The organism is Enemella evansiae (genome assembly GCF_004362375.1).
Classification (GTDB): domain Bacteria; phylum Actinomycetota; class Actinomycetes; order Propionibacteriales; family Propionibacteriaceae; genus Enemella; species Enemella evansiae.
In genome coordinates, this window is record NZ_SNXA01000010.1 from 293,414 (window position 1) to 351,084 (window position 57,671).

51 protein-coding genes (2 of these 51 running past the window's edge) are annotated in these 57,671 nt (G+C 70.2%); 32 read left to right on the forward strand and 19 right to left on the reverse strand.

Going from position 1 to position 57,671, the window contains the following annotated elements; genetic code table 11:
* The 6 genes from C8D81_RS12780 to C8D81_RS12800 form a co-directional block, all read right to left on the reverse strand.
* A protein-coding gene (locus tag C8D81_RS12780; protein WP_094404445.1) for an RNA polymerase sigma factor crosses the window boundary here: on the reverse strand, window positions 1-207 show its beginning. The gene continues 441 nt to the left of window position 1, outside the view; the window shows 207 of its 648 coding nt (coding positions 1-207); the start codon lies at window positions 205-207; the stop codon falls past the left edge of the window.
* The gene (locus C8D81_RS12785) at window positions 204-836 is read right to left on the reverse strand and encodes an Asp23/Gls24 family envelope stress response protein (RefSeq protein ID WP_208109269.1); all 633 of its coding nucleotides are present in this window, start codon (window positions 834-836) and stop codon (window positions 204-206) included. The genes C8D81_RS12780 and C8D81_RS12785 overlap by 4 nt, the downstream gene beginning before the upstream one ends.
* Before the next feature lie 46 nt (window positions 837-882).
* Entirely contained in the window at window positions 883-1,431 is a 549-nt protein-coding gene (locus C8D81_RS12790; protein ID WP_094356685.1) for a DUF6286 domain-containing protein, read from the reverse strand.
* Window positions 1,428-1,859, reverse strand: a complete 432-nt coding sequence (locus C8D81_RS12795; protein ID WP_229117632.1) for an Asp23/Gls24 family envelope stress response protein — start codon at window positions 1,857-1,859, stop codon at window positions 1,428-1,430. Before C8D81_RS12795 ends, C8D81_RS12790 begins: the two co-directional genes overlap by 4 nt.
* 3 nt (window positions 1,860-1,862) lie before the next feature.
* Window positions 1,863-2,039, reverse strand: a complete 177-nt coding sequence (locus C8D81_RS20980) for a hypothetical protein (protein ID WP_166646801.1) — start codon at window positions 2,037-2,039, stop codon at window positions 1,863-1,865.
* Between the two features lie 65 nt (window positions 2,040-2,104).
* Entirely contained in the window at window positions 2,105-2,653 is a 549-nt protein-coding gene (locus C8D81_RS12800; RefSeq protein WP_094430720.1) for an Asp23/Gls24 family envelope stress response protein, read from the reverse strand.
* A 348-nt stretch (window positions 2,654-3,001) separates the two neighbouring features.
* On the opposite strand from C8D81_RS12800, the gene C8D81_RS12805 reads away from it, so the two are divergent.
* Both C8D81_RS12805 and C8D81_RS12810 read left to right on the forward strand, forming a co-directional pair.
* Entirely contained in the window at window positions 3,002-3,418 is a 417-nt protein-coding gene (locus tag C8D81_RS12805; protein WP_094430718.1) for a helix-turn-helix domain-containing protein, read from the forward strand.
* 24 nt (window positions 3,419-3,442) lie between these two features.
* Entirely contained in the window at window positions 3,443-3,826 is a 384-nt protein-coding gene (locus C8D81_RS12810) for a hypothetical protein (RefSeq protein ID WP_133626169.1), read from the forward strand.
* 241 nt (window positions 3,827-4,067) lie between these two features.
* Here C8D81_RS12810 and C8D81_RS12815 read toward each other — a convergent pair whose 3' ends face one another.
* Entirely contained in the window at window positions 4,068-5,273 is a 1,206-nt protein-coding gene (locus C8D81_RS12815) for an ATP-binding protein (RefSeq protein WP_094356676.1), read from the reverse strand.
* 250 nt (window positions 5,274-5,523) lie between these two features.
* Here C8D81_RS12815 and C8D81_RS12820 point away from each other — a divergent pair, with 250 nt between their 5' ends.
* Both C8D81_RS12820 and C8D81_RS12825 read left to right on the forward strand, forming a co-directional pair.
* Window positions 5,524-6,291 (forward strand): ABC transporter permease, encoded by a 768-nt coding sequence (locus C8D81_RS12820; protein ID WP_229117634.1) that lies wholly within the window; start codon window positions 5,524-5,526, stop codon window positions 6,289-6,291.
* On the forward strand, window positions 6,288-7,340 hold the full coding sequence (locus C8D81_RS12825; RefSeq protein ID WP_133626170.1) for a sulfate/molybdate ABC transporter ATP-binding protein: 1,053 nt from the start codon (window positions 6,288-6,290) through the stop codon (window positions 7,338-7,340). The genes C8D81_RS12820 and C8D81_RS12825 overlap by 4 nt, the downstream gene beginning before the upstream one ends.
* A gap of 46 nt (window positions 7,341-7,386) precedes the next feature.
* Here the strand turns inward: C8D81_RS12825 and C8D81_RS12830 are convergent, their stop codons facing one another.
* From C8D81_RS12830 to C8D81_RS12850, 5 genes are all read right to left on the reverse strand, one after another.
* Entirely contained in the window at window positions 7,387-8,400 is a 1,014-nt protein-coding gene (locus tag C8D81_RS12830) for a transthyretin-like family protein (protein ID WP_094430710.1), read from the reverse strand.
* A 71-nt stretch (window positions 8,401-8,471) separates the two neighbouring features.
* Window positions 8,472-9,068, reverse strand: coding sequence for a lysoplasmalogenase family protein (locus C8D81_RS12835; protein WP_094356672.1), 597 nt, complete (start codon window positions 9,066-9,068; stop codon window positions 8,472-8,474).
* A 62-nt stretch (window positions 9,069-9,130) separates the two neighbouring features.
* Window positions 9,131-10,021: a D-hexose-6-phosphate mutarotase gene (locus tag C8D81_RS12840; protein WP_166646802.1), complete on the reverse strand. Its 891-nt coding sequence runs from the start codon at window positions 10,019-10,021 to the stop codon at window positions 9,131-9,133.
* A 43-nt stretch (window positions 10,022-10,064) separates the two neighbouring features.
* Window positions 10,065-10,946: a YwiC-like family protein gene (locus C8D81_RS12845; protein WP_133626172.1), complete on the reverse strand. Its 882-nt coding sequence runs from the start codon at window positions 10,944-10,946 to the stop codon at window positions 10,065-10,067.
* 73 nt (window positions 10,947-11,019) lie between these two features.
* Complete coding sequence (locus C8D81_RS12850) at window positions 11,020-12,009, reverse strand: class I SAM-dependent methyltransferase (RefSeq protein ID WP_133626173.1); 990 nt, start codon at window positions 12,007-12,009, stop codon at window positions 11,020-11,022.
* Window positions 12,010-12,083: 74 nt separating this feature from the next.
* Here C8D81_RS12850 and C8D81_RS12855 point away from each other — a divergent pair, with 74 nt between their 5' ends.
* From C8D81_RS12855 to C8D81_RS12870, 4 genes are all read left to right on the forward strand, one after another.
* Window positions 12,084-12,965 carry a pyruvate, water dikinase regulatory protein gene (locus C8D81_RS12855; protein ID WP_133626174.1) on the forward strand — a complete coding sequence of 294 codons (882 nt, stop codon included), beginning with the start codon at window positions 12,084-12,086 and terminating at the stop codon, window positions 12,963-12,965.
* A 115-nt stretch (window positions 12,966-13,080) separates the two neighbouring features.
* Window positions 13,081-15,729 carry a pyruvate, phosphate dikinase gene (gene ppdK / locus C8D81_RS12860; protein ID WP_133626175.1) on the forward strand — a complete coding sequence of 883 codons (2,649 nt, stop codon included), beginning with the start codon at window positions 13,081-13,083 and terminating at the stop codon, window positions 15,727-15,729.
* A gap of 195 nt (window positions 15,730-15,924) precedes the next feature.
* Window positions 15,925-16,947 (forward strand): hypothetical protein, encoded by a 1,023-nt coding sequence (locus C8D81_RS12865; protein WP_133626176.1) that lies wholly within the window; start codon window positions 15,925-15,927, stop codon window positions 16,945-16,947.
* A gap of 26 nt (window positions 16,948-16,973) precedes the next feature.
* Window positions 16,974-17,330 (forward strand): HIT domain-containing protein, encoded by a 357-nt coding sequence (locus C8D81_RS12870; protein WP_094430801.1) that lies wholly within the window; start codon window positions 16,974-16,976, stop codon window positions 17,328-17,330.
* Between the two features lie 53 nt (window positions 17,331-17,383).
* Here C8D81_RS12870 and C8D81_RS12875 read toward each other — a convergent pair whose 3' ends face one another.
* Window positions 17,384-18,757, reverse strand: coding sequence for an HNH endonuclease signature motif containing protein (locus C8D81_RS12875; protein WP_133626177.1), 1,374 nt, complete (start codon window positions 18,755-18,757; stop codon window positions 17,384-17,386).
* Between the two features lie 276 nt (window positions 18,758-19,033).
* On the opposite strand from C8D81_RS12875, the gene C8D81_RS12880 reads away from it, so the two are divergent.
* Genes C8D81_RS12880 through C8D81_RS12905 form a run of 6 tightly spaced genes read left to right on the forward strand, consistent with a single transcriptional unit; the run spans window position 19,034 to window position 26,369 of the window.
* A complete protein-coding gene (locus C8D81_RS12880) occupies window positions 19,034-20,686 on the forward strand; it encodes an ABC transporter substrate-binding protein (RefSeq protein WP_094430693.1) in 1,653 nt (550 codons plus the stop codon).
* A complete protein-coding gene (locus tag C8D81_RS12885) occupies window positions 20,683-21,639 on the forward strand; it encodes an ABC transporter permease (protein WP_094430691.1) in 957 nt (318 codons plus the stop codon). The genes C8D81_RS12880 and C8D81_RS12885 overlap by 4 nt, the downstream gene beginning before the upstream one ends.
* Window positions 21,636-22,529 carry an ABC transporter permease gene (locus C8D81_RS12890; RefSeq protein WP_094430690.1) on the forward strand — a complete coding sequence of 298 codons (894 nt, stop codon included), beginning with the start codon at window positions 21,636-21,638 and terminating at the stop codon, window positions 22,527-22,529. The genes C8D81_RS12885 and C8D81_RS12890 overlap by 4 nt, the downstream gene beginning before the upstream one ends.
* Entirely contained in the window at window positions 22,526-23,554 is a 1,029-nt protein-coding gene (locus tag C8D81_RS12895) for an ABC transporter ATP-binding protein (RefSeq protein ID WP_094404459.1), read from the forward strand. The genes C8D81_RS12890 and C8D81_RS12895 overlap by 4 nt, the downstream gene beginning before the upstream one ends.
* Window positions 23,551-24,549: an ABC transporter ATP-binding protein gene (locus tag C8D81_RS12900; RefSeq protein WP_094430688.1), complete on the forward strand. Its 999-nt coding sequence runs from the start codon at window positions 23,551-23,553 to the stop codon at window positions 24,547-24,549. The genes C8D81_RS12895 and C8D81_RS12900 overlap by 4 nt, the downstream gene beginning before the upstream one ends.
* Window positions 24,546-26,369: a gamma-glutamyltransferase family protein gene (locus C8D81_RS12905; protein WP_094430686.1), complete on the forward strand. Its 1,824-nt coding sequence runs from the start codon at window positions 24,546-24,548 to the stop codon at window positions 26,367-26,369. Before C8D81_RS12900 ends, C8D81_RS12905 begins: the two co-directional genes overlap by 4 nt.
* Window positions 26,370-26,399: 30 nt before the next feature.
* On the opposite strand, the gene C8D81_RS12910 is transcribed toward C8D81_RS12905, so the two are convergent.
* Window positions 26,400-27,071 carry a GntR family transcriptional regulator gene (locus C8D81_RS12910; RefSeq protein WP_208109270.1) on the reverse strand — a complete coding sequence of 224 codons (672 nt, stop codon included), beginning with the start codon at window positions 27,069-27,071 and terminating at the stop codon, window positions 26,400-26,402.
* A gap of 45 nt (window positions 27,072-27,116) precedes the next feature.
* Between C8D81_RS12910 and C8D81_RS12915 the strand changes: the two genes are divergently transcribed.
* The 3 genes from C8D81_RS12915 to C8D81_RS12925 all read left to right on the forward strand — a co-directional run bounded on the left by C8D81_RS12915 (window position 27,117) and on the right by C8D81_RS12925 (window position 30,502).
* Window positions 27,117-28,115, forward strand: coding sequence for a bile acid:sodium symporter family protein (locus C8D81_RS12915; RefSeq protein WP_094356657.1), 999 nt, complete (start codon window positions 27,117-27,119; stop codon window positions 28,113-28,115).
* A 93-nt stretch (window positions 28,116-28,208) separates the two neighbouring features.
* On the forward strand, window positions 28,209-29,231 hold the full coding sequence (locus C8D81_RS12920; RefSeq protein ID WP_094430684.1) for an alpha/beta hydrolase-fold protein: 1,023 nt from the start codon (window positions 28,209-28,211) through the stop codon (window positions 29,229-29,231).
* A gap of 20 nt (window positions 29,232-29,251) precedes the next feature.
* Complete coding sequence (locus tag C8D81_RS12925; protein WP_094404715.1) at window positions 29,252-30,502, forward strand: ATP-grasp domain-containing protein; 1,251 nt, start codon at window positions 29,252-29,254, stop codon at window positions 30,500-30,502.
* A 224-nt stretch (window positions 30,503-30,726) separates the two neighbouring features.
* Here C8D81_RS12925 and C8D81_RS12930 read toward each other — a convergent pair whose 3' ends face one another.
* Window positions 30,727-31,728 (reverse strand): glucosaminidase domain-containing protein, encoded by a 1,002-nt coding sequence (locus C8D81_RS12930; RefSeq protein WP_166646803.1) that lies wholly within the window; start codon window positions 31,726-31,728, stop codon window positions 30,727-30,729.
* A 75-nt stretch (window positions 31,729-31,803) separates the two neighbouring features.
* On the opposite strand from C8D81_RS12930, the gene C8D81_RS12935 reads away from it, so the two are divergent.
* Window positions 31,804-32,565 (forward strand): PP2C family protein-serine/threonine phosphatase, encoded by a 762-nt coding sequence (locus tag C8D81_RS12935; RefSeq protein WP_166646804.1) that lies wholly within the window; start codon window positions 31,804-31,806, stop codon window positions 32,563-32,565.
* Window positions 32,562-34,439, forward strand: a complete 1,878-nt coding sequence (locus C8D81_RS12940) for an FHA domain-containing protein (protein WP_094402524.1) — start codon at window positions 32,562-32,564, stop codon at window positions 34,437-34,439. The genes C8D81_RS12935 and C8D81_RS12940 overlap by 4 nt, the downstream gene beginning before the upstream one ends.
* On the opposite strand, the gene C8D81_RS12945 is transcribed toward C8D81_RS12940, so the two are convergent.
* From C8D81_RS12945 to C8D81_RS12955, 3 genes are all read right to left on the reverse strand, one after another.
* Window positions 34,427-35,491, reverse strand: coding sequence for a UbiA family prenyltransferase (locus C8D81_RS12945; protein WP_133626180.1), 1,065 nt, complete (start codon window positions 35,489-35,491; stop codon window positions 34,427-34,429). The genes C8D81_RS12940 and C8D81_RS12945 overlap by 13 nt on opposite strands.
* Window positions 35,482-36,093, reverse strand: a complete 612-nt coding sequence (locus C8D81_RS12950; RefSeq protein WP_133626181.1) for a hypothetical protein — start codon at window positions 36,091-36,093, stop codon at window positions 35,482-35,484. The genes C8D81_RS12945 and C8D81_RS12950 overlap by 10 nt, the downstream gene beginning before the upstream one ends.
* 90 nt (window positions 36,094-36,183) lie before the next feature.
* Window positions 36,184-36,822, reverse strand: a complete 639-nt coding sequence (locus C8D81_RS12955) for a hypothetical protein (protein ID WP_133626182.1) — start codon at window positions 36,820-36,822, stop codon at window positions 36,184-36,186.
* A gap of 275 nt (window positions 36,823-37,097) precedes the next feature.
* On the opposite strand from C8D81_RS12955, the gene C8D81_RS12960 reads away from it, so the two are divergent.
* The 8 genes from C8D81_RS12960 (at window position 37,098) to C8D81_RS12995 (ending at window position 51,519) form a co-directional block, all read left to right on the forward strand.
* The gene (locus C8D81_RS12960; protein WP_133626183.1) at window positions 37,098-42,896 is read left to right on the forward strand and encodes a fibronectin type III domain-containing protein; all 5,799 of its coding nucleotides are present in this window, start codon (window positions 37,098-37,100) and stop codon (window positions 42,894-42,896) included.
* Between the two features lie 92 nt (window positions 42,897-42,988).
* Window positions 42,989-43,960: an AAA family ATPase gene (locus C8D81_RS12965; protein WP_094356647.1), complete on the forward strand. Its 972-nt coding sequence runs from the start codon at window positions 42,989-42,991 to the stop codon at window positions 43,958-43,960.
* 1 nt (window position 43,961) lies between these two features.
* Window positions 43,962-45,218, forward strand: a complete 1,257-nt coding sequence (locus C8D81_RS12970) for a DUF58 domain-containing protein (protein ID WP_094430666.1) — start codon at window positions 43,962-43,964, stop codon at window positions 45,216-45,218.
* The gene (locus C8D81_RS12975) at window positions 45,215-47,515 is read left to right on the forward strand and encodes a transglutaminase-like domain-containing protein (RefSeq protein ID WP_094430664.1); all 2,301 of its coding nucleotides are present in this window, start codon (window positions 45,215-45,217) and stop codon (window positions 47,513-47,515) included. The genes C8D81_RS12970 and C8D81_RS12975 overlap by 4 nt, the downstream gene beginning before the upstream one ends.
* 243 nt (window positions 47,516-47,758) lie before the next feature.
* Window positions 47,759-48,943, forward strand: coding sequence for an RDD family protein (locus C8D81_RS12980; RefSeq protein ID WP_166646805.1), 1,185 nt, complete (start codon window positions 47,759-47,761; stop codon window positions 48,941-48,943).
* Window positions 48,944-49,076: 133 nt separating this feature from the next.
* A complete protein-coding gene (dcd, locus tag C8D81_RS12985; RefSeq protein WP_094404472.1) occupies window positions 49,077-49,655 on the forward strand; it encodes a dCTP deaminase in 579 nt (192 codons plus the stop codon).
* A gap of 252 nt (window positions 49,656-49,907) precedes the next feature.
* On the forward strand, window positions 49,908-51,152 hold the full coding sequence (locus C8D81_RS12990; protein ID WP_407644077.1) for an MFS transporter: 1,245 nt from the start codon (window positions 49,908-49,910) through the stop codon (window positions 51,150-51,152).
* Window positions 51,145-51,519 carry a YchJ family protein gene (locus C8D81_RS12995; protein WP_208109271.1) on the forward strand — a complete coding sequence of 125 codons (375 nt, stop codon included), beginning with the start codon at window positions 51,145-51,147 and terminating at the stop codon, window positions 51,517-51,519. Before C8D81_RS12990 ends, C8D81_RS12995 begins: the two co-directional genes overlap by 8 nt.
* Window positions 51,520-51,560: 41 nt before the next feature.
* Here the strand turns inward: C8D81_RS12995 and C8D81_RS13000 are convergent, their stop codons facing one another.
* On the reverse strand, window positions 51,561-52,754 hold the full coding sequence (locus C8D81_RS13000) for an MFS transporter (RefSeq protein ID WP_133626186.1): 1,194 nt from the start codon (window positions 52,752-52,754) through the stop codon (window positions 51,561-51,563).
* Window positions 52,755-52,812: 58 nt separating this feature from the next.
* On the opposite strand from C8D81_RS13000, the gene C8D81_RS13005 reads away from it, so the two are divergent.
* The 5 genes from C8D81_RS13005 to C8D81_RS13025 form a co-directional block, all read left to right on the forward strand.
* The gene (locus C8D81_RS13005; protein WP_094402550.1) at window positions 52,813-53,742 is read left to right on the forward strand and encodes an ArsR/SmtB family transcription factor; all 930 of its coding nucleotides are present in this window, start codon (window positions 52,813-52,815) and stop codon (window positions 53,740-53,742) included.
* 30 nt (window positions 53,743-53,772) lie between these two features.
* Window positions 53,773-54,930 carry an NAD(P)/FAD-dependent oxidoreductase gene (locus C8D81_RS13010; protein WP_133626187.1) on the forward strand — a complete coding sequence of 386 codons (1,158 nt, stop codon included), beginning with the start codon at window positions 53,773-53,775 and terminating at the stop codon, window positions 54,928-54,930.
* A 14-nt stretch (window positions 54,931-54,944) separates the two neighbouring features.
* Window positions 54,945-55,814 (forward strand): SDR family NAD(P)-dependent oxidoreductase, encoded by an 870-nt coding sequence (locus tag C8D81_RS13015; RefSeq protein ID WP_133626188.1) that lies wholly within the window; start codon window positions 54,945-54,947, stop codon window positions 55,812-55,814.
* Between the two features lie 198 nt (window positions 55,815-56,012).
* Window positions 56,013-56,831 carry an IclR family transcriptional regulator gene (locus C8D81_RS13020; protein WP_094425857.1) on the forward strand — a complete coding sequence of 273 codons (819 nt, stop codon included), beginning with the start codon at window positions 56,013-56,015 and terminating at the stop codon, window positions 56,829-56,831.
* A gap of 21 nt (window positions 56,832-56,852) precedes the next feature.
* Window positions 56,853-57,671, forward strand: the 5' portion of a protein-coding gene (locus C8D81_RS13025; protein WP_094356636.1) for an ABC transporter substrate-binding protein. It continues 486 nt past the right edge of the window; 819 of the gene's 1,305 nt are visible here — the first part of the coding sequence; the start codon lies at window positions 56,853-56,855; its stop codon lies beyond the right edge, outside the window.

A 57,671-nucleotide genomic window follows, 5' to 3' on the forward strand; every position in this document is an offset into this window, starting at 1 on the left:
GTCCTGCCGGTCGGCGAGAATCATGTACGCCGTCCGGAACAGACGGCCCTGATAGCGATCGACGAGCTGTCCGAACGCCTCGGTCTCACCGTCCTGGGCCCGCAGGATGAGCTGTCGGTCATCGATCTCGCCGAGCAAGGAGCGCTCGGCGAGATCGTTGGCCGGGGTGTTCTCGGTCACGGTGCTGTCGATCGGCCCGTCGCTCATGACCCCGAACCCTGGACCGCGGGCTGCGGTTCAAGCTCGGCGCCGGAGCGGCGCGGGGTGACGGACTGGGCGACGGTGCTCGAACCGGAGCCCTTGGCCCGCAGGTGGACGAGCACGTCGACCTGCCGCGGGGGACGATCCAGCGCGTTCGCCACATCGTCGGCGAGCCGGCTGCGTACCTGCTCGATGGACCAGGCAGCTTCGGCGTCCTCGGCGATGGTGACCGAGGCCTGCAGCCAGACCGAGCTCGCCGCGCCGGTGACCCGCACGTCGGCGTCGAGTACGCCCGGGACCTGCTCGGCGTGCTCGCTCAGCGCCCGACCCAGCACATCCGGGTCGACGGTGGCGAGCAGGGTGCCGTCACCGTCGGTGAGGCGCAGCCGCGAGGTCGGGGTCTGGGCGGGCACCTGGGTGACCAGCAGCGCGATGCCGATGATCACCGCCAGGACGCTGAGCACCGCGGCGACCGGCAGCAGCCAGACCCGGTTGTCGCTGGCGATGGAACCGACGGTGGACGAGCCCTCCGCCAGGATCATCGAGGCCTGCGGCCAACGGTTGGCCAGCCCGAAGTAGGCGAAGCCCAGCCAGGTGGCCGCGGCCAGCGAGAGGATGCCGAAGATGATCAGCACCACTCGATTTCTTGCTCCGGAGATGGAACGCATTGTCTAGCCTCCTTCACTTCATCCGCTGGACGCGTACCTGGGTGCGCATCGGGGCCGTCGGCCGCAACTCTGCCACGGCCTGTTCGGCGGCGGCGCGGGTGGCTTCGCGGACCGGTGCGACATCGTCGACGACGGTGCGCACGGTCACCTCGGCCCGACGCGGGCTGACGTGGGCCTGGGTGCTGTGCACGCCATCGATCTGCTCGGTGCGCAGTCGGATCCGGCGGGCCAGATCGCGATCGGAGATGACCGTCTCGCCGGGCACGTCGCCACCGAGAATGTCAACCTTAGAACGCTTTCCGGGGATGATCGCGGCCAACACCATGATCAGTCCCAAGACGGCCAGCACACCGGCCGCGGTGATCGCGGCGGGCGAGTCCAGCCGGGTACCGGCAGTGCTGTTGATCGGGCCGACGGCCTGGGCGGGCCAGGTGCCGGTGACCAGCAGCGTGCCGAGGATCCAGGCGCCCAGGGCACCGATCGCCACCAGCACGACGGCCAGGATGGTGACCGGAATGACTCGGGCCGGTCGCCGGCTGAGCCGGCGCGGGGTCGCACTCATCGCAGCTCACTCCTCACTCGGCTCTCGGGGTTCAACCAGGAGATCTGGATGTCGAGTCGGCCGACCTCCAGGCCGGTCAGGTATTCCACCCGGTCACGGACGTGCTCGCGCAGACTGCGCGCGGCCGCGACCAGGTTGGTCGGGAACGCCATCCCGACATCCATCCGCAGCACCGCGACGTGGCCGTAGAGCTCGCACTCGACCGTCGGGCGGGCGTCGAAATCGCGGCGGGCGCCGACGCCGAGCACGCCGCCTGCGGCGGCACCGACGTTGGACACCTCGGCGGCGACCTGTTCGGCGATCTTGGCGACCACCTTGGCCGGGATGTTCGTGCTGCCCCGCTGTTCCTCGGGGGCAGCACGCCTGGGGGTGGGCGTCGTCGCTTCGGTGCGGGTGTCCATCAGGACCCCGCTGCTCCTGCTGTTCATGGTTTACCGCCTCTGGCGGTCGGTGAGGCCCTGGATGTTGATGCGACCCTCGATCGCCAGGCCGACGGCCAGGCCGATCACGCCGCACACGATCACGAGAATGAGTTTGGCGAAGCCTCCGAACGCGAGAACCGCGCCGAGGAAGAGGGCCACCATCAGGGCGAGATGTGTTGTCTTCATGACAAGACTCCTTGATCGGGACGTCAGGGGGGCCCGCTGTCGGGCCCCACCTGACGTCTGGCTGGTCACTTCAGTTCGTTGCTGCGGGTGCTCTGGCCGCCGGAGGAGGAGCCGTTGTTGTTGTCCTCGCTCGGCAGGTGCACGTCGGCGACGTTCACGTTGACCTCGATGACCTCGAGGCCGGTGGTGTTCTCGACCTGGTCGATGATGTTGCGACGGATCGCGTTGCCGACCTCGACGATCGAGGCGCCGTACTCGGTGACCACGGTGACGTCGACCGCAGCCTGGGTCTCACCCTTCTCGACGCTGATGCCGCCGGCGACGTTGGTCTGGGCGTTCGGGATCCGGTCGGTCACCGCGCTGAACGCACGGCGTACCGCGTTGCCCATGTCGTAGACGCCCGGGACCTCACGGGCAGCCATGCCGGCGATCTTCGCGACCACGACATCGTCCAGGGTGGTCACACCGCGCGAGGTCTGCAGCGGACCGCGCGGCTTCGGGGACTGCTCGCTCTGACGATCCTGCTCCTGCTGCTTGCGCTGCTTCTCCTGCTCGCGGGCCTCGGCCTCACGGGCGCGGTCCTGCTGCAGTCCGGTCTGGGGGATGTTCGACATGCTCACTCCTTCATTCGTGGCCGACCAGAACGTCGGCCCCAACCAAATGCCAACACTTGATAGACGTCACGGGGTACGAGGTCGTCACGAATGAATCTGAAGTTTTTTTCGAGCAGGTCCGAGCTCGGCAGCCGGACCGCGATCCATCGAACCCTGCGTACATCCCGCGAGTGCTCCAGGGTGGGGGAAATGCGCCGAGGATTCGATGGATCGTGATACCGCGATCATTGTCGAGCTGGGACCACACCCATGATTGGCACCTATAACTGTCATGATGTATCGTCTGCAAGTGCTAGTGAGTGCTGATACCGCTGCGAGCTGGCCGAACTTGAGGGAAGGGAAGGGCTGATGACCAAGGTTCTGGTCGCTGAACGCACCCAACGGCAGGCCCAGGACCTGCGCGAATCGCTGAACCCCAAGAGCACGTCGCTCATCCTCACCGACGGGTCGCAACAGCGCACGGTGAGTGACGAACTGCTCACCGTTCTGCTGCAAGTCGTCGACTCGATCGCCCGAGGTGGCACCATCCAAGTCGGCACGATGCCAGCCGAACTCACCACCTCGGCAGCCGCTGATGTTCTCGGAATCTCCCGAGGCACCCTGATGAAAAAGATCGCTGCCGGCGAGCTTGCAGCTCGCAAGGTCGGAACTCACCACCGACTGCGCCGCGACGATGTTCTTCAATTCCGCCGTGCACGGCTGGAAGAGCAGCGAGCCGCGCTGGCCGAACTGTTGGAGATCGAGTCCGAACACAACCTGGACTGACATGGGCAGCGTTACGCTGCACACGTGACAACACGCGTCCTGGTGGATGCCAACGTGCTCCATCCCCGCACCCTGCGCGACTGGCTTCTCATGCTCAAGTTGCAGACAGGGACGCAGATGTTCACGCTGGCATCCACCGAAGACATCCTTGCCGAGACCATCCACTCGATCCGCCGCCGGTATCCCCACATGGCCGGGGGAGTCATGGCCCGGACTCGCGAACTCATCACCCAAACACTCGACGAAATGATCCGCGACTATCCCGTGGGCGATTTTCCCGGCGCCGATATCAACGACAGCCATGTCCACGGCGCCGCTGTCCATGCACAGGTCGACATCCCTGCTCACCAACGACACCGGATGGGATCGCGTCGCGGACCAGCTGCCCTACGACATCTACCGCACTGACGACTTCTTTCTCCTTGTCAGTGACAGCGCGCCCAGAGCCGTCGCTGACGTGGCATGTCAACAGATCCAGCACCAGCTCGCGCGCGGAGCCGACGAAGTCGACCTCGTCGCCTCACTCAAGTCCGCGCAATGCCCGCAGTTCGCAGAACGCGTACGCCAACTCCTCCAAACCATCGACTTCACCCCAGGGTCCACTACCTGAATGCGCCCAGGATCGGCTGGATCGTCAGCGCGGGTCAGCTCAGCCCTGACCGCGCAGGTACCGGCCGAAGTGCGGGACGGTGAAGGCGATCCGGCCGCGTTCACCGGAATAGATCAATCCCTTCTTCAGCAGGGCATCGCGGGCGGGGGAGAGGGACTGCGGTTTGCGGTCCAACTCCTTCGCCACCTCGGAGGTGGTCACCGACTCCGCGGGATTGCCGTCCTCGTCGAGGGTGGCGTACGCCACGTCGGCCATCGCGCGCAGGTATTCCCGCTCGCCCGGGGTGGCGCGTTCGAACCGGGAGCCGAAGAAGCCGATCGCCAGCTCGGCCTCGGCCTCCGGTGCGGCCATTCGCACATCGGCGGCGCCGATCGGGGAGACCGGTGCCAGATCCCAGGCGACCTTGCCGTACGCCTGGATGAAATACGGATAGCCACCGGTCGCGGCGTACATCTCCGCCAACGCCTCGGCGGAGAACTCCGCGCCCTCGTCACGGGCCGGTGACTGCAGTGCCTGCGCCGCCGACTCGATGTCCAGCCGGTCGATCCGCTGATAGCGGAAAAGCCTTTCGGAATAGGACTTCGAGGCCGACAGCACCGCCGGCACGTGCGGCAGCCCGGCCCCGACGACGATCACCGGCAGCCCGTTCTGGCTGATCTCATGACAGGCCGCGCAGAGCGCCGAGACGTCCTCGGGGCGCAGATCCTGCATCTCGTCGATGAAGATCGCCACCCCCTTCTGCACATCCTGGGCCAGCCCGCCGACATCGCTGAGCAGCTCCACCAGGTCGATCTCGATGTCACCCGAATCCGCTCGACCCGGGGTCGCCGGCACGTCGATACCCGGTTGCCAGCGGTCCCGCAGTTTCGCATTCGCCGGCGAATCGCGCAGGGCGAAGGACTTGATCACCCCGAGCACGTGCGAGACGTCGTCGCTGCTCGGATGGGCCAGTTCGCGGACCGCGGTGTGCAACGCCGCACTCACCGGCCGCCGCAACCCCTGGTCCGGTCGCGCCTCGAACTTGCCCGAACCCCAACCCCGGCGTACCGCGGCGGAGCGCAGCGTGTTCAACAGCACGGTCTTGCCCACCCCGCGCAGCCCGGTCAGCACGATCGAACGCTCCGGGCGCCCCTTGCCGACGCGTTCCAGCACCACATCGAAGGCGCGCAGCTGTTCGTCGCGGCCGGCCAGCTCCGGCGGCCGCTGACCGGCGCCGGGGGCGTACGGGTTATTGATCGGATCCACGATCGCACTGTATGGGCTCGTCTAGTGGATTCGGCAGATCTCGGCAGAGAGGGTGATCGTGTCGCAGGCATCTCGACACGCTCGGCATTGCTCCGCTTCGCTCCGCATGCCGAGCTGCTCGATGAGCGTGGTCGATGAGCGGCGGCGCCATCCCCCTCCAAGGATGACGCCGCCCAGAAACCAACGCGGGTTTCCGAACGCAAACGCTAGGGGTCGGCGGGGTCACCTCGGGCTGGATAGGCTGCGGATCGTGACGCTGCCGCGCTGGATCCTCGTGCCCGCGGTTCTGGGCGCCGGACTGGTGCTGGTACCGCTGCTCGGGCTGGTACTGCGGGTGGACTGGGCCGACTTCGGCTCGCTGATCAGCACCGAGGCATCGGTGTCGGCGCTGCTGCTCAGCATCCGTACCGCGTTCGCCGCCACCCTCATCTGCCTGCTGCTCGGCGTACCGCTGGCCCTGCTGCTGGCCCGCACCCGCTTCCCCGGGCAGAACCTGCTGCGCACCGCGGTGCTGCTGCCGCTGGTGCTGCCCCCGGTGGTCGGCGGGATCGCGCTGCTGCAGGCCTTCGGTCGCCGCGGTCTGCTCGGTGCCCAGTTGGAGGCGGCCGGGATCTCGATCGCCTTCAGCACCACAGCGGTGGTGCTGGCGCAATCCTTTGTGTCATTGCCATTCCTGGTGCTCTCGGTGGAGGGGGCGCTGCGCAGCAATGCGGTCGGCTACGAGGAGGTGGCCGCCGGCCTGGGCGCCGGGCCGGGCACCGTACTGCGCCGGATCACGCTGCCCCTGGTGCTGCCCGGACTGGCGTCCGGTGCGGTGCTCGCCTTCGCCCGTGCCCTCGGCGAATTCGGTGCCACACTGACCTTTGCGGGCTCCCTGCAGGGTGTCACCCGGACCCTGCCGCTGGAGATCTATCTGCAGCGCGAGGTCGATCCCGATGCCGCCGTCGCGCTGTCACTGCTGCTGTTGGTGCTGGCCGCGGTGATCGTCGCGCTCACCCATCGCGGGGTACGCCGATGACCTGGTTCAGTGCCCGGGTCCGGCACGAGCAGCGATCGGTGCAGGCCGAGTTGACGCTCGACGAGGGCGAGGTGGTGGCCGTCGTCGGACCCAACGGCGCCGGGAAATCCACACTGCTGAAGGTGATCGCGGGATTGTTGGAAGCAGACGACGGTGCCCTCGAGCTCGCCGGGGACGACCTCTGGGGCGTACCGGCGCATCGCCGGCGGATCGTCTCGCTGACCCAGCAGGCGATGCTGTTCCCGCACCTGGACCTCACCGACAATGTCGGTTTCGCACCCCGCTCCGCCGGTGCGGGGCGTCGCGAGTCGAGGGCGAGGGCGCAGGAATTCCTCACCCTGGTGGGGATCGGCGAACTCGCCGGTCGGAAACCTGCCGAGGTCTCCGGCGGTCAGGCGCAACGCGCGGCGATCGCCCGGGCACTGGCCGCCGAGCCGCGGCTGCTGCTGCTCGACGAACCGTTCGCCGCGCTCGATGTGGAGGTCGCCGCCGAGCTGCGCCAGGTGCTCCGCCGCGTGCTCCGCGACACCGGGCGTACCGCGGTGATCGTCACCCACGATCTGCTGGACGCGCTCGCGCTGGCGGACCGGATCATCGTGCTGGAGCAGGGAGAAGTGGTCGAACAGGGCCCGGTACGCCAGGTGCTCAGCCGACCACGCAGCCGCTTCGGTGCCCGGTTCGCCGGCGTGAACCTGGTCAGCGGCCGGCTGATCGGGCACCAGCTGCTCGCCGGCGACACCGCGGTCAACGGGCTGCTCGCGACCCCGACCACCGACACCGGCCCGGTACCGGGGCTGGCGCTGTTCCGACCCGCGGCCGTCTCGGTCCACCTGCAGCCCCCGCACGGCAGCCCCCGCAACAGCTGGCTGGTCCGGTTGACCGCGCTGGAGGCGTACGCCGAGGGCATCCGGTTGCGCGGCCGGCACGAGGACCTGGGTGACCTCTCCGCCGACATCACCCCGGCGGCCGCGGCCGAACTCGATCTCGGTATCGGTGACGGTTGCTGGTTCGTCGTCAAGGCCCAGGAGGTCGAGCTCCTCGAGCGCTGAGTCCCTCTCGACACGGCCGCGGGCGGCCCACTCGAGGAACGTCAGTTCAGCGAGTTCTCCTGCGGCCGTGGGAGATCAGCGCGGCGCCGACCAGGGTGAGCAGCACCCCGCCGACCGCCACCCCGTTGGCCGGGTTGACCATCCAGGCGGGCAGCAGCATCGCACCCACCCGGCGCTGCGGGGTCGCCGGGGTCGGTGTCGCCCCAGCACCGGCGGGGATGGTCGTCGGCGTGGGCTCGGGGGTCGGCGTCGGCACCTCGATCGGGGTGGGTGCCGGTGCCGGGGGCGGCGGCTGGGCCAGTGTCAACTGCAGTTCCTGCTGGGCCGGCATCAGCGCGAACTCGTAGGCCAGATCGATCCGCACCCGATAGAGCGGGAACTCCCGGCTCCAGTCACCGGCGTACCGCGGCACGGTGATCTCCAGGGTCCAGTTGCCCTGCTCGTCGGTGCTGGTGAACTCCCGGGCCCCGGTCGCCGGATCGACCACCGCCTGGATCTGGGAACGGACCGCGGGCTGGTTGTCGTCGCGGCGCAGGCTGCCGGAGATCTGCACCTTCTGCCCCGGGTTGACCGGTGCCGGATAGGGGTTGACGGTCAGCACCGTCGGTGAGGCCGTGTTCGGCAGCACGTTGAACGGGGTCCGGGTCCAGGCGCCGGCCCGGGTCTCGTCCCCCTCGAACTGGGCGTACAGGCCGTGCTCGCCGAACCCCCAGAAGTCCTCCACCCAGAACTCGAACCGCCAGGTCCCGTCGGCTCCGGTGGTGACCCGATAGGGGTAGCTCTCCACGTCCCCGTCGATGCCCAGCTTGATCGACGCGTTCGCCACCGGTTGCCCGTTCATCGTCAACCGGCCGCTGGCGACGATCCGCTCCTTGAGCCGCCAGTCCGGGCGCTCCAGCGACACCTCCAGCTCGGTCGGTGCGGGCGCCTGCGGTGCCTGCGGGGCGGGGGTGGTCAGCGGGGCGGCGTACGCCTGGGATGGGCCGGGGAGGGTGGCGATGCCGGGGGCCAGCGCCAGCACGGCCACCGCGGCCGCGAGCGCGGTGCGAGGTCGATGCATCGGTGCCTCCGGACGCCGGGGAAGGACGGCCCGTCCATGGTGCCACCGGGGGGCCGGATTCCCGGGAGGAATCACCGAGGGGGGCGGGATTCGCGGAGCAGGGCGGCGACGATCAGGCCCTGGGCGGCGGCGTAGGTCGACATGATCGCGACCTCCGAACCGGTGAAGCGCCAACCGGGGACGAAGGTGGTGACCGCGATCAGCGCATCGGAGATCCAGAACAGCAACCCGCCGGCCACGCCGAGCGGGCCACGGGCCGCGATCAGTGCGACCATCGCCAGCAGCAGCGCCGCGTAGCCGATCACCGCCGGCGTCAGCGCCCCCGCGGTGGGCAGGCAGCGCAGCACCACCCACACGCTCGGGGCCAGCGCGAGTGCCGCGGTGGCCAGCACCCGGCCCCGCCGGCCGGGGCGCATCGAACCCCGCCACAGGGTGACCACCCAGATCGCCTGGGCCACCGCGAAGCAACCGAGCAGCACCGGCAATCCGACCTCGGGGGCGACGAATCGCGGCACGGTGTCACCGACCCAGGATGCGGTGAGCGCGGCCAGCACCCCGGTACGCAGTCGCCCGGCGGGCAGGCGCACCGCGACGAGTGCCAGCATCGGCATCAGCAGCACCTGCATCGACGCGCTGAGCCAGCGTTGCCCGGTGAACAAGCCGGTCAACTGCAGGGCCGAGGTGCCGGCGTACGCCCACCAGGCCCGGTGGTGGGGCAGCGGCGGCGGGCTCAGGCGAACTCCTCCACGCCGATACGGACCGACAGCTCGTGGCTCTCACCGGGCTGCAGATGGATCGCGGCGTGGCGGACGTTGCCCGATTCGACGCAGACGAATTGCGGCCACTCGTCGAAGTCCAGGTCGCTCATCGCCGCGGCCTTGTCCGGGCCGGGATTCCAGACGATGGTGCGATTGGCGCTGGACTGGTCGAGCGTGATCCGGCGGCCCAGGACCGGGTCGGCGATCACCGCGGTGTCACCGAAGGCGTAGACCCGGTCGACCTCACCGTCGAACTGGATCGGGCCGATCTGGGTCCGCTCCTCGCCGCTCACCTGGTCGAAATAGTCCGCCCCCGACAACCCGTGCACCTCGATCCGGCGCACGTCCCCGACCCGGAAATAGGTGTGCAGGGCGAGCTCGAAGACCAGCGGTCCGCGGGTATCGGTGTTGCGGACCGAGACGTGCAGTTCCAGATCGCGGCCGAAGACCTGCCGGTAGTCGACGGTGAAGTTGTTGCGGCGCGGATCCACATGGTCCAGTTCGGGGATCAACGTCTCGTCGAAGTGCCAGTCCAGGGTGGTCACACCGCCCTGCTCCCGGGCTCCGGCCAACTGCCATTCGGAGAGCCGCGCGAACCCGTGCGCCGGGCGCTTGCGGCCGCTGCGGCCGGGTCCGAACCACGGGAAGCAGACCGGGATGCCGCCACGGATCGCCTTGCCGGGCCGGTATTCGGCGCGGGTCGAGGTGAACAGCACCGGATCGCCGGCGCCGTCGGGGCGCCAGTCGAGCACCTGGGCGCCGTGGTCGACGGCCAGGAAGTGGCCGGGGGCACCATCGGGGTTGGGGACGTCGCCGGTGCATCGGCCGAACTCGCGCGGGGTGGCTTCCTGGCGTTCGAACATGGGGCACATCCTTGCACCAACAGGAGTTCCCTGTCGGTACGCCTCAACTCAGCGTGATCGCGGCGAGCGAGGAGATCGCCAGCCCGCAGAAACCGACGGCCAGCACCGCCTCCGCGCCGAGCACCACGCGCGGTGTGACGGTCCGCCCCAGGGTCGGGCCGAGCAGCGGTACCAGCAGTGCGCGCAGCATGGTCAGGCCGAAGAACACCGCCCACGGTGCGCCCGAGCCGCCGGCCGCGGCGGCGACCACCGCGATCGCCGTGACCAGGGCGTGCCAGCCGACCGACACCAGCCGGCGGCGGGTCAGGGTGCGGTGCGGGGTGAGGGCGCGCAGGTGCAGCGCGGCACCGCAGAGGTAGGCCAGGCTGACCAGGGTCAGACCGGCACCGCCCGCGGCGAGCGCCAGGTGTGCCGGATCCGGGTGCAGCAGGGTCAGCGGGACCAGGCAGGCGGCGGCCACGCTGAGCATCCCGGTGAGCGCGCCGCGATGCCGACCCTGGGCGGAGAGCCAGAGGGCCAGTGCGGTCAGCGGCAGATAGACCCCGATCCAGCCGAGCAGCCGCCACCCGGACTCGGCCACCGCGAGGCAGCCACAGATGGCAGCCAGGGTGGCCCAGACCAGCACCGGGCGGGGTCGCCACCAGGCATGCCGCTCGATCAGTGCGACCGGTCCGCCGGCCTGCCGCTCGGCGAGCAGCGGGGCCGCGGCGCTGTAGGCGCAGCGGGCGAACACCCAGCAGAGCAGCATCGGCCACAGGTGGCTCGGCGCGTCACCCTGCTCGCTGATCGCGGCCACGGCGGCGATCAACGCGGGGGAGAGCAGCATCAGCCACGCCCCCGGATGATCGGGCAGCCAGCGCTCGGTATGTCCCCCGGGTCGCTGGCCGACCGCGACGAGCGCAGGTCGAGGCAGCGAAGTACTCACTCGGGCGAAACTACGCGGCGTTTCGGGCAGTTGACCAAGAATGGATTAAGAAACTGACCACCTGACAAGATCCTCATATTGGGTTTGTGACGGAAGTTGATCGAGTGACGATGAACTGGGGGTCGCGGGTGACGATCGTCGTCGGGCCGATGCCGCGACGCAGCGCGGGCAGATAGGGCAGGTGGGCGTTCCAGACCGCCCAGAACTCCCCGCCGGGCCGCAGCGCCCGGCCGGCGTCGGCGAACATCCGCAGGGCCGGGGTCGAGTCCTTCGCGGTACCGACATGGAACGGCGGATTGCAGACGATCAGGTCGAGCGAGTCGTCGGGTACGCCGGTCAGACCGTCGGCCAGCACGACCCGGCCGTCGAGCCCGTTGCCGGTCAGGGTGGCCCGGGTCGCGGCCACCGCGGCGCGGGAGTTGTCGATGCCGGTGACCGGCCACCCGCGGCGGGCCAGCAGCGCGGTCAGGGTGCCGTTGCCGCAACCCAGGTCGACCGCCGCAGCCGGTGGGCCGGTGAGCTGGTCCAGGGCGCCGACCAGCAGCCGGGTGCCCGGGTCCACCTTGGTGCCGCCGAAGGTCGCGCCGTGGGCGTACAGGGTGAGGCCGAGGTCGTCGTGGTGCTGGCGGCGCGGCCAGTCGATCGGACCGGGCCGCGGCCCGCCGGCGTGCAGCACCCGGGACTTCTGCCGGCCGCGGGAGGCGCGCACCTCGGCGAATCGGGTGGCCAGGGTGTCGTTCATCGACCGGGTCATGTGCTTCACCCGGCCGCCGAGCAGCAGGCGTACGCCCTCATCGGCGGCCGCCGCGATCCGCTGGGCGTACTCCGACAGGGCGCCGAGTGACTTGGGCAACCGGCCGAGCACCAGGCCTGCCCCGGTGGCGTCCAGAGCGTCGGAGTCGGATCCGGAGCCGAGCAGGTCGGCGTACGCCCGGACCCGCGGCCAGCGCTCGCGGGCCGCGGCCGCCAGCGCCGGCGAGTCCAGCACCAGGACCGGGCCGGGGTCGGTATCGCCGATGAGTTCCTGCGCCTCGTCCCAGATCAGGGAATCCACCGGATCCACGGGGTGGATGTTAGCCGCGTCATACCTGTTGGCAACTGGTCCGCAACCGGGTTGAACGTTGGTAGGTTGATCCCGTGTCCGGGCAGCCGCTGGAAATCCATGTGATCGCCGACTCCACCGGCGAGACGGCGGCACGGCTGGCGCGCGCGGCGCAGGCCCAGTTCCCGAACCACCCGTTCCGGATCGTGCGGCATCCGCGGATCGTCACCCCCGAGGGGCTGTTCCTGATCTTCGACGACATCCGCCAGCACCACGACCGGCCGGTGGCGGTGCTCTCCACCCTGGTCAACCAGGAGCTGCGCGATCTGGTCGACGACGCCTGCGCCGAACTCGGGGTGGTGCACTGCGACCTGCTCGGCCCCACCCTGCAACAGCTGGAGATCGCCACCGGGGCGGCCGCCGAGCGGGTGCCGATGCGCCCGGTCGGGGTGGAGGCGGACTACTTCAGCCGGATCGCCGCGATGGAGTACGCGGTCCGCCACGACGACGGTCAGCAGCTGGCCGGGCTCAAGGATGCCGACATCGTGCTGGTCGCGGCGTCGCGCTGCGGCAAGACGCCGCTGTCGATGTATCTCGGCTATCTGGGTTACAAGACCGGCAATGTGCCGCTGGTCGCCGGGATCGACCCGCCCGCCGAACTCTTCGAGCTGGATCGCTGGCGGATCGTCGGGCTGACCCTGGATCCGGAGCGGATGGCCTCGATCCGCACCCGCCGGGTGTCGACGATGGGCAGTCGGGGCCGGCACAAGGACGGGTACGCCGACCTGGCCAAGATCTATGACGAGTTGGACGAGATCACCGCGATCCAACGCCGGCTCGGTGCGCCGATCCTGGACACCACCAAGATCGCCCTGGAGGAGGCCGCCTCCCGGATCATCGACATCGTCGACGACCGGGCCAAGGCCAACGGTCGTTCGTTGCGAAGACCGCCGGGGGAACTGCTGATGGCGCCATGACCGAGCAGCTCGTCCCGTCAGGCGGCACCCGGATCGTGGCTTCCGGAATCCCTGCTGCACAATCAGAATCGGCCACACCCGCACGTGCTGGACAGCTAGTCGAAGGAGACCTCCGATGACCCACACCGAATACGTCTACGATCTGGCTGACGGTGACGCCAGCATGCGGAATCTGCTCGGCGGCAAGGGCGCCGGCGTGGCCGAGATGAACCGCCTCGGCGTACCCGTCCCGGACGCGTTCACCGTGACCACCACCGCCTGTGTGGAGACGATGAACCGCGGCGGTGAATGGCCGGACGGCCTGTGGGAGCAGGTGCAGGAGGGGTTGAAGCGGCTCGAGGAGCGCACCGGGCTCGGGCTCGGCGACCCGGAGAAGCCGCTGCTGTTGAGCGTACGCTCCGGCGCGGTCCAGTCGATGCCCGGCATGATGGACACCATCCTGAACCTCGGGGTGTCGGAGGAAACCGTTCCCGCATTGGCGAAAGCGGGCGGTAACGAGCGGTTCGCGTGGGACTCCTACCGACGCTTCATCCAGATGTACGGCGAGGTCGTCGAGGGCATCGAACCGCACCTGTACGAGGACGCGCTGACGAAGCTGAAGCGGGAGCGCGGCGTCGAGCAGGACACCGACCTGAGCGCGGACGATCTCAAAGAACTCGTTGCCACGTTCAAGAAACTCTCCGACGATGCCCTCGGTGGGGCCTGGTCGAACGACCCGACCGAGCAGCTGCGCAAGGCGATCGACGCCGTCTTCCGGTCCTGGCAGAACCCGCGCGCCGACGTCTACCGGCGCGCCAACAACATCCCGGCCTCGCTGGGCACCGCGGTGAACGTGATGCAGATGGTGTTCGGCAACCGCGGCGACGATTCCGCGACCGGGGTCTGCTTCACCCGCAACCCGTCCACTGGTGCGAAGGAGCTCTACGGCGAGTTCCTGGTGAATGCCCAGGGTGAGGACGTGGTCGCCGGCATCCGGACGCCGAAGCCGCTGGCGGAGATGAAGGAGGTGCTGCCCGAGGCGTACGACCAGCTCATCGACACGATGAACAAGATGGAGCAGCACTACAAGGACATGCAGGACATGGAGTTCACCGTCGAGGGCGGTCAGCTCTATCTGCTGCAGACCCGCAACGGGAAGCGGACCGCGGCCGCGACGTTGAAGATCGCCAACGACATGGTGGACGAGGGCATCATCAGCAGCGACGAGGCGTTGCAGCGGATCGAGCCCGAGCAGCTGGATCAGTTGCTGCATCCGGCGATCGACCCCGAGCACGGACAGTCGCCGATCGCCAAGGGTCTGCCGGCCTCACCGGGTGCCGCGGTCGGGACGTTGGTCTTCGACGCCGACACCGCCGCCGACAAGGGTGCGGCCGGGGAACAGGTGGTGCTGGTGCGTTTCGAGACCACCCCCGACGACATCCATGGCGTGATCCATGCCCAGGGTGTGCTCACCGCGCACGGCGGGATGACCTCCCACGCCGCCGTGGTGGCGCGCGGGATGGGCAAGCCGTGTGTGGCCGGTGCCCAGGGGATCCGGATCAACCCGGCCGAGAAGACAGTGACCGTGGACGGCAAGACCTACGGCGAATCCGACACGTTCACCCTGGACGGTTCGACCGGTGAGGTCTATGACTCGGCGCTGCCGCTGGTGCCGCCGCAGATCAACGCAGACTTCGAACACGTCGTGAACTGGGCCGATGAGAAGCGGCGCCTCGGTGTCCGCGCGAATGCCGACAATGCCGAGGATGCCGCGAAGGCCCGCGAGCTGGGCGCCGAGGGCATCGGGTTGTGCCGGACCGAGCACATGTTCATGGCGGCGGACCGGTTGCCGGCGGTACGCCGGATGATCCTGGCCGAGGACGACGAGGCGCGCGCCGCGGCGCTGGCGGAGATCCTGCCGATGCAGCAGGAGGATTTCGAGGGGATCTTCCATGCGATGGCCGGGTTGCCGGTCACGGTGCGGTTGCTGGATCCGCCGCTGCACGAGTTCCTGCCGGACCTGGTCGAGCAGTCGCTGAAGGTGCAGAAGCTGGAGCTGACACGGGGTGATGCGGCCGAGCTGGAGCGGGAGAAGGTGTTGCTGGGTTCGGTGAAGCGGCTGCACGAGCAGAACCCGATGCTCGGTACCCGTGGTTGCCGGCTCGGCATGCTCTATCCGGAGATCCCGGAGATGCAGACCCGGGCGATCGTCCGCGCGGCGCTGGCGGTGCGCGAGCAGCGCGGTGAGACCGTGGTGGTGGAGATCATGATCCCGCTGGTGGCGTACGCCGAGGAGCTGAAGCGGCAGCGCGCGATCGTCGAGGACACCGTCGCCGACGAGTTGGAGCGGGCCGGTGCCGAGCTGGAGTACACGGTCGGCACGATGATCGAGCTGCCGCGCGCGGCGATCACTGCCGATCAGATCGCGGAGTACGCGGACTTCTTCTCCTTCGGTACCAACGACCTCAGCCAGACCGGTATCGGCATCTCCCGCGATGACGCCGAGCGCGGCTTCCTCGGCCAGTACGTGCACGACGAGGTGATCCCGCGCAGCCCGTTCGAGTCGATCGACCGCGACGGCGTCGGCGAACTGGTCCGGATCGGGGTGGAGAAGGGGCGCTCGGTGAAGCCGGATCTGAAGACCGGTGTCTGCGGTGAGCACGGCGGTGATCCGGAGTCGATCGCGCTGTTGGAGGAGATCGGGCTGGACTACGTCTCCTGCTCCCCTTACCGCGTCCCGATCGCCCGCTTCGCCGCGGCGCGGGCCGTGCTCGGCAGAGACTGACACACGCTCATCGAGTAGGCCGCCATGTGTAGCGAAGCGGAGCAATGGCGGCCGTGTCGAGATGAGCGCAGCCTGTTCCCCCGTTCTCTGAGCGAGGAGCGCAGCCTGTTCCCCCGTTCCCTGAGCGAGGAGCGCAGCGGCGAGTCGAAGGGATCGGGACACCGACGTTGCACCCAGGCCTGACAGACTCGCCCCATGGCACTCTTCAAGCGGAACAAGGCCAAGCAGCAGGAACCAGCGGTGCATCCGGTGACCGCCTTCTGGAGTTGGTGGGCTGCCGAGGGTCGAGAGCTCAGCCCGCATCAGGTGTCGTCGGCGACCGATGAGCTGACCAGGTTGGTGCAGGAGATCAACCCGGAGCTCACTTGGCATTTCGGCCCCGGTGAGTCGGCACAACACCGGTTGACGGTGACTGCCGGTGGGGTCGCGGCTGCGCGCCCGAGCGCGGAGCGGTGGTATCGCGCGGCACCGCCGCCGGACGAGACGTGGGAGTTCCGGCCCAGTCAGCAACCGGATCCGCAGGCACTGACCCAGACCCTGGAGATCGCCGGTCAGCGGATGGATCTGGCCGAGACCAGCTGCCGGGTCGAACCCGACGAGCAGCGGCTGCGGGTGCACGTCGGCGTACACCATCCCGCCTTCGCGACCGCTCCGCCCGAGGTGCGGCAGCAGGTCACCTTCCTGGTGCTCGACTGGCTCGTCGGTGAGGATTCCGTCGAACGGTGGCTCGGTGAGATCGAACCGCTGACCGCTGCTCCGGAGCCGGCGCTCCCCGGGGATGCGGTGCTCGCTGCCGTCGCCGAGCTGGATCGGCGCCGTGATCCCGACGAGTGGGCGGTCGGCCAATGGACCGACGAGCAAGGTGTCCCGGGGTTGGTTTCGTTCCGGCCATGGCTGCGCTGGCTGGACGCGCCGACCCTGGATCGTCACCACGCGATCACCATGGGATATCCCGCGAGGGCCGACGGAATGCCCGCGGACGCGGATATTCTCGACGACCTGGGGTTGCTCGAGGACCGGCTCGCCGGGGTGCTGGGCGGTCGCGGAATCCTGCTGGCGTACGAGACCTCGCGCGGTGCCCGCACCTTCCACATCTACACGGACAGCGAGGACCGCAACGTCGACGCCGACCTGGCTGCCTTTGCGGGCGAGATCGGGGCGATGGGCGGGACGAGTGAGGATCCCTCGTGGCGGGACGTGCGGCACTTCACCGGGTGAGCCCGGATGCGAAGGGAGAGTGGGCGATGATCGGTGCTGGATACTCCGGGTCGGACTTCTACTGTGATGTGGCGATCCGGAATGCGCGCCAGCTGCGGACCGTCCACGACGACGAGCGCGTGCTGGCCTACCATCACACGCGCCCTTCCTGGGAGGTGCACATCGTGGTCGTACCCAAGCAGCACATCGGTTCCCTGACCACCGCCGGTGCGGCCGACGAGGATCAGTTGCGGGCCCTGTTCGCGGTCGTCCAATCGGTGGCGCGCGAGGTGGAACGGGAGCACGGCGCCGCCGCGGTGCTCACCAATCTCGGTGCCTATCAGGACTCCAAGCATCTGCACATCCACGTGCACAGCGGTGCCGTGCGCGAGCGGGCGAGCTGACGTCACCCACGTTCATCGAGTAGGTCGCTCTGCGACCGTGTCGAGATGAACCGTCAATGATCCTCGTCCCCGATGGGATACTGCCGCAGTCGATGCCGGAGATGCCGCCGCGGTCGGCGGTTCCGCTCCAATCCCTGTGGTGGCAGGAACTCCGGCAGCCGGTCCTCGGGGTTGATCCGTACCTCCCAGCGGTTGTCGTTGTGCAGTTGGGTTCTCGACGGTTCCACCAGGGCGTGGTGGTGCGGGCAGAGGAGGACGCCGTTGTCGAGGCTGGTCGGCCCGCCCCACACCCACGGTCGGATGTGGTGGGCGTCGCAGCGCCGGGCCGGCTGATCGCAGCCGGGAAAAGCACAGCCACCGTCGCGGGCGACGAGCGCGGCCCGCAACTCGCTCTCGAAGAACCGCTGCGCCTTCCCGACATCCAGCGGAACGCCGATGGAGTTGAGGACCACCGGGATGATCTCGGCATCGCAGGCCAGCAGGCGGAGTTGCTGGGCCGACATCGGGCCGGCGGGAGTGTCGATGTAGCCGATGCCACGCACCAGGGTCTCGATATCGACGGTCACGTTGACCCGTGCCCGGTCCGAACCCCGTGCCGGCGCGTGGCAGGCGTCGGCGTACGCCTGGGCGAGCTCCAGCAGCGCGTCGGCACGGCGCATCGACCGGGAGGGTCGGCCGCCGCACAGGCCGCAGGACGGGCCGGTGCAGTACGACCCGCACACCGGTGGTTCGTCGGTCTTGTTCTTGTCCACCAGTGAATCCAGCAGGGCGAAGAGCTTCTCGCCCTCGGCAATCGGCAGTCGTCCTTTGATGATGGTGGAGCCCATCCCATCGGGATACAGATGCAACTCCCGGTTCCGGCGCGCCGCGGCTTCCTGCTGCTCCAACCGCCGCTCCAACAATGCATCCGCGTGGTCGGGGTCGACCACCTCGACCAACCGGACACCCAGCACCCGCAGCTCGGACGGACCGAACTGCTGGGCCTGATCCACCATCGTCTGCTGCGCCGCGACCTCCTGGGAGGCCGGCAACTCCGGCGGGAGGTGTTTCAGCGCGGTGAGGATCGCGGTCGTCTGCCGTGGGAACACCCTGGCCTGCGCGAGCCCTTCCCACACCAGTGGTGCGTTGACGATCCGGATCGCTTCCCGCAGCACCCCGGACGCCTCCGGTCCGGAGTAGGCGTGGCGTTCCCGCATCCAGGTGGTGGTGCACACCCCATGCACGTGTTTCGACGCATCAGCCTGGTCGATGCCGGCCAGGGTGCGGGTGGTGTGGGCGTGCAGGCGGGCGGTGATCTGCTCGTTGAGCTCGCCCAGGTGGAGGCGTTGTTCGTCGGTGAGGAGCCGGTCGTCCATCGCGAGGAGTTGGCGCAGCAGATCATCGACCGCGGTCGCGGTCTCGATCATGGCTGCTGCGGTGCTGTCCATACGATCGATCCAACACGAGGGGTCTGACAGTGCTGGCCCGGATTCCCCGTCCTGCAAAGGAATCTGGAAATCTGTGGATAACTTTTCTGGGGTTCATCTCGACACGCGCGGTATTGCTCCGCTCCGCTCCGCATACCGCGCTACTCGATGAACGTGAGGAAGCCTCGCTGCGCGACCTATTCGATGAACGTGGGGTGCGCTGTCGCCGCGGATGAGCCGGACACATTCTGGTAACCCTCTACCGCCAGATTGGTATTCGGTATACCGTCTCCCGTCATGGGAGTGCATCGGCACGACAGATCCAGCGCAGCCCGCCCGCGCCAGCGGCCGAGGCTGGTGCTGCCCGCCCTGCTGGGGCTGCTCGGACTGCTGCTGGCCGGCTGTGCGCCGTTGGGCCCGACCGGGGCGAAGCTGGAGGGTGACCGGCTCACCGATCTGCGGCCGGTACGCCCCGGTGGCACCCTGCAGATCGCGCTGGCCAGCGACCCCGATCGGCTCGACCCCACCCGCTCCTCGACGTTGGTGGCCCGGCAGGTGTTCGCCTCGATGTGCGAGAAGCTCTACGACCTCGACCAGAATCTGCAGATCGTGCCCCAGCTCGCGGCCGCCCCCGCGAGCATCAGCGCGGACCAGAAGACGGTGACGATCCCGATCCGGCAGGGTCTGAAGTTCGCCGACGGCACCCTGATGGACGCCGCCGCGGTGAAGACCAGCCTGGACCGGCACCTCACTCTCAAGACCTCCGGCCGACGCAGCGAACTCGCCAACGTCGCCTCGATCAACGCACCCGACCCGGGCACGGTGGTGCTGAAACTCAAACAACCGGACGCCTCCCTGCTCTCGGTGCTCGCCGATCGCGCGGGCATGGTGATGTCACCCAAGGCGCTCACCGAACTGGGTGACGAGTTCTCCCAGCGGCCGGTCTGCATCGGAGCATTCCGTTTCAGTGAACGGATCCCCGGTGACCGCATCGTGCTGGACAAGGATCCCAACTACTATGCCGCGGACCAGGTCGGGCTGCAGCAGGTGGTCTATCGGATCATCACCGACGGCAGCGTCCGGTTGTCGAACCTGCGCTCCCGCGACGTCCAGGTCGGCGACCAGATGGATCCGGTCAGTGTCGGATCGATGGCCGGTGACAACGCCCTGCAACTCTTCAGCTCCGGCTCGCTCGGCTACCAGGGCATCTACTTCAACCTCAACAATGCCAATGGGATAGGCAATCCCCCGGGTCCGGTGAACAGCGCGATGGCAGGTGACAAACGGCTCCGCCAGGCGTTCAGCCTCGCCATCGACCGCAATCTGCTGAACACCATCGTCTTCCAGGGCCTCTACCAACCGGCCTGTACGCCGATCGCACCCGGTACCGAATACGCCGACCCGGCCCAGTCCGCGTGCGCGCCACGCGACCTGCAACGCGCCAGGCAACTGATCGCCGAAACCGGCGTACCCACACCGATTCCGCTCGAACTGACGATCCCGAACACCCCCGAGTCGAGCCGGATCGGCCAGGTCATCCAGGCGATGACCGCGGAGGCCGGCTTCGAGGTGAAGCTGCGGCCGATGGAGTTCGCGAGCTCGCTGTCCACCTCCCAGGACGGCCAGTTCCAGGCCCTGGCGGCCGGCTGGTCCGGCCGGATCGACCCGGACGGCAACATCACCCGCTTCGTGAAGACCGGTGCCGCCAACAACTACTCCGGTTATGGCAACCCGCAGGTCGACGACCTGATCAAGAAAGGTGTCGCCACCAACGACACCGCCGCCCGGCGCGACATCTACAAGCAGCTGATCGACGTGGTCGCCGAGGACGCACCGCTGATCTATCTCTATCGCCAATCGAATCTGGTCGTCGCCACCCAGCAGATCAGCGGCATCCGCGTCTATCGCGACGGCATCATCCGGATCACCGAAGCGGGGTACACCTCATGACGCGCTACCTGCTCAACCGGCTGGGTCAGGCGCTGGTCACGATGCTGCTGGTCAGCTTCGTGGTGTTCGCCGGAATCCGTGCCATTCCAGGAGATCCGGCACTGGTGATGGCCGGCGAGGACCGCAGCCCGGAGGCCATCCAGGCGGTACGCGACCAGTACGGTCTGGACAAGCCGGTGATCCTGCAATACCTGATCTGGATCTCCCGGGCGATCCGGTTGGATTTCGGCAACTCCGCGCGGACCGGCGTACCGGTCCTGGACCAGATCGTCAGCGCCCTGCCGGTCACCATCGAACTCGCCCTGCTGTCGATGCTCTTCGCCACCGTGCTCGGCATCGCCACCGGCACCCTGGCCGCGGTGAGGCGCGGCCGGCCCGCCGAGTGGTTCGCCAATGGACTCGCCCTGCTCGGCCTGTCGGTCCCCAACTTCTGGTTCGGCATCCTGCTGATCCTGGCCTTCGCGGTGGCGATCCCGCTGCTGCCCGCCTCCGGTTTCGTGCCATTCGGCGTGTCCCCGTTGGAGAATCTGCAGCGGATGATCCTGCCCGCAATCGTGCTCGGCTCCGGGCTGTCGGCGGTCGTGATGCGCCAGACCCGTTCCGGACTGCTCGACTCGCTGTCCGCCGACTATGTGCGTACCGCCCGCGCCAAGGGCCTGCTGGGCCGCGAAGTGCTGGTCTCGCACGCCCTGCGGAACAGCCTGATCACCGTGGTCACGGTGCTCGGTCTGCAACTCGGCAACCTGATCGCCGGCGCCGTCGTCACCGAGCAGGTGTTCACCCTCCCCGGTTTCGGGAAACTCACCCTGGACGGGGTCTTCCAGCGTGACTACCCGGTGATCCAGGCCGTGGTGCTGCTGACCTCCTTCGCCTACATCCTGATCAACCTGCTGGTCGACCTGACCTACTCGGTCCTCGACCCGCGGATCCGACTCGCCGGAGGCAGCCGATGAGCAGCGCAGCAGTGGGCACCGCGGTCACCGCGGCCGCGCCGAAACCCCAGTCCCGCAGCCAGATCCTGCTGCGCCGGCTGGTCCGCAACAAGCTGGCCCTGGCCGGTGGGGTGATCGCGCTGCTGATGATCCTGGCCGCGATCCTGGCACCGCTGCTCACCCCCTACGACTATGCCCGGCCGGACTTCAACAGCGCCCTCCAGCAGCCGAGCCCGGCGCACTGGTTCGGCACCGACGACCTGGGCCGCGATCAGCTGTCCCGGATCCTCTTCGGGCTGCGCGCCTCGCTGCAGGTCGGGCTGCTGGCGGTGCTGATCGCCGGGCTGGTCGGCATCCCGCTGGGCATGCTCGCCGGCTACTTCGGCGGCTGGCTCGACACCGTGGTCTCCCGGCTCACCGATGTGCTGCTCGCCTTCCCGTTCCTGATCCTGGCGGTCGGCCTGGCCGCCATCCTCGGCCCCTCGCTGACGAACGCCACGATCGCGGTCGCGATCGCCCAGATCCCCGCCCTGGTTCGGGTTTCACGGGCCGAGGCGCTGCGGTTGCGGGACAGCGACTATGTCGCCGCGGCGATCGCCAACGGGGGTACGCCGCTGCGGGCACTGGTGCAGCACGTGCTGCCCAACTCCGCCTCCGCGCTGATCGTCCAGCTCACCGTCGCCATCCCGGCGGCCATCCTGTCCGAGGCCGTGCTCAGCTATCTCGGTCTCGGTGTGCAACCGCCGACCCCGTCGCTGGGTGTGATGCTGTCGGCGGCCCAGTCCTTCCTGTTCCCCGCGCCCTGGCTGGCGGTCTTTCCGGGCCTGTTCATCGTGCTCGCCACCTTGGCGTTCAACCTGTTCGGTGACGGCGCCCGGGACGCCTTCGACCCCCGAGGAGACCGGTCATGACCGAAACAGTCCCCACCGACGCCGTGCCCACCGAACCCGTGCTCGCCGTCGAGGACCTGGACGTCCGCTTCGCCTCCGCGGAACGGCGGATCCACGCGGTCGACGGGGTGTCCTTCGCCGTCCGGCCCGGTGAGGTGCTCGCGATCGTCGGCGAGTCCGGGTGCGGCAAGTCGGTCACCGCGATGTCGATGCTCGGCCTGCAACCGCGGACCGCCCGCGTCGGTGGCTCGGCGTTGCTGCAGGGCACCCAGCTCGTCGGCGCCACCGAACAGCAGCTGCAACCGCTGCGGGGCAAGCAGATCGCGATGATCTTCCAGGAACCGATGACCTCGCTGAACCCGGTGCTCACCATCGGCCGGCAGATCGTCGAGGTGCTCCGCCGGCACCTGGGCATGGACCGCCAGCAGGCCCGCCGCCGGGCGATCGAATTGCTCACCCTGGTGGGCATTCCGGCCGCCGAGCAGCGGATCGACTCCTATCCCCACCAGCTCTCCGGCGGCATGCGGCAGCGGGTGATGATCGCGATCGCGGTGGCCTGCGATCCGGCGGTGCTGATCGCCGACGAGCCGACCACCGCCCTCGACGTCACCATCCAGGCCGGCATCCTCGATGTGCTGAAGGAACTGCGGGAACGCCTCGGCACCGCGATCGTGCTGATCACCCACGACCTCGGGGTGGTGGCCGATGTCGCCGACCGGGTGGTGGTGATGTACGCCGGCCGGGTCGTGGAGAGCGGCACCGTCACCGAGATCTTCGACGATCCGCAGCACCCCTACACCCGCGGCCTGCTCGGGGCCGTGCTGCGCCCCGGGGGCCGGGGCAGGCGGCTCGCCGAGATCCCCGGACTGGTTCCCAATCTGACCGAACAACCGGAGGCCTGCACCTTCGCCGACCGCTGCGCGAACGCCGACGACGAGTGCCGCAGCACCCGGCCACCGCTGACCGATCGCGGCGCGGGTCACGCCGTCGCCTGCTTCCATCCGGGGATCGCCCGGGTGCGGGCACCCGAGGAGGTGCCGGTATGAGCCGGATCCTCGAACTCACCGACGTCACCCGGCACTTCGGTCCCGTCCGGGCCGCCGACGGGGTGACCCTGCACATCGACGAGGGCGAGATCCTCGGCCTGGTCGGCGAATCCGGCTCCGGCAAGTCGACCATCGGCCGACTGGCGGTCCGCCTCGACGAGCCGACCTCGGGAACGATCACCTTCAAGGGCACCGACATCACCGCACTGTCCGCGCGCCGGTTGCGGCCGCTGCGCCGCGATTTCAACCTGGTCTTCCAGGACCCCTCGTCGTCGCTCGACCCGCGGATGACCAACGGGGAGATCATCGCCGAACCGCTGCAGCACCACCGGATCGGCGACGCAGCCGGGCGCCGGCAGCGGGTCGGTGAGCTGATCGCCCGGGTCGGACTGCGCCCCGAGGTCGCCGAGCTCTATCCGCACCAGCTCTCCGGTGGCATGCGGCAGCGGATCTCGCTGGCCCGGGCGCTGGCCACCGACCCGGCCCTGGTGGTCGCCGACGAGCCGACCTCCGCACTCGACGTGTCGGTGCAGGCGGCGGTGCTCAACCTGCTCACCGACCTGCAGCGCGAGCTCGGCTTCGCCAGCCTGTTCATCACCCACGACCTGTCCGCGGTGGAGTTCCTGGCCAACCGGGTCGCGGTGATGTATCTCGGCACCATCGTCGAGACCGGGCCGACGGCCGCGCTGATGGCCGATCCGCTGCACCCCTACACCCAGGCACTGCTCTCCGCCGCCCCGGTGCCCGATCCGGACGAGCAACGGGCCCGGCAGCGGATCGTGGTCTCCGGAGACCTGCCCAGCCCCGCCGATCCGCCGCCCGGGTGCCGCTTCCACACCCGCTGCCCGATCGCGGTGGACCGGTGCCGCACCGAGGTGCCGCTGCTGCGTAGCGTGGGGGAGCGTCAGGTGGCCTGCCACCTGGTGAGCGACGACGGTGTCGCACCGCGGTTGATCGCCCCCGAACGAACCACAGCCAGCAAGGAGCGCCGATGAGCTTCACCACCCGCCCCACCCTGACCGGCACCTTCGGCATGGTCGCCAGCACCCACTGGCTGGCGACCGCCTGCGGACAGTCGGTGCTGGAACGCGGCGGCAACGCCTTCGACGCGGCGGTGGCGACCGGGTTCGCCCTGCACGTGGTGGAACCCCATCTCAACGGCCCCGGCGGGGACGCCCCGATCCTGGTCAGCGTGGCCGGCGAGACACCGCGCATGCTGTGTGGACAGGGCCCGGCACCGGCCGCCGCCTCGGTCGCCTCCTACACCGCGCTCGGGTTGGACCTGGTACCCGGCACCGGCCCGTTGGCCGCCGCCGTGCCCGGTGCGGTGGACGCCTGGCTGCTGCTGCTCGCCGAGCACGGGACCTGGCCGCTGCGGGAGGTGCTGAGCTACGCCATCGACCTGGCCGCCGGCGGGCACGACCCGGTACCGCGGATCGGCGGCACGGTGGAGACCGTGCGCGACCTGTTCACCGACCACTGGCCGACCTCGGCCGAGGTCTATCTTGCCGGCGGCCGGTCGCCGCAGCCGGGAACCCTGTTCCGCAACGAAAAGCTGGCCGAGACCTGGCGTCGGCTGATCGATGAGGCCGAGGCCGCCGGCAGCGATCGGGAGGCCCAGATCGAGGCCGCCCGGCGCACCTGGCGGGAAGGATTCATCGCCGAGGCGATGCTGCGCACCAGCGAGCAGGCCGTGCTCGACTCCTCCGGGGAGAAGCATGCCGGCATGCTCACCGGGGACGACCTGGCCAGCTTCCGGGCGACCTGGGAGGAACCGGTCAGCGGCACCTGGGGTCCGTGGACGGTGCACAAGGGTGCGGCCTGGTCCCAGGGACCGGTGCTGCTGCAGCAGCTCGGCCTGCTCGCCGACATCGACCCGGGATCCCTTGCCCCACAGGGATTCGACGCATCGGTGGTGCACCGGATCGTCGAGGGCGCGAAGCTCGCCTTCGCCGACCGCGACGCCTGGTACGGCGACGCCGCACCGGTCCCGCTGACCACCCTGCTGTCGCCGACGTACGCCGACCAGCGGCGTGCCCTGCTCGGCGAGCAGGCCTCGCTGGACTGGCGCCCGGGCAGCCCCGATGGGCGTACCCCCCGGCTCGCCGACCACATCGAACGCCTGCTCCGCGGAGAATCGGTGGCCGCGGCCGGTGCGGGAGCGGGGGAGCCGACGGTGCAGGACGGCTCCACCCGGCCCAACGGTGAGACCCGCGGCGACACCTGCCACCTGGACGTGGTGGACCGCTGGGGCAACATGGTCGCCGCCACCCCGAGCGGTGGCTGGCTGCAGTCCAATCCGGTGATCGGTGAACTCGGCTTCCCGCTCGGCAGCCGGCTGCAGATGACCTGGCTGACCGAGGGCCTGCCCAACTCGCTGACCGGCGGCCGACGCCCGCGGACCACCCTGACGCCGAGCATGGCCTCGATCGGCGGCCGGGTGGTGCTCGCCTTCGGCACCCCCGGTGGCGACCAGCAGGACCAGTGGTCGACCCACCTGTTCCTGCGGATCGCCGACGAGTACGCCCGCAGCGGACGCCTCGATCTGCAGGCCGCGATCGATGCCACCAACTGGCACACCGATGCGGTGATCGGCTCGTTCTGGCCGCGTGGTTATCAGCCCGGATCCCTCACCGTGGAAGGAAATGCCGGCCCCGACCTGATCGAGGGGCTGCGGGAGCGCGGCCACCGGGTCACCGTCGGTGCGCCGTGGACGGAGGGCCGGCTGTCGGCGATCGCCCGGCACCCCGAGACCGGGATCTTCGCCGCGGCCGCCAACCCACGGGGTATGCAGGGCTATGCGGCCGGTCGCTGAGCGTCCGGAGCGCACCGGCCGGCGGGCCGGTCAGCCGATCGCCAGCAGGGCCGCCCGCTCGGCCTTCTGCACATGCTCGATGGCCAGCCGCCGGGCGGCCTCCGGGTCACCGGCGGTGAGCGCCTCGAGCAGCCCGAGGTGCTCGGTCCAGGAGTGCGGGGCGCGCTCCTCGGCACTCAGCCGGAACACCCAGCGGACCCGCCACATCACCGGCCGGACCATCTCGGTGAGCAGCAGATTCCCTGTCAGGGCGACGATTCCGGCGTGGAACTCGGAGTTCAACCGGCCCACCGAGGTGACATCACCCGACTCGGTGGCCAGCCGGGCCTCGGCCAGCACCCCCTGCAGCGCATCGACGGTGACCTCACCGGCGGCGACCCGGCCGGCGGCCAGCTCGGCCGCCATCCCCTCCAGGCCCGCGCGTACCTGGAACAGGTCGGTCACACTCTGCGCATCCAGGGTGGCGACCACCACACCCCGGCGCGGTACGGTGACGACGAAGCCCTCGCTCTCCAGCACCCGGATCGCCTCGCGGACCGGATTGCGGGAGACGCCGAGCTGCTCGGCCAACTGGTGCTCCACCAGCCGTGCGCCGGGTGCCAGCTCCCGATCGGTGATCCGGCGCCGCAGCTCGTCCGCGACCTGGGTCCGCAGCGGGATGTGGGCGGCTCCCAGGTTGATCGCCGCCGAAGAACGCTCCACGCTGTACACGGTATACCGCACGGCCGAGTGTTGGCAGGAGGTCTGATGAAGAAGGTGTTCGCCGCCATCACCCGATGGCTCGACCCCTATGTGCTGGTGCTGCTCGGTGTGGTGCTGCTGGCCGCGGTGCTCCCCGCCCGCGGGGCCGCCGTCGCACCCACCGAGTGGGCCGCCGACATCGCGGTGATGTTCCTGTTCTTCCTCTACGGCGCGCGGCTGTCCACCGAGGAGACCCGCGACGGCTTCCGGCACTGGCGGCTGCACCTGCTGGTGCTCGGCTTCACCTTCGTGCTCTTCCCGATCGTCGGCTGGGTGCTGTCCACCGCGACCAGCCCGCTGCTCTCCCCGACGCTGGCCGGCGGCCTGCTCTTCCTGTCGCTGCTGCCCTCCACCGTGCAGTCCTCGGTCGCGTTCACCTCGATGGCCCGGGGCAATGTCGCCGCCTCGATCTGTGCGGCCTCGTTCTCGAATCTGCTCGGTGTGCTGATCACCCCACTGCTGGTGGCGCTGCTGATGGGGGCGCACACCACGATCAGCCTGGACACCGTCTGGAAGCTGCTGCTGCAACTGGTGCTGCCCTTCGCGGTCGGTCAGCTGCTGCACAAGCCGCTCAAGGGATTCCTGACCAGGAACAAGAAGATCATCTCCAAGACCGACCGGTTGGCGATCCTGCTGGTCGTCTACACCGCCTTCAGTGCCGGCATGCGGGAAGACATGTGGTCGCGGATCTCCGGCTGGCAGCTGCTCGCCCTGCTGGTCGTCAACGGGATCCTGCTGGCCGCGGTGATGACCGCCACCATGCTGATCAGCAAGGCCCTCGGCTTCTCCTGGCCGGACCGGATCGCGATCGTCTTCGCCGGTTCGAAGAAGTCGATGGCGTCGGGGCTGCCGATGGCCAAGGTGCTCTTCCCCGCCGACCAGGTCGGCATCATGGTGCTGCCGCTGATGCTGTTCCACCAGTTGCAACTGATCGTCTGCGCCCAGCTGGCGCGCCGCTGGTCCAAGCTGCCCGAGGAGCCGGTACGCGCGGGGGTCGAGAAATAGCCCTTTCATCTCGACACGGCCGCCATTGCTCCGCTTCGCTACGCATGGCGGCCTACTCGATGAGCGGGGTGGCGGCACCGTAGCTTTGGACCGGTGACCGACGAACTGCGGCTCAGCGTGCCCGACCCCGAACGCAGCTGGCGACGCGTCGAGCTGGCGTACCACCTGGACCTCGACCTGCCGACCCGCTTCCGGCGCATCCGGACCGGCTGGGCGCTGCGGATGCCGACACCGCCGCTGGACCGGCTCGACTACACGCTGCGGGTCACCGATGCCGCCGGGGCCGAGCAGACCATCCCCGATCCGGGCAATCCGCGGGTCGCCGGCGGGAGCTTCGGGCCGAGCTCCTGGCTGCCGATCGGGGCGTACGCCGAACCGGCCTGGCTGGCGGCCGAGGAACCGGCCCAGCACCTGGAGCACTGGGGGCTGAGTGACACCGCGGCCGGCGAGCTGACCGCCCGCGTCTGGTCCCCGGCGAGCAGCCGCCCCGGTGACGACCTGCCGATGCTGCTGGTGCACGACGGGCCGGAGCTCGCGGCCCATGCCGCGCTCACCCGCTTCGTCGGCACGCTCGGTCACCCACTTCGGGTCGTGCTGCTCGACCCGGGCCCGGACCGCGACCAGCGCTACAGCGCCGATGAGGCGTACGCCGCCGTGCTCGCGGAGGCCGTCGGGGTGCTGCGGCAGCGCTGGCCGAGCAGTCGGAAACCGGTGCTCGCCGGCGCCAGCCTCGGTGCGCTGGCCGCGCTGCACGCCGCCTGGCGCCACCCCGGCACCTTCGCCGGTCTCTGGCTGGCCTCGGGGTCCTTCTTCAGCCCCGACACCGATCCGGGTGAACAGGGGTACGCCCACTTCCCGCGGATCGCCGGGTTCACCGCCGAGATCGCCGCGGCCGAGGCCCTGCCGGATCTGGGTGCGGTGACGATGGTCTGCGGCACCGCGGAGGAGAACCTGGCCAACAACGAGCTGCTCCGCGATCGGTTGCGCGGGCTCGGTGCGGGTGGCGACCGGGGTGTCGGCTGGGGGACCGCCCGGCAGGGGCACACCACCAGTTGCTGGCGCGACCTGTTCGACCCGCACCTGCGGGAACTGTTGGCGACCGCCTGGGGCTGCTAGACATGGCCCAGGAGGCAACGATGACTACCGAACGGCACCACCTGATCGGCCTACTGCTCGGAGCGGAGGAGGACTGGCCGCAGGCGTTCGAGGCGCTGCTGCCCAAGCTCGGCCCGCTGACCGGCGCGGACGGCGTACGCCACCGGATCGAATCCGAGCGGCTCACCATCGAACCCTTCGACCTCACCCAGCCGGTGCGCACCGATCTGGTCATCGACCGACTGGCGCACTGGTACTACGTGCCGCGGGAGTGGTTGAAGAAGGCATCGCTGATGAACGGCACCTACCTGCTGAACAGCCCGTTCACCTTTCAGGCGATGGAGAAGCACAGCGCCTACTGCGCGATGCTGCGGCTCGGGCTGAAGGTGCCGCGGACGATCCTGGTGCCCTACAAGAACCCGGTCGACAACGTGCGCTGGGCCTACACCTCGGCGAAGTACAACCTGCCCTTCGACCTTGATCAGATCGCCGATGATCTTGGTTATCCGCTCTACATGAAGCCCTTCGACGGTGGCGGTTGGCGCGGCGTGTCCCGGGTCGACAACCGCGACGACCTGCACCGGGCGTACGACGCCTCCGGTGAGATGCTGATGCACCTGCAGGCCACCGTCGACTACGACGTCTTCGCCCGGGCGCTGTCCATCGGGCCGGAGACGATGGTGATGGACTTCCGGCCCGAGAACCCGATGCACGAGCGGTACCAGGTCAACCACCAGTTCCTGTCCGCGAAGGCCGGGCACGAGGTCGCCGCGATCAGCCGGATCGTGAACGCCTTCTTCGGCTGGGAGTTCAACTCCGCGGAGATGCTGGTCGCCGGCGACGAGGTCTATCCGATCGACTACGCCAACGCCTGCCCCGATGTGGCGGTGACCAGCCTGCACTACTACTTCCCGTGGGCGATGACCGCGCTGCTGCGCTGGTCGGCCTACTGCCTGGTCTCCGGGCGGAGGGCCAGCGTAGACCTGCACACCGACGACTATTTCAAGATCGCCGACGATCCGGCGCTGGACTACTCGGCGAAGCTCGAGGCCTATCTGGAGCTCGCCGACGCGCAGCTCGACGCCGACCGCTACTGGACCTGGTGCGACCAGCACCTGGCCCACCTGCCCGAAGCCGTGCACGACTGGTTCGCCAGCCCCGGTTTCGACCGGATCCTGGTGGAGACGGTACGCAGCACCTATCCCGAGCACGAGTGGCCCAAATTTCTTGATCATTTCCGGGGTCTGGTGAGTGCCTGGGTCCATGATCAAGAGGCCCGGCCGGCGAGCTGATCCGCTCATCGAGCAGGTCGCGCAGGGACCTCATCCGCTCATCGAGTAGGTCGCGCAGCGACCGTGTCGAGATGAGGGGGTTGCGGGTTCATCTCGACACGCGATCCATTGCTCCGCTGCGCTCCGCATGGCTCGCTACTCGATGAACGTGAAAGAGGGGCGCTGCCTTCCGCATGGCTCGCGACTCGATGAGCGGGGATCGGGCGCGGGGCGCGAGCCGACAACTAGTCGTACTGGTACAGGTTTCGCGCCTGCATGATGTTGATCAAGGAATCCGCGTAGGTGGGGTCGGTCGCGTACCCGGCGGCCTGCAGGGCGCGGGCGAAACCGTCGGGGTCGTTGGTGCGGGTGAAGGCGGGGGCGTAGCGGGAGTTGGCGCGCAGGAAGGCACCGTAGTCCCGCGCGGAGTCGGCCATCGAGGCATAGCTGCGGAAGCTCTCGGTGGCCGGCACCTGCTTGCCGTTCACCCACTCGGTGGTGGGCCGGTCCGCACAGTCGAAGCTGACCGGGGAGCGTACCTGCCGGAAACACTTGATCCCGTAGTAGTTGTTGCCGGGCGCCGAATGCCCATAGCCCGTCTCCTGCGCCGACTGCGCCATGCTGACCGCCGCCGGTACGCCGAACTCGGCCTGGGTGGCGCGGGCCTGCGGGGCCAGCGCCTCGAAGAACTGGTCGGCCTCGCTGACCGCCGGGCCGGTCCGCGGACCGGTCATCAGGGTCTCCCAGGTCGCCTGGTCGACGGTCCCGCTGACCGTCAGTCCGCGCGCGTCCTGCAGTGCGCGGACCGCCTGCTCGGTGGCCTGGTCGAAGTCACCCTGCACCGGTACCGGCTGACCCTGCAGCCCGAGCAGCGTCTGCGCGGCCTTCACCCGGAACCGCCGCTGGTAGGGCGCGTCGGTGCCGACCGGTTCGCCACCCAGTGCGCTCAGCGTGTCGGCGTGGGCGATGCCGTCGACGCGCAACCCGTTGCCCTGCTGGTACGCCCGCAGCGCGGCCGTGGTCTGGGTGGCGAAGTTGCCGGTGACGCTGACGTCGTTGCCGGCATCGACGAGCAGGTACTGCAGCGCGGTCACCCGCAGCCCGGTGTCCCCGGCGCGCAGGCTGGTCTGCTGGTCGGTCCGCCAGTTCAGCGCGAGCACGACCCCGGTGATCAGCAGGGTCAGCGCCAGCAGCAGCGCGATCAGACATCCCCAGCGCGGGCGACGACGGGGGGAGGTCTGGGGCACGAGCACCGAGCCTACCTGCGGCGTACCAGCCGGAAAGCCCCGCGACGGGCCGTCGGCCCCCTAGACTCACCTCGCGTGGACATCCTCGACTATGCGGCGGTCACCCATCGCGGGGTGGTGAAGCCGGTCAACGAGGACAGCATTCTCGCCGCCAGCCCCGTCTTCGTGGTCGCCGACGGCATCTCCGGCTCCAACCGCGGCGACATCGCCAGCGGCATGGTCGTGCAGGAGTTCGCCGGGCTGGTTGATCGGCACGGGGTCGCGCCGGAGCTGGTCGCCGAGACCCTGACCCGGGCGCACGAGGCGGTGCTGGCGGCCCAGCGCCGCGACCACCACGACTCGGCCACCACCGCCTGCGGCGCGATCGGCATGCGGATGGGCGAGGTGGCGTACTGGATCATCTTCAACATCGGCGACTCCCGCGTCTATCGGATCACCGGCACCGGTCGCCATCTGGCCCAGGTGAGCGTCGACCACTCGCACGTGCAGGAGCTGATCGAGGCCGGGGTGATCACCGCCGAGGAGGCCGAGCGGCACCCGGATCGGCACGTGATCACCCGTGCGGTCGGTGCGGCGGACCAGTTCCGGCCGGACTACTGGCTGGTGCCGATGGTGAACGGGGACCGGCTGCTGCTCTGCTCCGACGGGCTGCTCCGCGACGCCCCGCTGGCCGAGGTCGCGGCGATCGCCTGCGCCGAGAACGAGGCCGAGGATGCGGTACGCCGGCTGCTGGAGCTGGCATTGGGTGCGGGGGCCCGTGACAATGTGTCGATTATCGTTGTCGACGTGCACTCACAGCCGAATGGCACACCGGAATCGGGACGGGAGTTTGGATGAGCGAGCAGATCGGCCTCTGGCGGGCGACCTACACTCCCGGACGGTGGGTGGTGCTCGGCGGACCCACCTCGCTGGTGATCATGCAACCCGCCCCCGCCCGGGCGTCCGCCATGGTCAACAGTTTCTGGGATGTGGTGGTCGCCGCCGATTCGATCGACGATCTGGTGGAGAAGTTCGCCGCCTTCAAGGTCGATCAGATGCCGAGCTTCGGCGCCTTCTTCTGGGCCGAGGGGCAGTTGCGCTCGTTGGTCCGCGGCAAGATCAAGGTCGTCGACCTGGCCTCCGGTGACGTCGTCGCCAACGGTGCCGGGGTACGCACCTGGTCCGAGGCCGGTCTGGGCGATGTCCGCCAGGTGCAGATCGCGATGGAGGAGGTCGACCAGGACGAGTTGCTGCAGCTCCCGCTGGTGGTCGGTGCGGTCACCGCCTCGGTGATCCAGCTCGACGCCACCGACGACGCGAAGGTCAGCAGCCCGCAGGTGGCCGTCCCGGCGCCGGCGGTCGGTGGAACCGCCGCCGCGCGGACCGGGGACGGGTCGGATGCCCAGGAGGGCGGCCCGAAGACGGAGTTGATGAGCACCGACGAGGTCGGCGATGGCGCCGACCGGTCCCCGGAGCAGCTGGTCGCCAGCCTGTTCTCCGGCAGCCGGGAACCGTCGGCCGACCGCACCCTGGACATGGAGCCGGACTCGGCGCCGGCCGCGTCCGCCGCCGAGCCGGCCGGTTCGAGCGCGGTCGGATCGGGTGCCGGCCGGGGCCAGCAGCAGGAGGAGAAACCGGCGATCAACGCCGTGCCGGGATTCGGCCGCGACACCGCGGGTGCCGCCGGTGCGGGTGGTGGCCTGGCGGCCGGTGCGGCCGCTGCCGGTCTGGGGGCCGCGGCCGGGGCGGCCGGAGCCGGATTCGCCGGGCAGCAACCGCCCCCGGCGCCGCCGGCGCCGAACGTTCCGCAGCCGCCGGCCCCGGCACCCTACGGGCAGGGGTTCGGTACGCCGCAGGGCGGCCAGGGACCGCAGGGTTACCAGGGCCAGCCCGGGCAGCCCGGTCAGCAGGGGCCCAATCAGCCCGGCCAGCAGGGTCCCGGTGGCCAGCAGCCCGGGTACCCGCCGGGTTATCCGCAGCCCGGTCAACAGCAGGGGCCGGGGCAGCCGGCGTACGGCGTCCCGCAGGGGCAGAACCAGCAGAACCAGCCCTACCCGCCGGGGTTCGCACCGCAGCAACAGCCGGGCGGCCAGCAACCGGGTGGTCAGCAGCCCTATCCGCAGGGTTTCGTGGGGCAGCAGCAGTACGCCGGGCAGCCCGGTCCGCAGGGGCCGGGCCAGGGACGGCCGGGCCCGCAGGGACCGGGGCAGCAGCCCCAGCAGCCCCCGCAGCAGTCCGATCCCTATGGTGGCGGTGACGGCGCCGATGGGGAGTCGCTGGTGCTGGCGGTGAACTGCACCCAGGGTCACCCGAACCCGCCCGAGGCGCAGCGCTGCCGCCGCTGCGGCAACCCCGTCCAGGGGCCGCAGCATCTGGTGCAGCGACCGGTGATGGCGTTGCTCAAGCCGAGCCACGGGCAGCCGGTGGAGGTCGACCGGACCGTGCTGATCGGCCGTTCCCCGCAGGCCAATCGGGTCGCCCGGGAACGCCTGCCGCGGCTGCTCACGGTGCCCAGCCCGAGCCACGACATCTCCCGGACCCACGTCCAGGTCAGCCCCGAGGGCTGGGATCTGCTGGCGACCGATCTGCACTCGACCAACGGCACCGCGCTGATCCGCCCCGGCCACCCGGAACCGGAACGACTCACTCCGGGCGAACCGGTGCCGGTCTATCCCGGTTGCGTCCTCGACCTCGGCGACGGGGTGACGATCCTGGTCGATCACGCACCCTGATCGGGTCCCCCACGGCCGAGCTCGGCGCCGATGATCGCGCCGCCGGCGGTGAACATCGCGCCGCCGAGCACGAGCAACGCCGCGGTCTGCCACACCGGCAGGCCCGGTACGGCGGTGACCAGCAGCGCGCCGAAGAGCCAACCGGTGGCCGACCGCCCGACAATGGCCGCCCACAGCAGCTGGCGCCGGATCTCCGGCTCGTCGGTGATCCGCCACAATCCGTACGCCGCAGCGGCGGCGCTCAGCGCGGCGACCGGGATCAGCAGCCAGGCGGAGCGGTAGGCCGCGAACAACCCGGCCAGCATCACCAGCAGCCCGACGCCGAGCAGTGCTGCCGAGACCAGCAGCGTCGTGCGCAGCCCGTGCCGCAGCACGAAGGTCCGTTTGCCGACGGTCTCGTCGCCGCGGACATCGCGCAGATCCTTGAGCATCAACCGGCCGGCGAACATCGCATACAGTCCGGCGATCGTCACCAGCGCCGCGACGCTCGGCCGCGGGAATCCGGCCAGCGCCCAGGCATAGGTCGCCGGCACCAGCACATAACCCACCGGCAGCACCGCCTGGGCGATCCCGCCGCGCCCGGTCAGCCGCACCGGGCGTACCGAATAGCCGTGGTTGAGCGCCAGCATCGGCGGCAGGGCCAGCAGCAGCCACGGTGAGACCAGCGCGGTCAGCGCCGTCAGCCCGGCGGCCAGCACGATCGTCACCGCGATCAGCTGCCGCCGGGTCGTGGTGCCGTTCACCAGCGGCCGCTGGTCGGCCTGGGGATGGTCGGCGAAGTTGATCCGGTCGGTGTCCAGGTCGGTCAGGTCGTTCACCGCGACCGCGTGGGCGTACCAGCAGAGCAGCGCCAGGATCGCCGCGGCCATCGGCAGCACCGCGACCCTGGTGGGTGCGAACAGGCTGAGCAGGAACCCGCCCTGGGCGAGGATCAGCACCGCGGTGCTCGGCCGGATCAGTTGGCGGAGCAGGTCGGCGGCGGTGCGTACGCCCGACAGGGCCGCGGTCAGTGCGGATTCGCGGCGGGCGCCGGTCACCGGGGTCAGTAGCATTTCGAGCCTCCCGGTTGGGCGCAGGCGATCGAGCTCGCCGCGGAGCTGAAGGCGAGCGCGAAGACGGCGGCGCCGAAGAACAGCGAGAGCGCGGCACCGGCGATACCGAACAGCAGGACCGCCGATCGCCCCCAGCCGGAGCCCAGTTCGGCGGCGGGGCCCTGATGGCCGGCGGTGCGGAGCACCCGTTGCCCCGCCCGCAGGCCGAACAGTCCGCCAACGATCAGCGTGGTCACCAGCAGCGCGGTGAGGATCGACAATCCGTAGAGCAGGACGAATACGAACGGCAGATCGCCGATGCCGCGGCGGAACGCGTCGGTGACGGTCAGCGCCCCGTGGTCCTGGCGGGCCGCGAGCAGGCTGGCCAGCAGGGGCAGCGCGATCAGTGCGACGATCAGGATGGCGGCGGTGCTCAGCCCCGCCCGCACCTGTGCCCGCCGGCGACGGTGCTGCATCTCCTCCAGCAGTTGGACGCCCGGCCCGTCCCGGACGAGCACCTGCCTGGCACTTTCCCAGGCCGCGCGGGTGCTGCGGGCCAGCAGCAGATAGCCGACGAGCAGCACCACCGACGGCAGGACCTGGGTGATCAGCAGCAACTCCATCGGTGCCCTTTCGATCGCGGCCGGAAACGCGAAGCGGCCCCCACCCTACGAAAGGTGGGGGCCGCTGGGCGCTTGATCAGCGGTTGCTGCTCAGTTGCCGGTCTTGGCCAGGCCGCCGGTGGTGTCCTTGGTCGGCGGGGCGGTCGGCTTCTTGGTGGTCGACGGCGCCTTGGTCGGCGACTTGGTCGCGGTCTTGGTCGCGGTCGGCGACTTGGTCGGGGTCGCGGTGCCCGAGGACTGCGGCTTCAGGTACAGGGCCGCGGACTCGTAGACGCCGGAGGTGTCGTCGTAGGCCAGCTCCACGTTGAAGTTCGGGTTGTCGCTCCAGCCCGAGGGCAGCGGCACGGAGAAGGCGAACTTGCCGTTGGCGTCGGTGGTGCCGGCGCCGAGCATCTTGCCGCGCTTGCCCGTGCTGTAGTCGTAGATCGCAATGGTGCGGTTCGCCAGCGGCGCGCCGGCCTCGGTGTAGAGGGTGCCGCGCGAATCCAGGGTGGTGCTGGAGTCGTAGAGACGCTGGTAGGTCGGGACGGTGCCGTCCTTGCCGGCCTCATCGCGGAACTCGGTGGCGATGAGCTGCTTGGGGTTGCCGGGCTTCGCGGTCGGGCTCTTCGTCGGCGTGGCGGTGGCAGTCGGAGCCGCGTTGGCACCGGTCGCGATGGCAGCGGCGCCGCCAAAGCCGAGGGCGACGGACAGAGCGGCAGCGGCTACGCGCTTGCTGTGGGTGGTCACGTGGTGGCCTCTTTCAAGGTGATCTTTGGGCGTGAGCACGTTGGAGGCCGTGCCACGACCCCCGAGTGTCATGGTGTTCACAGGCTAAACACAGGTAGGGGAGATTCTCAACTGGTTCTCAGCAGACAGTCGGGATTTGTTCCGATTCCCCGCCAGTTGTGACCAGACTCACACCGCTTCGACGGGTGGCTCCGCTGCCACCTCCGCCCCGTAGCATGCCGTCGGGTGCGCTGCGCCCGGCCGATACCGGCCCGAGTCGGGCGAGGGGAGTGAGCATGCGGGTACGCCCGGGGCTCCGCCGACTCCCGGCCCTGATCGTCGGCCTGCTCGGCCTGGCCCTGGTGGCCGCCGCGGTGATCGTGCCCAGCTCACCCGCCGCCGAGGTCCGCCTCAACGACGGCTCGGTGCTGGTCACCAACTCCGCCCGCGCGCTGATCGGCCGGCTGAACCACGAGATCGACCGCTTCGCCACCTCGGTGTCGATGGTGAACCGCGACTTCGACGTGCTCCAGGACGGCCGCAACGCGCTCAGCCGGGACCGGGACGCCAACCAGCTGCAGGCCATCGACGCCGCCCAGTCCCGTCTCGGTACGCCGATGATCGTGCCCGCCAACGCCACCGTCGCCCTCGGCAACGAGACCGTCGCGATCGTCAACCCCACCAACGGCCGGATGTGGGCCCGGCCGCTGTCGGGCATCTTCGCCGTCGACACCATCAAGTCCCGCTCCGATGTCGACCTCGGCCCCGGCGGGACCGCCACGGTCACCACGGCCGGACAGGCCATCGGCCTCTCCCTGGAACGCGGTGAACTGGTCCGGCCCGGACTCGATGAGAAGCCGGTCGAGGTGCCGTTCCCGCTGTCGGTCACCGACGGCGTACAGCTCTCGGCGGTCGGTGACCGCGCCGTCGTGCTCAACCAGGCCACCCGGCAGCTCTGGATCGAGGGCAGCAACCCGGTCCAGATCACCGACGCCGACTCCGCCCTGCTCGCCCCGCCGGTCGCCGACGACGAACGCGTCCGGATCACCGAGACCGGGCTGATCCCCAGGCAGCGCACCCTCGACGCGGTGTACGCCACCCGGTCCGGTCTGCAGGGTGTCAGCGGCGGTTCGGTGCGCCAACTCGTCCCCGGTTCGGCCGGTGCCCCGATCCGGCCGATCGTCGCCGGCGGCTGTGCCTACGGTGGGTTTGTCGCCGGTCCGGTGCAGATCGCGCAGGCCTGCGGCACCGGTGAACCCGGCGTACGCCCGCTGCCTGACTTCGCCGGTGATCCCGACAGCCTGGTGCTGCGCCGCAACCGCGACATCGCCGTTCTCAACGACACCAGCAACGGCGCGGTCTGGCTGCTGGACAAGAACCTGAAGAAGGTCTCCGAGTGGGACCAGGTGGTGCCGCCGAAGCCGACCGAGGGCAAGGACAACACCACCGAGCAGAGCCAGCAGGTGCCACCGCAGCGCAGTGACGCGAACCGGCCACCGACCGCCCGCGACGACCAGCTCTCCGCCCGCGCCGGCCGGGCCACGGTGCTGCCGGTGCTGGACAACGACTCCGATCCCGACGGCGACATCCTCACCGTGCTCGGCCCGCCGGAGATCCCGGTCGGCCAGCTCGCCCTGGTCCGCGGCGGCACCACCCTGCAGGTCACCCTGCCCGCCGACGCCCCCCGCCAGGTGTCCTTCGACTACACGATTTCCGACGGCCGCGGCGGCCGGGCCACCGCCCGGGTCACCCTGGAGGTGCTGCCCGCCGATCAGGCCGCCTCGAACCGGCCACCGGTGCTGCGGCCGGGCCGCGACGAACCGATCGACGTGCCGCTCGGCGGCCGCGAGGAGCGCCGCGTCCTGCTGGACTGGGCCGACCCGGACGGCGACGACCTGATCCTGGTCAAGGCCACCGCGCCCGGTGATGACGAGGTCACCTTCTCCCCCGACGGCACCCTGACCTACACCGACGTCGGCACCCGGCCCGGCCGCAAGGAGATCGAACTGGAGATCTCCGACGGGATGGCGACCACCCGCGGCGTACTCGTGGTGAACGCCCGCAAGCCCGCCGACGTCGCCCCGGTCGCCAACGGTGACTACGTCTCCGCCAGCGCCGGTGAGGACGTGGTGATCCGCCCGATGCTGAACGACACCGGTGCCAACCTCACCCTGTCGGCGGTCGACCAGGTCCGCGGTGCTCGGATCAGCCCCGACTTCCGCGCCGGCAGCTTCACCTTCAACGCCCCCGCCCCCGGCACCTACTACGTCGGTTACACGATCTCCAACGGCCCGCGCGCCACCGGTCTGGTCCGGGTCGACGTCGCCGAACCCGCGGTCCGGAACCGGCCACCGATCGCCGCCCGCGATGTCGCCCTGCTGCCCGCCGGCGGCACCGTCGAGGTCGACCCACTCGCCAACGACGAGGATCCCGACGGTGACGTGCTCGCGCTGCAGTCGGTCAGCACCAGCCCGGAGCTGACCGTGCGGATGCAGCAGCGCCGCGGTCTGACGATCAGCGCCGAGAACACCCCGGAGCGCCCGGTCACCCTCACCTACACCGTCTCCGACGGCCAGTCCCAGGTCACCGGCACGCTGGTCGTGGTGCCGGCACCGGCGGTCACCGACACCCGGCCGATCGCCGCCGGCGACGAGGCCACCGTCCGCGCCGGGGACCAGGTCAGCGTCCCGGTGCTCGCCAACGACACCTCACCGGTCGGCATGCGGCTCACCCTCGATCGCGAGCTGCCCGAACAGCCCAGCCCGGCCGTCGCCTGGACCGACGGGGAGAACGTCCGCTTCATCGCCCCGCAGGTGCCCGGTGAATACCGCGCGGTCTACCGGATCCGCGACGAGCAGGGCCAGGAGGCCTCCGCCCAGGTCCGGTTCGTGGTGGTCGCGGACGATGTCGAGAACACCCCGCCGGAGCCGCGGCCGGTGGAGGGCCGGGTGCTCGCCGGCTCCACCGGCCGGATCCTGGTTCCCTTGCAGGGCATCGATCCGCAGGGCGATGCGGTACGCCTCATCGGCATCGATTCCGGGCCGAAGCTGGGCCGGGTGGTCACCGTGGGCGAACGCTGGCTGGAATACGAGGCGTACCCCGATTCGCGCGGCACCGACTCCTTCAGCTACGCCGTCACCGACGCCCGCGGGGCCCGCGCGGTCGGCGAGATCCGCGTCGGCGTGGTCCCCCGCGGGGCCGCCAACACCGCCCCGGTCACCGGGGAGGACCAGGTGACCGCCAAGCCCGGCCGCCGGGTCCGGGTGCCGGTGCTCGGCAACGACTCTGATCCCGACGGGGACCGGTTCGGGTTCGCCGAGCAGGCCTTGCAGTTCCCGCGCGAGATGGACGCCGCGCTGAGCGGAGACCTGATCGAGCTCAGTGTGCCGGCCACCCCTGGTACCAGCCAGGGCCAGTACGCGGTCGTCGACACCCGCGGCGCCGACGCCACCGGCACCGTCGTCGTCACCTCCGACCCGAACGCCCCGGCCGCCCCGCCGACCGCCCGCGACGACATCGTCTCCGCCGCCGCGGTCGCCCGGGAGACCGAGATCGCCGTCCCGGTGCTCGCCAACGACATCGACCCCGACGGCGACCTGAAACTCGCCCAGCTCTCCCTGCCGGACGCCGACCAGGCACCCGCCGAGCTGCGGCCGCGGGTGGTCGGCGACCGGATCCAGGTCACGGTCGGGCCGACGATGCAGCAGATCCGCTACGGCGTCACCGACTCCGACGGGCTCACCGCCTACGGCGTGACCACCGTCCCCGGCCGCGCCGACTCGGTCCCGGCCCGGCTCCCCGGTGTGCCCGACCCGGTCGTCGTCGCCGGTGAGAGCCTGGATCTGCCGCTGGAGAAATATGTGATCGGCACCGGCGGCAAGGACGTCACGCTGACCTCCGAGGACCGGATCTGGGCCACCCGCGGCGAGTTGCAGCCGCTGGATCTGCGCAAGCTGCGGTTCACCGCGCTGGCCACCCAGCCCGGCCCCACCGCGGTCGCGTTCGAGGTGACCGACGGCCGCAACTCCTCCGATCCCGAGGGTCGGCGTACCGTGATCCAGATCCCGATCACCGTGCTGCCGAAGGCCCCGGACAAACCGCAGGCCGAGCAGCAGAAGCAGGAGCTGAACCAGCCGCCGATCGCCCAGCCGGTGACGCTCACCGTCGGTGCCGGCGAGGAGCCGAAGACCATCGACCTGCGCCGCTCGGTCACCGACCCCGAGGGTGAGGAGGTGGTGCTGTCGAAGTTCACCGGCGAGGTGCCCGACGGCATCCAGGTCAGCGGGGACAGCACCAACACCAAGGTCACCGCCCGTGCCGAACTGACCACCGCCCCCGGGACCACCGCCCGGCTGCGTGCCGAGGCGAAGGACACCAACGGAAACACCACCCCGGTGGAGATCACCGTCGCCGTGGTGTCCTCGGCCCGGCCGCGGGCCAAGGCCCTCGATGATGTGGTGCCGAACGCCAATCAGGGCCAGCAGGTGACGGTGCCGGTGCTCGCCAACGACGCCAATCCGTTCGCCGACCGCGGCCCGCTGGTGCTCACCGCGGCCACCGTGGAATCCGGCAGCGGCCAGGCGCAGATGCTCGATGACAAGGTGCAGATCACCCCGGCCGCGGACTTCGTCGGCACGATGGTGGTCCGCTACCAGGTCGAGGACGCGACCAAGGATCCGAGCCGCCGGGTCGAGGGCCGGGTCCGGTTGACCGTCCGCGGCAAACCGAACAGGCCCGGCGTACCTCGAGCCGGCGAGGTCGGTGACCAGCGTGCGGTGCTGACCTGGAGCGCACCGGCCGACAACGGTGCCAAGATCTCCGGCTACCGGCTGACCGCCACCGCGGCCGACGGCCAGCAGCGCGCCACCGACTGCCGGGCCACCACCTGCACGGTCACCGGGCTGACCAACAACGTGGCCTACACCTTCACCGTGACCGCCCGCAACGAGGTCGGCGACTCGGTGGCCTCCGGCGCCTCGGCGGTGGTACGCCCGGATGTGCGGCCCGATCCGCCGGGCCAGCCGACCACCCGCTTCGGCAACAGGTCGGCCACCCTGAGCTGGGCGGCGGCGAACACCCGCGGGTCGGCGGTGAACCGTTACGTCGTGCAGGTCACCGGGCCCAGCGGGTTGCAGACCCGGCAGGTCAGCGGTTCCACCACCCAACTGGTCTGGGACGGGCTGACCAACGGTGCCAGCTACCGCTTCCGGGTGCAGGCGTTCAACTCCGCACCGAACGGCTCGGAGTTCTCGCCCTGGTCGGAGGCGATGAAGCCGGCCGCGCCGCCGTCGGCGCCGCGCAATGTCACCGCCAGCGACTCCGGTGGGGTGCTCGGCCAGCAGGTCACGATCAGTTGGCAGGCACCGGCCGCCACCAACGGCGACGAGATCGACAACTATGTGGTGTACGCCAACGGGCAGAAGATCGGCGACGCCGGCCGCACCACCCGCAAGCAGTTCACGCTGACCAACGGGCAGGCGTACAGCTTCACCGTCGTCGCCCACAACAAGGCCGGCGACTCCCCGCCCAGCAACGCCACCGAACCGTTCACCCCCTACGGCGCGCCCGGGCAGGCGGCGAAACCGCAGCTCACCGCCGGCGACGGGGTGGTCCGCGCCGCGCCGTTCAGCGCCCAGGCCAACGGCGGCAACATCACCCGCTGGAAGGTCAAGGTCAACAACGATCCCGAGGGCCAGATCTCGGCCGCCGAGGGCACCCGGGGCTGGTCGTTCAAGGCGGTCAACGGCCGCAATTACCAGCTGTTCGTCGCGGCCTGTTCGGGGGAGAAGTGCGGCCAGTGGAGCGAGGTGTCCAACCGGGTCAATCCGGCCGGCCCGCCCGGCCAGGTACCGGTCGGGGCGCAGGGTTACCAGGGCCGGGTCGGGCTGTCCTGGGACTCCACCAAGGCGAATGCCAACGGCCGGCCGATCACCCAGACCGAGATCCGGATCGACAACGGCCCTTGGCAGAAGGTGGACGCCGCCGGCAGTCGCAGCATCGCGTCCCGGCCGGGTGAGGTGCACCGGATCGAGGCCCGGGCCAGCAACGAGGTCGGCACGGGCCCGGTGAGCTCCGGCCAGGCCGCCGCGCGCTGAGCTGGAGAGGAGTCGGGATGCGCCCGGCCCTCGCGTACCCCAGAATGGACCCCGCCCGACCCCGACCCAGTGAAAACAGAGGTGGCACCCCGATGGAGATGACGGTCGAACAGGCGCGCTGGTACGCCGAGACCTTCGCCTCGCTGGTCGCCAATGTGGAGCGGGTGATCGTCGGCAAGACCGACACGGTGCGGCTGTCGGTGACCTGCCTGCTCGCCCAGGGCCATCTGCTGCTCGAGGACGCCCCGGGGACCGGCAAGACCACCCTGGCCCGCGGGCTGGCACAGACCGTGCAGGGCGGGCACAACCGGATCCAGTTCACCCCCGACCTGCTGCCCTCCGACGTCACCGGGGTGACGATCTATGACCAGAAGACGCAGAAGTTCGAGTTCCACAAGGGGCCGGTGTTCACCTCGATCCTGCTCGCCGACGAGATCAACCGGGCCTCGCCGAAGACCCAGTCGGCGCTGCTGGAGGTGATGGAGGAGTCCCGGGTCACCGTCGACGGCACCACCCATCAGGTGCCGGATCCGTTCATGGTGATCGCCACCCAGAACCCGATCGAGCAGGCCGGCACCTATCGGCTGCCGGAGGCGCAGCTGGACCGGTTCCTGATGAAGACCACCCTCGGTCCGCCGGATCGTCAGCACACCGTGCAGATCCTGGCCACCGGCGGTACCCGGCCGCGGTCCACCCCGCTGCAGCCGGTGATCGCCGCCCACGCGGTGGTCGAGATGCAGACCCTCGGCCAGCAGGTCTATGTCGACGGGTCGGTGCTCGACTATGTGGCCCGGTTGCTGGAGTCCTCCCGCGAGCTTCCCGAGGTACGCCTCGGCGCGTCCGTCCGCGGCGGGCTGGCGCTGATCCGCGCCGCCCGGATCCGGGCCGCCTCCCAGGGCCGGCACTTCGTGGTACCCGACGACGTGAAGGCGCTCGCCGTGCCGTGCCTGGCGCATCGGGTGATCCTCGACCCGGAGGCCGAGTTCAACGGCGCCAGCGGTGAGGGTGTGCTGCAGCAGGTGCTCGCCCAGGTGCCGCCGCCGACGGAGCGCAAGCAGGCCTGAGATGTGGGGCCGACTGACCAGGCTGGGCCGCCGAACCGGGTTGACGGCGGCCGGTGGCTGGTTGCTGCTCGCGGTGCTGCTGCTCGGTCTGTCCGGGTGGCTGCTGGGCTGGCTGGAGTTCCGGCTCGCCGCGGTCGCCGGGGCGGTGCTGCTGCTGGTCGCGGTGCTGTTCAGCCTGGGCCGGCAGGCGTACGCCATCCGGCTCGATCTGGCCGGCAATCGGGTGGTCGTCGGCGAACCGGCGCAGGGCCGGCTGCTGGTCGGCAACACCAGTTCCGGGCGGATCCTGCCCAGCCGGATCGACCTGCCCGTCGGCCCGCGGACCGCCTCCCTGGGCGTACCGTCACTGGCTGGCCGCGCCACCCACACCGAGGTGTTCACCCTGCCCACCGAACGCCGCGCCCGGTTGGTCGTCGGCCCGGCCCGCAGCGTGCGCGCCGACCCGTTCTCGCTGTTCGCGCGGACCGTGACCTGGACGGGCACGGAGGAACTCTTCGTGCACCCGCGCACGGTCCGGTTGGCCGGTCGGCGCGGTGGCTTCGTCCGCGACCTGGAGGGGCACAGCACCGACGAACTCTCCACCTCCGATGTCTCCTTCCATGCCCTGCGGGACTACGTGTCCGGCGATGACCGGCGGCACGTGCACTGGCGTTCCAGCGCCCGCGCCCAGAAGCTGCTGGTCCGCCAGTTCACCGAGACCCGACGCTCCGTGGTCGCGGTGGGGCTGGATCTGGCGGTCGGTTCCTGGGGTGCTGCGGACGAGGTCGACGGGGTCGACGAGTTCGAGGACGGGGTGTCGGTGATCGCCTCGCTCGGCCTGGAGGCGCTCGCCGAGGAGAACCCGCTGGTCGCCGTCGCCGGTGAGGACGAACTCGCTGCTGCCACCCGGACCAGCCTGCTCGACGCCCTCAGCGGCGTGGCGCCCACGTCGGCTGAGCGAGTCCCCACCACGTCGGCTGAGCGAGCGAGGAACGAGCGAGTCGAAGCCACGCGGGGAGCCGGCGTCGCGGACCTCGCCCGTCGGGTTCTGCGCGCCGCCCCGGGTGCCTCGGTGGTCTGGCTGGTCACCGGCTCCGCGGTCGATCCGACCGATCTGCGCCGCGCGGCCGCTGTCTTCGGCCCCGATGTCCGCGTACTCGGCGTCCGCCTGGCGCCGCTCGAGCCGCTGCTGGTGCGGACCGCCGGCCGGGTCACCACGATCAACCTGCCCGGCCTCGAGCAGCTCGGCGCCGCGCTGCGACGGGCGGTGGCGCAGTGAGCCGATTGGGCTGGCGCCCGGGGAACCGCCTGCTGGGGTTGCGTCCGTTGCTCGTCGACGTCGGCGCGATGCTGCTGCTCGCGGTCTTCGCGACGCTGACCTTCACCCCGACCTATGGCCCCGCCGCCTGGCGGGCGGCGCTCGGCGGGGCGCTGCTCGGGATCGCCGTCGGGTTGTTCGCACTGCGCGTCCGGCTGCCCGGCTGGGCCACCGCGCTGGCCGCCCTGCTGGCGTACCTGGTCTTCGGCGGCGCGCTCGCCATGCCCAGCACCGCGACACTGCGGGTGCTGCCCAACCCGGAGGTGCTCGCCGCGCTGTTGCGCGGGCTGGTGCAGGCCTGGAAATCCACCCTGACCGTCGACCCGCCGATCGGGGAGACCGGGGCGCTGCTGACCGTCCCACTGGTCGCCACGCTGGCCGCCGGCGTGCTCTCGGTACGCCTGGCCCGCGGCCGGGTCGAAGGGCTGGCCTGGCTGCCCTGGGTGATCGCCGCGATCATCGGCATCCTGTTCGGCCTGCGGACCGCCGTCACACCGGCCCCGATCGCGCTCGGCCTGCTGCTGGTCACGCTGGTCTGGACCGCGCTGCAGCGCGCCCGGGCCCGCCGCGGTGTGCTCCGGCAGGCCGATGAGGTGACCCGGCCCGATCTGGTCGGCCGGTTGCTGCCGTTGGGCGCCGGGGCGCTGGTGCTGGCGCTCGCCGGCGGGTCCGCGCTGCTCGCGCTGCCGGCGCTGCAGCCGCTGGGGCCGCGGTTGGTGCTGCGGGATCTGGTGCAGCCGCCGCTGGATGTGCACGCCTGGCCGAGCCCGCTGCAGGGCTTCCGCGCCAACGCGGTGGACCGCGCCGAACAGACCGTGCTGACCGTCGACGGGCTGCCCGCCGGGGCCCGGATCCGGGTCGCCACCCTCGATGTCTGGGACGGCGTCACCTACAACGTCTCCGACGACCCCGCCGCCACCGACGGCGGCACCTTCCGCCGGATCGGGGACCGGGTGGGCGATCCGGCGGCCGGGCAGGCGGCCGAGGTGCGGGTGACCGCCGAGGCGTACCAGGACGTCTGGGTGCCGACCGTCGGCGACACCACCGCCGTCGCCTTCACCGGGGCCGGCGACCGCGGCGCCGCGCTGAAGGAGAACTTCTTCCTGAATCGCGCCACCGGCACCGCGCTGACCACCCGCGGCCTGCGGCCCGGTGACCAGGTCACCCTGCAGGCGGTGCTGCCCCAGACCCCGACCCCGGATCGGATCGGCGCCGCCTCCGCCGCCGAGGCCTCGCTGCCGACCGGGGCACCGCTGCCCGACCAGCTCACCGACCGGCTCGGCCTGTGGACCGCGGGCGCCGGCTCGGACGCGCAGGCGGTGAACCAGATCGTCAGCCGGCTGCGGCAGGGTTACTACAGCAACGGCACCGACTATCCGTCGCTGCCGGGCCATTCGGCGTACCGGATCGAGCGGCTGTTCGCCGATGAGGTGATGGTCGGCGATGAGGAGCAGTACGCCGTGGCGATGGCGTTGCTGGTGCGCGAGGCCGGGATGCCGGCGCGGGTGGTGTATGGGTTCGCGCCCGACCCGTCGGCTGGCGGGCAGGGTCCGGTCGCGGTGAAGGGGTCGGACGTGTCGGCCTGGGTCGAGGTGAAGTACGAGGGGATCGGCTGGGTGGGCTACCAACCGTCGCCGCCGAAGAACCGCAAGCCACCGGCCCGCAACAACCCCGATCCGGGTGAACTGCGGCCGCAGGTGGAGAACCCGCCCCCGCCGCCGGAACGGCCGGAGAAGCTGCCGCCGGACGAGACCGACCCGGTCCCGCCGAAGGACCAGGAACAGCCGCGGCGGCCGTTCGACCTGGCCGCCAACCTGCCCTGGCTCCTCGGCGCCGGAATCCCGCTGCTGGTGCTCGTGCTGCCCGCCGCCGCGATCGTCGGTGCGAAACTGCGCCGCCGCCGCAACCGCCGGTTGGCGCGCAGTCCGGTGTCGCGGGTCTCCGGCGGCTGGGCCGAGGTGCTCGACCGCTCCCGCGACCTCGGCGTACCGGTGCACGCCTCGCTGACCCGACGCGAGGCCGCCGACGTGCTCGACGACCGCTTCGCCCGCGCCAGCGACGGCCGCGGCGCCCCCGGCCAGCTCGCCTGGCGCGCCGACGCCTCGGTCTTCGGCACCGGTACGCCGACGGTGCGGCAGGCGGAGGAATACTGGATCGGCGTCCGTGACGTGGTACGCGGGATGGCCCGCTCCCGCCCCTGGCCCCGCCGCCTGCTCGCCGCCCTCTCCCTGCGCTCCCTCCGCCGAAACGCTCCCTGAGCGAGCGAGGTACGAGCGAGACGAAGGGACACGGTCCTCGAGCAGGGCGCCCCGCGCCGAACCCCCCGGTCCTCGAGTAGGGCGCCCCGCGCCCGTGTCGAGAGGACCCCCATTTCCACGGTCCTCGAGTAGGGCGCCCCGCGCCCGTGTCGAGAGGACCCCACTGCCGCGCATGGCGTACGACTCGATGAGCGGTAGATTTGGCTCGCGATGACTGTCAGCCAAGCGCCCGGGGGGCCCGCCGTGGCGATCCGACCAGGCGGGCTGTTCTCGCGTTTCCTTTCCTGCATGGTCGATTCGGTGATCCCGGTGCTGGCGATCACCGGCTGCTGGTTGGCGCTGGCCCGTCTCCAGCCGGGGTCGCGGTTGTCGCTGGTCGCGATCATGCTGACCGCCCTGGTGGTGCTCGGCTGGGGCGTCTACGTCTGGTGGTGCGGTGCCGAACGCGCGGCCACCCCGGGGATGCGGCTGCTGGAACTCGAGGTGGTCGACCTGAAGACCGGTGGGCACGTCGGATGGGGTCGGTTCTTCGCCCGCTGCTTCGTCTTCGGCCTGCTCTCGGCGACCGGGATCGGGCTGATCCTGATGCTGATCTTCCTGGTGCTGGACAGCCATCAGCGCGGCTGGCACGACCGTGCCGCCGGTGCCATCGTGATCAACCGGCCGGAGGTGGCCCGCGACGAGCACGGCGACCCGACCGGCGGCGCCGAGGTCCGCGGCCCGCGTACCAACACCGTCGCGCTGCCCGCGCACCTGACCGGTGCCACCAGCTTCAAGCCCACCGGGACCGCCGGCCTGGGCATCCAGCAGCCCGGTACGCCGCAGCAGCCACCACCCCATCAGCCCGCGCCGACGCAGCCGCCCCCGCCGGCCCACCAGCCCCCGCAGCAACCCCGGCAGCCGATCCAGCAGGTGCCCGGGTCACGCCCGCCGCAGTTCGGCGAGACGCCGTGGGGTGACCACCGGCCCGCCGGGCAGTCCGGTTGGCAGCCGCCGCAGATGCTCCCCGAGCAGCCGCCGACCGCCACCGCCGACCCCGATGCCGATGCCGACAAGACTGTGCTGCGTCCGAAGGGCAGCGGCCCGGCCCCGGCGCCGACCGCGAGCTGGTCGGTCACCCTTGCCGACGGCCGGGCGTACCAGCTCCGGCCCGCGGTGCTGATCGGCCGCAATCCCGACCCGCGGGAGGGCCAGCAGGCCGAACTGGTCACGATGAACGACGAGACCCGCACGGTGTCGAAGAACCACCTGCTGGTCGGTGTCGACGAGCAGGGGCCGTTCGTGGTCGACCTCGGCTCCCGCAACGGCTCCGGCATCCGCGCCGCGCACGGCGGTTTCAACCGGATCCCGGTGGGGGAGAAGGTACGCCTCGGCCCCGGCGCGGTGGTCAGCTTCGGCGAGCAGCGCCTCGAACTCCACGCCGGCTGAGCTCACGCTCATCGAGTAGGCCGCCATGCGCAGCGAAGCGGAGCTGTGGCGGCCGTGTCGAGATGTGAGGGGCAGGTTCCTGCGCCGGGAACGGTGGGCTCAGCCAACGCGCCCGCTGCGATAACCTGCGGCCATGCTGCTCTCCGACCGCGACATCCGGGCCCGCGTCGATGCCGGTGACATCGCCCTGGCTCCGTGGGAGCCGGAGATGGTCCAGCCCTCCAGCGTGGATGTCCGGCTGGACCGGATGTTCCGCGTCTTCGAGAACCACCGCTACCCGCACATCGACCCGGCCGAGGACCAGCCCGAGCTGACCCGCCTGGTCGAGCCCAGCGGCGACGACCCGTTCATCCTGCATCCCGGTGAGTTCGTGCTGGGCTCCACCTTCGAGGTGGTCACCCTGCCGAACGACGTCGCGGCCCGGCTGGAGGGCAAGTCCTCCCTCGGCCGGCTCGGGCTGCTCACCCACTCCACCGCCGGCTTCATCGACCCCGGCTTCTCCGGCCATGTGACGCTCGAGCTGTCCAACATGGCGACCCTGCCGATCAAGCTGTGGCCCGGGATGAAGATCGGGCAGCTCTGCTTCTTCCAGCTCTCCTCGGCCGCCGAGCACCCCTACGGCTCCCAGGCCTACGGATCGCGTTACCAGGGCCAGCGCGGCCCCACCCCGAGCCGGTCCCACCTCAACTTCCACCGCACCGAGGTCCGCTGAGTCCCATCTCGACACGCTTCCCGCGGCTCCGCTTGGCTCTGCCGCGGTCCGCTACTCGATGAGCGCGTACGCAGAAATCTGACCGTGACCTGCGCCCAGTGGGTGAGAGATCTCGACATTGCCCGGACACAGGAGAAAGATGCGCCTGTGACCAGTGCAACGACGCCATCGACCAATGCCCCGACCAGCACGGCGCGGGCGATCGGCAACACGATCAAGGGATCGCTCGGCAATCTCGTCGAGTGGTACGACGTGTACACCTACACGGTGTTCGCGACCTACTTCGAGTCGAGCTTCTTCGACCCGGCGGACAAGAACTCGCAGATCTACGTGTACGCGGTGTTCGCGGTCACCTTCTTGATGCGACCGGTCGGCTCCTGGTACTTCGGCCGGTTCGCCGACCGGCACGGCCGGCGTACCGCGCTCACCATCTCGGTGTCGGTGATGGCCGCTGCCTCCTTCGTCATCGCCTGCCTGCCGACCCGCGACACGATCGGTGTCTGGGCGGCGGTGCTGCTGATGTTCTGCCGGCTGATCCAGGGCTTCGCGACCGGCGGTGAATACGGCACCTCGGCGACCTACATGTCCGAGGCCGCGACCCGGGAACGGCGCGGGTTCTTCTCCTCGTTCCAGTACGTGACCCTGGTCGGCGGGCACGTGCTGAGCCAGTTCACGCTGCTGGTCCTCACCTACACGATGTCCCAGGAGGCCCTGCGGGAGTGGGGTTGGCGGATCCCGTTCGCGATCGGCGGGGTGGCCGCACTGATCGTCTTCTGGCTGCGCCGGACGATGGACGAGTCGCTGTCGAGCGAATACCTGGCCGAGGTGAAGGCCGGCGGTGACCGCTCCTCGGGTTCGCTGCGGGAACTGTTCGTGAACTACTGGCGCCCGCTGCTGCTCTGCTTCCTGATCACCATGGGCGGTACGGTCGCGTTCTACACCTATTCGGTGAATGCGCCGGCGATCGTCAAGGCGACCTTCAAGAACAGCCCGACCACCGCGACCTGGCTGAACCTGCTCGGCCTGATCTTCCTGATGTGCCTGCAACCGCTCGGTGGGCTGCTCTCGGACAAGGTGGGTCGCAAGCCGCTGCTGGTCGGCTTCGGGATCGGCGGGTTGTTCTGGACCTACGTGCTGATCACCTTCCTGCCGACCACGACCAATCCGGTGATGTCGTTCCTGCTGGTCGCGGTGGCATACATCATCCTCACCGGCTACACCTCGATCAACGCGATCGTGAAGGCCGAGCTGTTCCCCGCGCACATCCGGGCGCTGGGTGTCGGCCTCGGCTACGGCCTGGCGAACTCGGCCTTCGGCGGCACGGCGCCGCTGATCTACCAGTGGTTCAAGTCGAAGGACATGGTGCCGATCTTCATCGTCTACGTGACCATCGCCATCGCGATCTCGCTGGTGGTCTACATCGTCTTCCTGAAGAACAAGGACGAGACGCATCTGGACCGCGAACAGGGCCATGCCTACGACCGGACCCGTGTCTGAGTCGTGTCCCTGCGGTTCGTCGCGGGGGTACGCCGACTGCTGCGGTCCGCTGCACGACGGGGCGCGGCAGGCGGTGACGGCGGAGGAGTTGATGCGCGCCCGCTACAGCGCGTTCGTCTGCGGCCGCGACGATTTTCTCTTCCGTAGTTGGCATCCGCGGACCCGGCCCGCCGAGGTCGACACCGCCCCGCTGGACTGGCTCGGGTTGGAGATCCTGGCCACCGAGGCCGGCGGCGCCGGAGACGACACCGGCATGGTCGAGTTCATCGCCCGCTACCGGGAACCGGGCGCGCGGACGCCGAGCGCCCTGCACGAGCGCTCCCGCTTCGCCCGCCGCGCCGGCCGCTGGCTCTACCTCGACGGTTGAAACGCTCATCGAGTAGGCCGCTTGCGGCCGGTCTTATCCGCTCATCGAGTAGGCCGCTTGCGGCCGTGTCGAGATGAACCGGCGCGGCGGAGCGCGCGCATCGAGCAGACGGTGACCAGCAGCGACACTCCCGCGAGCAGGGTCATCACGGTGGCTGTCGGTAGCAGCTCGGCCAGAGCCCCGGCGGTCAGCGCGCAGACGCCCTGCATCGCCATCCGGCCGGCACCCTCCACGCCCTGCACCTGGCCGCGGGTGGCGGGTGGGGTGAGCGCCAGGATCCGCTCCTGCAGGGGCAGCGTGCCCGCGAACCCGACCGATGCCACTGCCACCAGCAGTACCGCCGGTGGGATCTCCGGCCGGAACCAGAACAGCAGATAGGGCGCCGCGAGCAGCACCCGGAGCCAACTGCCGAGCCGGGCTCGGCGGCCGCGGGAGAGGAACCGGCCGACGATCAGGTCCCCGCAGAGCATGCCGACGGCAGCGGCGACGAACAACGCCCCGGCCCGCGGCCCGGCATAGGGCACGAAGAGTGCCTCACAGCCGACGATCAGGCCGTTGGGCAGCCAGGCGTTGAGCAGCAGCGGCCGCAGTGCGGGCTGCCGGAACAACCAACGGTTGGTCCGCACCGTCTGCCGCACACCCGGCCGGGTGACCGGCCGGCTGGAGCGGTCGCGTACGCCGGTCAGGATGCCGATCGTCGACAGGGCCAGCACTCCGGCGGTGATCCCGAAGAGGTGCTGCGGGGTGAACCATGCCAGCAGGATCGCCCCGGAACCGAACCCGGCGATCTGCATCGCCCCGGTCGACACGTTCAGCAGCGACCGCGCGGCTGCGTACCCCTCGACCCCGACGGCCTCGGACAACAACCCGTAACGCACCCCGCCCGACACCGACGCGAGCAGACCGGTGAGCAGAACCAACCCGAGGCGTACCCCGACCGGCAGACCGGCCGGCAGTTGGGCGAGCGCACAGAGCGCGGCCGAGGCCTGGCTGAGCGCGAGCACCCGCCGGGGCCGCCCGGTGTCCGCGAGGGACATCAGGGCCGAACCGCCGAGCAGTTGGGCGAGCGTCGGCCCGAACAGGCTGAGGGCGGTGAGCAGCGACGAACCGGTCGCGGTGTTCACCAGGGTCGCCAGCGCCAGTCCGGTGAGGGCGTTCCCGGCGACCAGCGCGGCCGAGCTGGTGAGCAGCGCTCGGACCTCGCCATCGCGCAGCAGTCGGGTGTAGGTGGTCACCGGATGACTGAAACCCGACGGGCCACTCGGGGGATAATGATTCGCGTGAGGACGAAAGGTGAGTGAGTGGCTGTTGGGCCCGGATGTGCTCGCCCGGGCCCGGTTCGCGGTCTCCCATCTGGCGGTGGCGATGGTCGCGCTGCGCGGGTTGGCCGTGCGGGGTCGCGCCCCCGGGGACGGCCCGTTCGGCGACGCGCTGGCTGTCGATCCGGTGTTGGCCGTGATGCTGGCCGAGGGGTTCGCGGCCTCCTGGACCGCCGACTGTTTCACCCCCGCGGTGCTGCCGGCCGGTTCCCTGAGTGAGGAGCTCGGTGGTGTCCGCGAGCGTCCCGATGCGCAGATCCGGGCGGACTTCGCGGTGACGAGCAGGCAGGGCGGGGTGCCGCCGGCGCTCCGCCGGGCCCGCCGACTCGGCGATCGGGTGGCCCGCCTGCTGGAACTGGCCTGGGACCGGTCGGTGGCGCCGGACTGGCCGAGAACCCGGCGCGTGCTGGAGGCCGACATCGTCTCCCGGACCACGGCGCTGAGCCGGGGCGGATGGGCGGCCGCGATCGAGGACATCCGCCCGGGCACCCGGTACCGCCCCGGCGGCGCGCTGCGGATCAGCGGGCACGATCTGCCGCCCAAGGACCTGAGCGGTGCCGAGCTGTTCTTCCACCCGGTACCGGGATCGAAGGGCCACGCCTGCTGGGACCTGCCGCAGCACCGCTTCGCCCTCAGCTATCCGGCTACCGGGTTCGGCATCCCCGCCGATCCGCAACCGGCCGGCAGCCTGGCAGCGCTGCTCGGCCCCAATCGGGCGCGGTTGCTCCGGCTGCTGGACACCCCGCGCTCGACCACCCAGTTGGCCGCGCAGACCAGGTTGCCGATCGGCGCGGTCGGCAACCATCTGCGGGTGCTGCTGCAGTCCGGATTGGTGGTACGCCGACGCTCCGGTCGCGAGGTCCTCTACTGGCGTACGCCCCTGGGTGACGACCTCGTGCAGTGACACCCACGCACGCGCACTAGTCTGACGAGCATGCGCGTGGTCGTCGTCGGAGCCGGAATCGTCGGTACCGCGGTCGCGGCCCTGCGCGCACCCAAGGACGAGGTCCTGGTCCTCGACCAGGGTGGACCCGAGCTCGCCGGCTCGACCGGACATGCGCCCGGGTTCATCGGTGAGTACGGCGGCGATCCGGTCGCCACCGAGCTGGCCGTCGCCACCACCCGGGCCCTCGAGCGGCTCGCCGACGGTGACCCGGCGCTGTTCGAGCGGGTCGGCTGCCTCGAGATCGCAACCGGCCCCGACGGCCTACCCGCGCTGGAAGAACGCCTGGCGGCCGCCCATGAGCAGGGTCTCGACGCCGAGATGCTGACCGCCACGGAGGCGGCGGCCCGCGCCCCCGAGCTCGTCGACCCGGCGCGTACCGCCGCCGCGTTGTTCTTCGGCCGCGATGCCGTCGCCGATGCCCGCGGCCTGACCGCGCGGCTGCGGGCCCGGGCCGAGACCGCCGGTGCCGAGTTCGTCTTCGACACCCCGGTCACCTCGATCGAACTGGCCGACGACGGCGTACGCCTCGGCACCCCAGGAGGGCCGGTGGCGGCCGATCGGGTCGTGTTCTGCACCGGTGTCTGGACCGCCGGTCTCACCGACCTGCTCGGGCTGCGCTGCCCGGTCGTACCGGTCCGGCATCCCTACGCCTGGGGCGCTCGGGTGCCCGCGCCGGCCGTCACCGAACCGTTCGTCCGCTTCCCCGAACAGCACGTGTACGCCCGCTGGCACGGTGAACGCTGGGGGTTCGGCAGCTACGGGCATCCGCCGGAAACCGTCGAGATGGGCAAGCGGGACAGGGCAGACCTGAGCTGGGACGGTCGCTTCGATCCGGTGCTCGCCGAGGCCCGGGCGCTGATGGCGCGTCCCGACCTGCTCACCCCCGAGCGCCGGCTCGACGGCGTCTTCGCGGTCACCCCGGACAACCTGCCGCTGGTCGGCCGGTTCACCGACCGGATCGCGGTCGCCGCCGCCGTCTGGGTCACCCACTCGGTCGGCGCAGCCCAAGCGCTCGACCGGGTCCTCGACGACCGGGCCACCGACAGCGACCGGCGGCTCGACCCGCTGCGTTTCGCCACCGGCGATCCGCAACTCCTGCACCGGCAGGCGATCGCGCACTACAACGACATCTACACCCGCGGATAGCGAGGCATCCATCCATGGCTGACTGGACCGACAGCGACCTGCCCGACCTGACCGGCCAGCGGTACGCCATCACCGGCGCGACGCACGGTATCGGCGAGGAGGCCGCCCGCGCACTCGCCGCGCACGGCGCCGAGCTGGTACTGCTCGCCCGCAACGCGGATCGGGCCGGCGAGCTGCTCGCCGAATTCGGTGGCCGGGGTGCGGTGGTGCGCTGTGATCTCGCCGACCAGGCGTCGATCCGGACCGCCGCCGAGTCCGTCACCGGGGACCTCGACGTGCTGATCCACAACGCCGGCGCGGTGTCCTCCTCGCGGCAGGAAACCGTGCAGGGGTTGGAATTGACGCTCGGTACCAACTGCCACGGTCCCGCACTGTTGAACCGGCTGCTGTTGCCACAGGTCCGACACCGGATCGTGATCGTTGGTTCGGAGGCGCATCGCAATGCCCGCCTGGACCGCGACGACCCGCACTGGCGGAACCGCCGCTACCAGCCCTTCGCCGCGTACGCCGCCAGCAAGCTCGCGCTGATGCTCTGGGCACGCGAGCTGAGCAGCCGGTTGGCCGCCGAGCAGAGCCCGGTCGACGTGCAGCTCGCCCATCCCGGCTTCGCCGTCACCAACCTGCAGAACGTCAGCCGGTTCGAACCACTGAACGCCCTGATCCGGTTGACCTCGCGGCCGTTCTCGCAGGACCAGGTCGCCGGTTCCTGGCCGACCCTGTACGCCGCCACCGAGGTGCTGCCGCCGACCAGCTATGTCGGCCCGGACGGCCGGCGCGCGATGCGCGGCCACCCGACGCCGCAGATCCCCGACGCCCGCGCCACCGCCCCGGAAGCCGCCCGCTGGGTCTGGAACCTTGTGGAACGCGAAACGTTCATCGAGTAGCGCCCCATGCGGAGCGAAGCGGAGCAATGGGGCGCGTGTCGAGATGAATCGCCGTTGCCTCGGAATTGGTCACGATCCGGTGAATCGCTGACCGAATCGGCATCCCAACCATTGACTTGACGACCCTGTCGGCCTACGTTCGGACCAGTCATCGGGATCACGTCCCGATGAGCGGTTCATACGTCCGGGGAGGTGCGCATGGCGAGCCGTGCGGTGGAAATCGACAGCCCGGCCGGCACGCTGCAGCGCGGGCTGGCCATCCTCGATCTGCTGTCCCAGGGTCAGCAGCCCACCGTCAGCGACCTGATCGAACGCGTCGGCCTCTCCAAGAGCGCGGCCTTCCGGGTGCTCACCACGCTGCGCGAACACGGGCTCGTCGAATGGGATTCGACGCTCAACGGCCGGGTCGTCCCGGGGGAGCGATCGGTGCTGCTCGGCGTCGCCGGGATGCGCGCCTTCGACCCCTGGGAACACGGCCGCAAGCTGCTGGTGCAGCTCGCCGACGAGCTCGGCGAGGCCGCGCTGATGGCGATCCGCGACGGTGACGAGATGGTCTACATCGCCCACGAGGACCACAGCGATCATCTGGTCGGCGTACGCCGGTTGCTCGGTGCCCGGCGACCCGTGTACGCCAGCTCGCTCGGCAAGGCGTACCTCGCCGCACTGCCCGAACCCGAACGCGAGCAGATCGTGGAATCCCTGCAGCTGCAGGCATTCACGCCGACGACCATCACCACGACCGACGAGCTGCGCCGCCAGCTCGAGGAGACCCGGCAGCGTGGCTGGGCGGTCGACCTGGGCGAACACGAACTCGGGGTGATGTGCTTCGGGGTCGCCGTCGTCGACCATGTCGGCCACCCCGTGTGCTCGATCTCCGTCGCGGGTCCACAGGACCGGATCCGACACCACCAGGACCGGGTCATCGACCGGGTCATCGCCACCGCCCGCGCGCTCTCCGAGCGGATGGGCGACCTCGACCAGAACCAACTCGATCAGGGCCACACCCAGGGCCAGTGACGTCCCAAGAAAGGCAGACCCATGACCAAGCTCCGCACCACCGCAGTGGCGCTGATGTGCGCCGGTGCGCTGGCGATGGCCGGTTGCACACCCGGCCAGCAGCAGTCCACCCAGCCGCAGGCCGCCAACACCGACCCGCGCAGTGGGCCCCAGGAACTCACCTATCTCTACTTCACCGACGGCCCCGACGAACAGGCCACCCGGGACCTGATCGCCAAGTATGAAAAGGAAAAGGGCGTCAAGGTCAACCTGGAGATCGTGCCGTTCGCCAACCTCGACCAGTCCCTGCAGGCCCGGTTGACCGGTGACAACGCACCCGATGTGGCCCGGTTGGCGACCCTCACCAATGTGAAGACCCAGCTGCTCGATCTGAACCAGTTCCAGAAGAGCGAGCTGGACGGCAAGTTCATCCCCGGCGTGGACAAGTGGACCACCGGGGACAACGGGGAACGGCTCGCGGTGCCCAGCGACCTGACGATGAACGGCCCGTTCGTGAACACCGACATGTTTCGCAAGGCCGGTGTCGAACCGCCCACCAAGGACAAGCCGTGGAAGTCCTGGCAGGAGATGGTCGATGCCGCCAAGAAGGTGCAGGCGGCGAACAACACCGAGAACGCGGTCGCGATGGATGTCTCCGGCCACCGCTTCTCCACCATGCTCAGCCAGTACGGCACCAACCTGATCGGTCCCGACGGCAAGTCGGTCGGCCTGGACGACGCCAAGACCACCGCGATGCTCACCGACTTCGCCAAGTGGAACAACGACGGCACCATGCCCAAGGATCTGACCCTGCAGGCGGGCTCCAAATACAAGGCGGCCAACGAGATCTTCCTGGCCCAG

Bases quoted from the DNA above. Each gene is read 5' to 3' on its own strand.
- C8D81_RS12865 (WP_133626176.1), top strand. From the start codon at position 15,925: ATGGCACTCTTCAAGCGGAACAAGGCCAAGCAGCAGGAACCAGCGGTG.
- C8D81_RS12795 (WP_229117632.1), bottom strand. From the start codon at position 1,859: ATGAACAGCAGGAGCAGCGGGGTCCTGATGGACACCCGCACCGAAGCG.
- C8D81_RS12830 (WP_094430710.1), bottom strand. From the start codon at position 8,400: ATGCATCGACCTCGCACCGCGCTCGCGGCCGCGGTGGCCGTGCTGGCG.
- C8D81_RS12875 (WP_133626177.1), bottom strand. From the start codon at position 18,757: ATGGACAGCACCGCAGCAGCCATGATCGAGACCGCGACCGCGGTCGAT.
- C8D81_RS12800 (WP_094430720.1), bottom strand. From the start codon at position 2,653: ATGTCGAACATCCCCCAGACCGGACTGCAGCAGGACCGCGCCCGTGAG.
- C8D81_RS12885 (WP_094430691.1), top strand. From the start codon at position 20,683: ATGACGCGCTACCTGCTCAACCGGCTGGGTCAGGCGCTGGTCACGATG.
- C8D81_RS12915 (WP_094356657.1), top strand. From the start codon at position 27,117: ATGAAGAAGGTGTTCGCCGCCATCACCCGATGGCTCGACCCCTATGTG.
- C8D81_RS12880 (WP_094430693.1), top strand. From the start codon at position 19,034: ATGGGAGTGCATCGGCACGACAGATCCAGCGCAGCCCGCCCGCGCCAG.
- C8D81_RS13015 (WP_133626188.1), top strand. From the start codon at position 54,945: ATGGCTGACTGGACCGACAGCGACCTGCCCGACCTGACCGGCCAGCGG.
- ppdK (WP_133626175.1), top strand. From the start codon at position 13,081: ATGACCCACACCGAATACGTCTACGATCTGGCTGACGGTGACGCCAGC.
- C8D81_RS12960 (WP_133626183.1), top strand. From the start codon at position 37,098: ATGCGGGTACGCCCGGGGCTCCGCCGACTCCCGGCCCTGATCGTCGGC.
- C8D81_RS13020 (WP_094425857.1), top strand. From the start codon at position 56,013: ATGGCGAGCCGTGCGGTGGAAATCGACAGCCCGGCCGGCACGCTGCAG.
- dcd (WP_094404472.1), top strand. From the start codon at position 49,077: ATGCTGCTCTCCGACCGCGACATCCGGGCCCGCGTCGATGCCGGTGAC.
- C8D81_RS12925 (WP_094404715.1), top strand. From the start codon at position 29,252: ATGACTACCGAACGGCACCACCTGATCGGCCTACTGCTCGGAGCGGAG.
- C8D81_RS12790 (WP_094356685.1), bottom strand. From the start codon at position 1,431: ATGAGTGCGACCCCGCGCCGGCTCAGCCGGCGACCGGCCCGAGTCATT.
- C8D81_RS12870 (WP_094430801.1), top strand. From the start codon at position 16,974: ATGATCGGTGCTGGATACTCCGGGTCGGACTTCTACTGTGATGTGGCG.
- C8D81_RS13010 (WP_133626187.1), top strand. From the start codon at position 53,773: ATGCGCGTGGTCGTCGTCGGAGCCGGAATCGTCGGTACCGCGGTCGCG.
- C8D81_RS12840 (WP_166646802.1), bottom strand. From the start codon at position 10,021: ATGTTCGAACGCCAGGAAGCCACCCCGCGCGAGTTCGGCCGATGCACC.
- C8D81_RS12905 (WP_094430686.1), top strand. From the start codon at position 24,546: ATGAGCTTCACCACCCGCCCCACCCTGACCGGCACCTTCGGCATGGTC.
- C8D81_RS12950 (WP_133626181.1), bottom strand. From the start codon at position 36,093: ATGGAGTTGCTGCTGATCACCCAGGTCCTGCCGTCGGTGGTGCTGCTC.
- C8D81_RS12900 (WP_094430688.1), top strand. From the start codon at position 23,551: ATGAGCCGGATCCTCGAACTCACCGACGTCACCCGGCACTTCGGTCCC.
- C8D81_RS12945 (WP_133626180.1), bottom strand. From the start codon at position 35,491: ATGCTACTGACCCCGGTGACCGGCGCCCGCCGCGAATCCGCACTGACC.
- C8D81_RS20980 (WP_166646801.1), bottom strand. From the start codon at position 2,039: ATGAAGACAACACATCTCGCCCTGATGGTGGCCCTCTTCCTCGGCGCG.
- C8D81_RS12940 (WP_094402524.1), top strand. From the start codon at position 32,562: ATGAGCGAGCAGATCGGCCTCTGGCGGGCGACCTACACTCCCGGACGG.
- C8D81_RS12890 (WP_094430690.1), top strand. From the start codon at position 21,636: ATGAGCAGCGCAGCAGTGGGCACCGCGGTCACCGCGGCCGCGCCGAAA.
- C8D81_RS12970 (WP_094430666.1), top strand. From the start codon at position 43,962: ATGTGGGGCCGACTGACCAGGCTGGGCCGCCGAACCGGGTTGACGGCG.
- C8D81_RS12805 (WP_094430718.1), top strand. From the start codon at position 3,002: ATGACCAAGGTTCTGGTCGCTGAACGCACCCAACGGCAGGCCCAGGAC.
- C8D81_RS12895 (WP_094404459.1), top strand. From the start codon at position 22,526: ATGACCGAAACAGTCCCCACCGACGCCGTGCCCACCGAACCCGTGCTC.
- C8D81_RS12825 (WP_133626170.1), top strand. From the start codon at position 6,288: ATGACCTGGTTCAGTGCCCGGGTCCGGCACGAGCAGCGATCGGTGCAG.
- C8D81_RS12965 (WP_094356647.1), top strand. From the start codon at position 42,989: ATGGAGATGACGGTCGAACAGGCGCGCTGGTACGCCGAGACCTTCGCC.